General features: G+C 74.2%; 45 protein-coding genes and 1 pseudogene (1 of these 46 running past the window's edge). 28 read left to right on the forward strand and 18 right to left on the reverse strand.

Annotated elements, in window-relative coordinates:
- Positions 1-4 precede the first annotated feature (4 nt).
- The 5 genes from ACL02R_RS15925 to ACL02R_RS15945 form a co-directional block, all read right to left on the reverse strand.
- Positions 5-1,294: an NAD(P)/FAD-dependent oxidoreductase gene (locus ACL02R_RS15925; protein WP_412797563.1), complete on the reverse strand. Its 1,290-nt coding sequence runs from the start codon at positions 1,292-1,294 to the stop codon at positions 5-7.
- A 7-nt stretch (positions 1,295-1,301) separates the two neighbouring features.
- Complete coding sequence (locus tag ACL02R_RS15930; RefSeq protein ID WP_412797564.1) at positions 1,302-2,747, reverse strand: NAD(P)/FAD-dependent oxidoreductase; 1,446 nt, start codon at positions 2,745-2,747, stop codon at positions 1,302-1,304.
- Positions 2,744-4,183, reverse strand: a complete 1,440-nt coding sequence (locus tag ACL02R_RS15935; protein WP_412797565.1) for an FGGY family carbohydrate kinase — start codon at positions 4,181-4,183, stop codon at positions 2,744-2,746. Before ACL02R_RS15935 ends, ACL02R_RS15930 begins: the two co-directional genes overlap by 4 nt.
- Before the next feature lie 3 nt (positions 4,184-4,186).
- Positions 4,187-5,743, reverse strand: a complete 1,557-nt coding sequence (locus ACL02R_RS15940) for an APC family permease (RefSeq protein ID WP_412797566.1) — start codon at positions 5,741-5,743, stop codon at positions 4,187-4,189.
- A 77-nt stretch (positions 5,744-5,820) separates the two neighbouring features.
- Positions 5,821-6,594 carry a DeoR/GlpR family DNA-binding transcription regulator gene (locus ACL02R_RS15945; RefSeq protein ID WP_412797567.1) on the reverse strand — a complete coding sequence of 258 codons (774 nt, stop codon included), beginning with the start codon at positions 6,592-6,594 and terminating at the stop codon, positions 5,821-5,823.
- A gap of 206 nt (positions 6,595-6,800) precedes the next feature.
- Here ACL02R_RS15945 and ACL02R_RS15950 point away from each other — a divergent pair, with 206 nt between their 5' ends.
- Complete coding sequence (locus tag ACL02R_RS15950; RefSeq protein ID WP_412797568.1) at positions 6,801-6,962, forward strand: hypothetical protein; 162 nt, start codon at positions 6,801-6,803, stop codon at positions 6,960-6,962.
- 46 nt (positions 6,963-7,008) lie between these two features.
- Here ACL02R_RS15950 and ACL02R_RS15955 read toward each other — a convergent pair whose 3' ends face one another.
- Together ACL02R_RS15955 and ACL02R_RS15960 are read right to left on the reverse strand one after the other, a co-directional pair.
- Positions 7,009-8,094 (reverse strand): NAD(P)-dependent alcohol dehydrogenase, encoded by a 1,086-nt coding sequence (locus ACL02R_RS15955; RefSeq protein WP_412797569.1) that lies wholly within the window; start codon positions 8,092-8,094, stop codon positions 7,009-7,011.
- A gap of 32 nt (positions 8,095-8,126) precedes the next feature.
- The gene (locus ACL02R_RS15960) at positions 8,127-8,600 is read right to left on the reverse strand and encodes a DUF4334 domain-containing protein (RefSeq protein WP_398847420.1); all 474 of its coding nucleotides are present in this window, start codon (positions 8,598-8,600) and stop codon (positions 8,127-8,129) included.
- A gap of 279 nt (positions 8,601-8,879) precedes the next feature.
- Here ACL02R_RS15960 and ACL02R_RS15965 point away from each other — a divergent pair, with 279 nt between their 5' ends.
- From ACL02R_RS15965 to ACL02R_RS16015, 11 genes are all read left to right on the forward strand, one after another.
- A complete protein-coding gene (locus tag ACL02R_RS15965; protein WP_412797570.1) occupies positions 8,880-9,911 on the forward strand; it encodes a LacI family DNA-binding transcriptional regulator in 1,032 nt (343 codons plus the stop codon).
- A 119-nt stretch (positions 9,912-10,030) separates the two neighbouring features.
- Positions 10,031-11,005 (forward strand): carbohydrate ABC transporter permease, encoded by a 975-nt coding sequence (locus ACL02R_RS15970; RefSeq protein ID WP_412797571.1) that lies wholly within the window; start codon positions 10,031-10,033, stop codon positions 11,003-11,005.
- On the forward strand, positions 11,002-11,880 hold the full coding sequence (locus ACL02R_RS15975) for a carbohydrate ABC transporter permease (protein ID WP_412797572.1): 879 nt from the start codon (positions 11,002-11,004) through the stop codon (positions 11,878-11,880). Before ACL02R_RS15970 ends, ACL02R_RS15975 begins: the two co-directional genes overlap by 4 nt.
- Complete coding sequence (locus ACL02R_RS15980; RefSeq protein WP_412797573.1) at positions 11,880-13,235, forward strand: ABC transporter substrate-binding protein; 1,356 nt, start codon at positions 11,880-11,882, stop codon at positions 13,233-13,235. Before ACL02R_RS15975 ends, ACL02R_RS15980 begins: the two co-directional genes overlap by 1 nt.
- 115 nt (positions 13,236-13,350) lie before the next feature.
- Positions 13,351-14,487: an ADP-ribosylglycohydrolase family protein gene (locus tag ACL02R_RS15985; RefSeq protein WP_412797574.1), complete on the forward strand. Its 1,137-nt coding sequence runs from the start codon at positions 13,351-13,353 to the stop codon at positions 14,485-14,487.
- Complete coding sequence (locus ACL02R_RS15990; protein WP_412797575.1) at positions 14,484-15,701, forward strand: ADP-ribosylglycohydrolase family protein; 1,218 nt, start codon at positions 14,484-14,486, stop codon at positions 15,699-15,701. The genes ACL02R_RS15985 and ACL02R_RS15990 overlap by 4 nt, the downstream gene beginning before the upstream one ends.
- Positions 15,698-16,894, forward strand: coding sequence for an ADP-ribosylglycohydrolase family protein (locus ACL02R_RS15995; protein WP_412797576.1), 1,197 nt, complete (start codon positions 15,698-15,700; stop codon positions 16,892-16,894). Before ACL02R_RS15990 ends, ACL02R_RS15995 begins: the two co-directional genes overlap by 4 nt.
- A gap of 5 nt (positions 16,895-16,899) precedes the next feature.
- Complete coding sequence (locus tag ACL02R_RS16000) at positions 16,900-18,273, forward strand: ADP-ribosylglycohydrolase family protein (protein ID WP_412797662.1); 1,374 nt, start codon at positions 16,900-16,902, stop codon at positions 18,271-18,273.
- Positions 18,270-19,208 carry a ribokinase gene (locus tag ACL02R_RS16005; protein WP_412797577.1) on the forward strand — a complete coding sequence of 313 codons (939 nt, stop codon included), beginning with the start codon at positions 18,270-18,272 and terminating at the stop codon, positions 19,206-19,208. The genes ACL02R_RS16000 and ACL02R_RS16005 overlap by 4 nt, the downstream gene beginning before the upstream one ends.
- Positions 19,205-20,398 carry a CaiB/BaiF CoA transferase family protein gene (locus tag ACL02R_RS16010; protein ID WP_412797578.1) on the forward strand — a complete coding sequence of 398 codons (1,194 nt, stop codon included), beginning with the start codon at positions 19,205-19,207 and terminating at the stop codon, positions 20,396-20,398. The genes ACL02R_RS16005 and ACL02R_RS16010 overlap by 4 nt, the downstream gene beginning before the upstream one ends.
- A complete protein-coding gene (locus tag ACL02R_RS16015) occupies positions 20,395-21,255 on the forward strand; it encodes an HpcH/HpaI aldolase/citrate lyase family protein (RefSeq protein WP_412797579.1) in 861 nt (286 codons plus the stop codon). Before ACL02R_RS16010 ends, ACL02R_RS16015 begins: the two co-directional genes overlap by 4 nt.
- A 460-nt stretch (positions 21,256-21,715) precedes the next feature.
- Here the strand turns inward: ACL02R_RS16015 and ACL02R_RS16020 are convergent, their stop codons facing one another.
- Together ACL02R_RS16020 and ACL02R_RS16025 are read right to left on the reverse strand one after the other, a co-directional pair.
- Positions 21,716-23,089 (reverse strand): geranylgeranyl reductase family protein, encoded by a 1,374-nt coding sequence (locus ACL02R_RS16020; RefSeq protein WP_412797580.1) that lies wholly within the window; start codon positions 23,087-23,089, stop codon positions 21,716-21,718.
- Positions 23,090-23,286: 197 nt separating this feature from the next.
- Positions 23,287-24,288, reverse strand: coding sequence for an aldo/keto reductase family protein (locus ACL02R_RS16025; RefSeq protein ID WP_412797581.1), 1,002 nt, complete (start codon positions 24,286-24,288; stop codon positions 23,287-23,289).
- A gap of 304 nt (positions 24,289-24,592) precedes the next feature.
- Between ACL02R_RS16025 and fdh the strand changes: the two genes are divergently transcribed.
- The 6 genes from fdh (at position 24,593) to ACL02R_RS16055 (ending at position 33,756) form a co-directional block, all read left to right on the forward strand.
- Positions 24,593-27,850 (forward strand): formate dehydrogenase, encoded by a 3,258-nt coding sequence (fdh, locus tag ACL02R_RS16030; protein WP_412797582.1) that lies wholly within the window; start codon positions 24,593-24,595, stop codon positions 27,848-27,850.
- Positions 27,851-27,853: 3 nt separating this feature from the next.
- The gene (locus ACL02R_RS16035; protein WP_412797583.1) at positions 27,854-28,846 is read left to right on the forward strand and encodes a 4Fe-4S dicluster domain-containing protein; all 993 of its coding nucleotides are present in this window, start codon (positions 27,854-27,856) and stop codon (positions 28,844-28,846) included.
- Positions 28,847-28,901: 55 nt separating this feature from the next.
- Positions 28,902-29,960 (forward strand): NrfD/PsrC family molybdoenzyme membrane anchor subunit, encoded by a 1,059-nt coding sequence (gene nrfD / locus ACL02R_RS16040; protein WP_412797584.1) that lies wholly within the window; start codon positions 28,902-28,904, stop codon positions 29,958-29,960.
- Positions 29,961-30,076: 116 nt separating this feature from the next.
- Entirely contained in the window at positions 30,077-31,225 is a 1,149-nt protein-coding gene (locus ACL02R_RS16045) for a glutathione-independent formaldehyde dehydrogenase (protein WP_412797585.1), read from the forward strand.
- Between the two features lie 90 nt (positions 31,226-31,315).
- Positions 31,316-32,104 carry an ABC transporter ATP-binding protein gene (locus ACL02R_RS16050; RefSeq protein WP_412797586.1) on the forward strand — a complete coding sequence of 263 codons (789 nt, stop codon included), beginning with the start codon at positions 31,316-31,318 and terminating at the stop codon, positions 32,102-32,104.
- Entirely contained in the window at positions 32,101-33,756 is a 1,656-nt protein-coding gene (locus ACL02R_RS16055) for a transporter (protein WP_412797587.1), read from the forward strand. Before ACL02R_RS16050 ends, ACL02R_RS16055 begins: the two co-directional genes overlap by 4 nt.
- A gap of 200 nt (positions 33,757-33,956) precedes the next feature.
- On the opposite strand, the gene ACL02R_RS16060 is transcribed toward ACL02R_RS16055, so the two are convergent.
- Entirely contained in the window at positions 33,957-35,741 is a 1,785-nt protein-coding gene (locus ACL02R_RS16060) for an ABC transporter ATP-binding protein (protein WP_412797588.1), read from the reverse strand.
- 553 nt (positions 35,742-36,294) lie between these two features.
- On the opposite strand from ACL02R_RS16060, the gene ACL02R_RS16065 reads away from it, so the two are divergent.
- Together ACL02R_RS16065 and ACL02R_RS16070 are read left to right on the forward strand one after the other, a co-directional pair.
- On the forward strand, positions 36,295-37,380 hold the full coding sequence (locus ACL02R_RS16065; RefSeq protein WP_412797589.1) for a Gfo/Idh/MocA family protein: 1,086 nt from the start codon (positions 36,295-36,297) through the stop codon (positions 37,378-37,380).
- An 88-nt stretch (positions 37,381-37,468) separates the two neighbouring features.
- Positions 37,469-37,879 (forward strand): hemerythrin domain-containing protein, encoded by a 411-nt coding sequence (locus ACL02R_RS16070; RefSeq protein ID WP_412797590.1) that lies wholly within the window; start codon positions 37,469-37,471, stop codon positions 37,877-37,879.
- A gap of 5 nt (positions 37,880-37,884) precedes the next feature.
- On the opposite strand, the gene fahA is transcribed toward ACL02R_RS16070, so the two are convergent.
- Genes fahA through hppD form a run of 3 tightly spaced genes read right to left on the reverse strand, consistent with a single transcriptional unit; the run spans position 37,885 to position 41,561 of the window.
- Positions 37,885-39,123, reverse strand: a complete 1,239-nt coding sequence (gene fahA / locus ACL02R_RS16075; RefSeq protein WP_412797591.1) for a fumarylacetoacetase — start codon at positions 39,121-39,123, stop codon at positions 37,885-37,887.
- Complete coding sequence (locus ACL02R_RS16080) at positions 39,120-40,325, reverse strand: homogentisate 1,2-dioxygenase (protein WP_412797592.1); 1,206 nt, start codon at positions 40,323-40,325, stop codon at positions 39,120-39,122. The genes fahA and ACL02R_RS16080 overlap by 4 nt, the downstream gene beginning before the upstream one ends.
- A 36-nt stretch (positions 40,326-40,361) precedes the next feature.
- Positions 40,362-41,561 (reverse strand): 4-hydroxyphenylpyruvate dioxygenase, encoded by a 1,200-nt coding sequence (gene hppD, locus ACL02R_RS16085; protein ID WP_412797663.1) that lies wholly within the window; start codon positions 41,559-41,561, stop codon positions 40,362-40,364.
- Between the two features lie 165 nt (positions 41,562-41,726).
- Here hppD and ACL02R_RS16090 point away from each other — a divergent pair, with 165 nt between their 5' ends.
- The 4 genes from ACL02R_RS16090 (at position 41,727) to ACL02R_RS16105 (ending at position 43,903) form a co-directional block, all read left to right on the forward strand.
- Positions 41,727-42,239 carry an Lrp/AsnC family transcriptional regulator gene (locus tag ACL02R_RS16090; RefSeq protein WP_412797593.1) on the forward strand — a complete coding sequence of 171 codons (513 nt, stop codon included), beginning with the start codon at positions 41,727-41,729 and terminating at the stop codon, positions 42,237-42,239.
- 155 nt (positions 42,240-42,394) lie between these two features.
- Complete coding sequence (locus ACL02R_RS16095) at positions 42,395-42,772, forward strand: hypothetical protein (RefSeq protein ID WP_412797594.1); 378 nt, start codon at positions 42,395-42,397, stop codon at positions 42,770-42,772.
- A gap of 71 nt (positions 42,773-42,843) precedes the next feature.
- On the forward strand, positions 42,844-43,179 hold the full coding sequence (locus tag ACL02R_RS16100) for an ArsR/SmtB family transcription factor (RefSeq protein ID WP_412797595.1): 336 nt from the start codon (positions 42,844-42,846) through the stop codon (positions 43,177-43,179).
- Position 43,180: 1 nt separating this feature from the next.
- A complete protein-coding gene (locus tag ACL02R_RS16105) occupies positions 43,181-43,903 on the forward strand; it encodes a cation transporter (protein ID WP_412797596.1) in 723 nt (240 codons plus the stop codon).
- Here the strand turns inward: ACL02R_RS16105 and ACL02R_RS16110 are convergent.
- Positions 43,890-44,597, reverse strand: a complete 708-nt coding sequence (locus ACL02R_RS16110; RefSeq protein ID WP_412797597.1) for an AAA family ATPase — start codon at positions 44,595-44,597, stop codon at positions 43,890-43,892. The two genes, ACL02R_RS16105 and ACL02R_RS16110, sit on opposite strands and share 14 nt — an antisense overlap.
- A gap of 85 nt (positions 44,598-44,682) precedes the next feature.
- A complete protein-coding gene (locus tag ACL02R_RS16115; protein ID WP_412797598.1) occupies positions 44,683-46,872 on the reverse strand; it encodes an MMPL family transporter in 2,190 nt (729 codons plus the stop codon).
- A gap of 102 nt (positions 46,873-46,974) precedes the next feature.
- Here ACL02R_RS16115 and ACL02R_RS16120 point away from each other — a divergent pair.
- The 3 genes and pseudogenes from ACL02R_RS16120 to ACL02R_RS16130 form a co-directional block, all read left to right on the forward strand.
- A pseudogene (locus tag ACL02R_RS16120) lies at positions 46,975-47,421 on the forward strand (tetratricopeptide repeat protein); the annotation flags it as partial.
- A gap of 409 nt (positions 47,422-47,830) precedes the next feature.
- Positions 47,831-52,282 (forward strand): RHS repeat-associated core domain-containing protein, encoded by a 4,452-nt coding sequence (locus ACL02R_RS16125; protein ID WP_412797599.1) that lies wholly within the window; start codon positions 47,831-47,833, stop codon positions 52,280-52,282.
- 1 nt (position 52,283) lies between these two features.
- Positions 52,284-52,925, forward strand: a complete 642-nt coding sequence (locus ACL02R_RS16130; RefSeq protein ID WP_412797600.1) for a hypothetical protein — start codon at positions 52,284-52,286, stop codon at positions 52,923-52,925.
- Positions 52,926-53,307: 382 nt separating this feature from the next.
- On the opposite strand, the gene ACL02R_RS16135 is transcribed toward ACL02R_RS16130, so the two are convergent.
- Together ACL02R_RS16135 and ACL02R_RS16140 are read right to left on the reverse strand one after the other, a co-directional pair.
- Positions 53,308-54,888 (reverse strand): AbgT family transporter, encoded by a 1,581-nt coding sequence (locus tag ACL02R_RS16135; RefSeq protein WP_412797601.1) that lies wholly within the window; start codon positions 54,886-54,888, stop codon positions 53,308-53,310.
- A 44-nt stretch (positions 54,889-54,932) separates the two neighbouring features.
- A complete protein-coding gene (locus ACL02R_RS16140) occupies positions 54,933-56,168 on the reverse strand; it encodes an amidohydrolase family protein (protein ID WP_412797602.1) in 1,236 nt (411 codons plus the stop codon).
- A 93-nt stretch (positions 56,169-56,261) separates the two neighbouring features.
- Between ACL02R_RS16140 and ACL02R_RS16145 the strand changes: the two genes are divergently transcribed.
- Positions 56,262-57,344, forward strand: a complete 1,083-nt coding sequence (locus ACL02R_RS16145) for an Lrp/AsnC family transcriptional regulator (protein ID WP_412797603.1) — start codon at positions 56,262-56,264, stop codon at positions 57,342-57,344.
- 38 nt (positions 57,345-57,382) lie between these two features.
- Here the strand turns inward: ACL02R_RS16145 and ACL02R_RS16150 are convergent, their stop codons facing one another.
- On the reverse strand, positions 57,383-57,671 hold the 3' portion of the coding sequence (locus ACL02R_RS16150) for a histidine phosphatase family protein (RefSeq protein WP_412797604.1). It continues 314 nt past the right edge of the window; only the last 289 of its 603 coding nucleotides appear in the window; the start codon falls outside the window, past its right edge — the gene reads right to left on this strand; its stop codon occupies positions 57,383-57,385.

Genomic DNA, 57,671 nt, shown 5'->3' on the forward strand with positions numbered 1-57,671 from the left:
CGCCTCAGGTGACGCCGACGGTGACGGGACCGCCGTGCCGGTCCACGTCCTTCATCACCGACCACGGGATGCGCAGGACCCGTCCCGGCGCGGCGGGCCAGGGCAGGGTGCGGCGGGCGACGACGCGCCCGTCCTGCCGTACGGTCACGCGCGGCACGCGCACGAACTCGTCGGTCCACAGCAGCAGGCGGTTGCGCGGCGGCGCGGGGTCGCCAGGACGCAGCAGGCCGGGGGCGATCCAGCGCAGGGCGCCCTCGGCGTGGACGCGCACGCCCTCGCCGGGGCCGCCGGGCGCGGGGTCCGTACCGGCGAGGCGGTGCAGCACCTGGTCGGCGACGTGCTTGCCGTCGAGCGCGGCGATGTCGGCGGTGTCCACGGGGTGCAGCAGGTTCCCGGCCGCGTAGACGCCAGGCCTGCTGGTGCGCAGCGCGGTGTCCACGAGGGGCCCGAGCGTGCCGGGGTCCAGGTCGATCCCGGCGGCGCGCGCCAGTTCGTGGTCGGGAATCCAGTCGCCGGTGAACACGACGGTGTCGCAGGCGACAACGCGGCGGGCGCGGGTGTCGAGGTTTTCGATCTCGACGCCGGTGAGCCGCCCCTTGCCGATGACCCGCGTGACGCGGGCGCGGGTGGCGACGGGGACGCCGAGCACCGTGCGGCCCGGCAGGGTGAAGACGCCGTACGACTCGGCCTTGGGGTAGCGGCTGACCATCAGCACGGTGTCGCAGCCCGCCTCCCTCAGGGTCAGGACGGCGGACCAGCTGACCAGTTCGCCGCCCACGACGACGGCGCGCTTGCCGACCTTGCCGTGGTGGAGATGGACGATGTTCTGGAGCTGGCCGGTCGTGTGGACCCCGTGCGGCCGGTCGCCGGGGATGCGGCGGGCCGGGCGCGGCCGTTCGCGGGCGCCGGTGGCGAGCACGATGGCGCGGGCCCTGATGTGCAGGCGGCCCTGGGGGCTGGTGACCTCGACGGTGTCGTCGGCCGCCCAGCCGGTGACCATGGTGCGGGTGCGGATGACGGCTCCGGCGGCCAGGGCGCGCTCGGTGAGGTGCCGGGCGTAGCGGGGGCCGGTCATGACGCGGCGCAGGTCGCGCAGGCCGTATCCGGTGTGGTCGCTGTGCCGGGGGATGCCGCCGGCCTCGGCCTCGCGGTCCACGACGAGGACCTCGCCCGCGACGCGGGGCGCGAGGCGTGCGGCGGCGGTGAGACCGGCGGGTCCCGCGCCGATGATCAGGACGTCGGGGGTGAGGACGTCCGGGGCGCCGGGGGTGTGGGGGGTGGGTGGGGTGCTCATCGGTTCTTCAGCTCTTTCCCTGCTGCCGCGTGGGCTCGTCGCTGCCGGTGTCCGCGCCGCGTGTCGCGAGGAGGCGTCCGACCTCGGCGCCGCAGAAGAAGCCCTGGCAGCGGCCGTTCATGGCGCGGGTGCGGCGGCGCAGGCCCTCCAGGTTCGGGGCGGGGAGCGGCGCGTGGCAGGCGTCGCGGATCTCCCCCTCGGTGACGCGCTCGCAGAAGCAGACGATCCGGCCGTAGGCGGGGTCGGCGGCGATGCGGGCGGCGTCCTGGTAGGGGCGGGTGGTGGCCTCGCCGATGTTCGGCATGCGCGGCGGCGGGGGCACGTCGGCGCGCGGCGCGAGGGGCAGTCCCGCGTCGGCGAGGAGGCCGAGGACGTGCTCGGCGATGGCCATGCCCGCCGTCAGGCCGGTGGAGCGGATGCCGCCGACGAGCAGGTAGCCCTGCTCCGGGGACGCCTCGATGAGGTAGTCCCCGTGGTCGATGGCGGCGCGCAGGCCCGCGTACGTGGCGGTGACCTCCTCCTTCAGCAGCCGCGGCATGAGCTTCTCGCCCTTGCCGAGCAGGAAGGCGAAGCCGTCCTCGGAGGTGCCGGTCGCGGTGCGGTCGGTGAGGTCCTCGGACGTCGGGCCGAGCATCACGTTGCCGTAGATGGTGGGCGAGACGAGGACGCCCTTGCCGCGCGAGGTCGGCACCGGCAGGACGATCCGGTCAACGAGGGGGCGGGCGAGCTTGTCGAACACGAACAGCTCGCCGCGCCGTGGCGTGACGGTGAAGCGGTCGTGGCCGAACATGCCGTCGATGCGGTCGGCGCCGAGCCCGGCCGCGTTGACGACCCAGCGGGCGCGGACGTCGCCGCGGGCCGTGGACAGCGTGGTGACGCCGGTGTCCGCGTCCCGGGAGACGGCGGTCACCGCGTGGCCGAGGAGGATGTCGGCGCCGCGCTGCTTCGCGTCGGTGCCCAGCGCCAGGTTGGTCGTCCAGGTGCAGATGATCGACTCGCCGGGGACCGTGAGGCCGCCGAGCGCGCCGTCGCCGAGGGCGGGCAGCAGCCCGTACACCTCGGCGGCGCCGATGATCTCGCACCGCCGGTAGCCGTTGGCCTCGGCCTTCTCCTTCAGACCGGGGAGCGCCGCCAGCTCCTCCTCGTTCCAGGCGACGAGGAGGGCGCCGGTGCGCTCCACGGGGATGCCGGTCTCCTCGGCGTACGCGCCCAGCAGGTCGTAGCCGCGGGCGACGAGGCGGGATTCGAGGGTGCCGGGCTTGGCGTCGAAGCCGGTGTGGAGGAGGGCGGTGTTGGCCTTGCTGGTGCCGTCGCCGACGTCGTCGCGTGCCTCGACGAGCGCGACCGACAGGTCGTGGCCCGCCAGGTCGCGGGCGATCGCGGAGCCGACGATGCCGGCTCCGATGACGGCGATGTCGTGGACGGCCGTGGCGCGCTGCGCGCTGTCGGTCATCGTGCGGTTCCCCTTTCCGTTCCGGCGGCGGTGGCCGCCGCTTCCGTCCAGCGGGCCCTGAAGGCGGCGGCTCGGTCGGCGCTCCACCGGGGCTCGTAGACGGTGGTGGGCCGCCAGTCGCCGACCGCGTCGGCCACGGTCAGGCCCGGGGTGAGGGCGAGCCGGGCCAGCGCGGCGGCGCCGAGCGGGGTGGCGTGGGCGGACGGGTAGATGTCCACCGGGATCTGGGCGAGGTCGGCCTGGGCCTGCATGAGGGCCCGGCTGTTGGTGAGGCCGCCGTCGGCGCGCAGCCGTGTCATGGGCGCGCCGAGGTCGGCCTCGACGAGCCGGCACAGCTCCGCGACCTGCGCGGCGATGCCCTGGAGTACGGCGAGCACCAGGTGCTCGCGGCGGGTGGACAGGCGCATGCCGGTGAAGGTGGCGGTCGCGTCGGGCCGCCACCAGGGGGCGGCGAGCCCGGCGAGCGCCGGGACGCACAGCACGCCCTCGGCGTCCCGCGCGGCCACCTTGTCCAGGTCGGTGGCGGCGTCGATGAAGCCGAGGTCCTGTATCCAGCGGATCGCGGAGGCGGCCGTGTAGACCTGGCCGTCCACGCAGTACGGCGTGGACCCGGCGGCCCGCCAGGCGACGGAGGTGGTGAGCCCCGCGCTGGAACGGACCGCGTTGCCGCCCGTGTTGGCCAGCAGGAACGCGCCGGTGCCGAACGTGCACTTGGCGGTGCCGGGGGTGAGGCAGCCCTCGGCGAGCAGCGCGGCCTGCTGGTCCACGACGAGCCCGGCGACCGGGACCTCGGCGCCGAACGCCCGGGTCGTGCCGACGACCTCGTCGCAGGCGACGATGCGGGGCAGCCGTTCGTCCTGGAGGCCGAAGAGGGCGAGCAGCTCCGGGTCCCAGTCGACGGCGTCGAGGCCGAGGACGAGGGACCGGCTGGCGGTCGTCACGTCGGTGACGAACGCGCCGGTGAGGTGGTGCACCAGCCAGGTGTCGGTGGTGGTGACGACGCCCTCGGTCGTGAGGTTCCGCCGCAGCCAGGCCATCTTCGGCGCGGAGAAGTACGGGTCGAGGACGAGGCCGGTGCGTTCGGCGACGGACGCGGCGTGCTCCGCCAGCCCGGCGCAGACCGGCTCGGCGCGCCGGTCCTGCCACACGACGGCCTGGGTGAGCGGCCGGCCGGTGGCCGGGTCCCAGGCGAGGACGGTCTCGCCCTGGTTGGCGAGGGCGACGGCGTCGATCGGCCGCCCGGCGGCGGTGACGGCGCGGCGGCCCGCGTTGAGGACGGAGTCGAGCAGTTCCGCGGGGTTCTGCTCGACGCCGCCGCCGTCGAGATAGGTGGGGCGCACGGTCTCCTCGGCGATGGCGACGGTGCCGTCCGCCGAGTCGGTGACGATGGCCTTGGTGCCGGAGGTGCCCTGGTCGATGGCGAGGACGGTGGTCATCGCTCAGCGCTCCTGGGCGAGGCCGGCGCCGTCCGCGCGCCGGGGTGCGGCGGGCTGCGAGGCGGCGCCGCCGTCGGCGTCGAGTGCCTTGTCGATGTCCATCATGTCCGGCATGGTCAGCCCGGCGCGGCCGCGGGTGGCGAGCAGGCAGACGAAGTAGACGGCGCCGATGGCGAAGAGGATCAGGACGTACAGCCAGGGGTTGCGGAAGGACGAGTCGCGGAAGATCAGCAGCTCGTACACCAGCCAGACAGAGGCGACGACGATGACCGGGATCTCCCAGCGGCCCAGGGTGAAGCCGCGGCTCGGCGGCAGGGACCTGCGCTTGGCGATGTACATCACGACGGTGCCCGCGTAGATCAGGGCGGGCAGCAGGGTCGCGGCGGAGAAGAGGTCGAACAGGGCGTCGGTCGAGCCGGAGAAGGACAGCAGCACCAGCTGCGCGACGATCAGCATGAACACCGACGAGCCGACCGGCGTCCCCCGGCGCGGGTGGATGCGGCGCAGGGCCTGCCAGGCGGGGAACCGCTGGTCACGGGACATCGCCCAGACCAGGCGGGTGCCGCTGAGGGTGATGACCAGGCCGCAGGAGAAGATCGAGATGACGACCAGGACGAGCATCAGCTTGCCGAGGAACGAGCCGAGGACGTCCGTGATGATCGCGGCCACCGGGGTGTCGGACGCGGCCAGGGCGGGGATGTCGTCGGCCAGCGCGGTGATGGCGACCAGGAAGAGGAAGCCGAGAACGCCGAGGGAGATCACGGCCTGCGCCATGGCCTTGGGGATGACGCGGGCGGGCTCCTTGGTCTCCTCCGCCAGGTTGGCGGCTGACTCGAAGCCGACGATGGTGAACGCGCCGATCAGGAACGCGAGGGCGAACGGCCCGGCGTGGCCCGCGCTGCCGAGCGCGAAGTAGCCGTCGGGGTCGGCGGGCGCGGCCTCGAAGAGTGTCGAGAAGTCGATCTTCCCGGTGGCGGCGCCGACCACGAACAGCAGGACGGTCAGCGAGACCATCCCGATGAGCTGGACGGTGACGGCCACGTTGTTGACGCGGTGGGTGGCCCTGGTCGAGACGGCCACGAGTATCGCCTGGAGGAGGATCACGACCGCGGTGATGAACCAGGCGTTCTGCGTCGTGCCCTGGTAGCGGAACAGCTCCGGCAGGATCGTGGAGGCGATCGTGTAGTCCACGGCGACGACCACGACGCCGAGGAACGCGAACGAGATCCAGCCCATGATCCAGCCCCAGACCGGGCCGACGATGCGGGACACCCACTGGTACGCGTACCCGCTGATCGGGATGCGGGCGGCGAGCGCGCCGAAGATCAGCGCCACGGCGAGCTGGCCGACGACGGCGATGGGCCAGGCCCAGATGCCGCGCGGGCCCGAGGTGTTGAGGACCGAACCGTAGGCGGTGAACAGGCCCGTCGCGATGGAGACGAAGCCGAAGGCGATGGAGAAGGAGGCGTACCAGCCCAGTTCGCGGGCCATCTCCTGCTGGTAGCCACCGGCACCCGTGGGTGCCGTCGAGCCCGGCGTTCCGGGTTCCGCGTGTGCCATGGGTCGTGCTGCCTTTCGTGTGCGGGCGGGCCCCTCGTACGGCGGGCCGCCCCTGGTGCGGGGACGCGGGTGCCGGGTCAGGCGGTGACGACGGAGCCGCCCGCGCGGTCGATGGCGGCGGTCAGCGCGGGGTCGCCGACCGGGTCGGTGATCACACCGGTGCAGCCGCCGAAGTCGCAGATCCGGTGGGGTGCGATCCGTCCGTGCTTGCTGGAGTCGGCGAGCACATACGTCCGCGCGGCGTGCGCGAGTATCGCCTGCTTCGTAGCGATCTCGTCGTAGTAGAAGTCCGTCACCCCGGCCCCAGCGGCTATGCCGCCGGAGCCGATGAACGCGAGGTCGGCGTGGAAGCCGGCGAAGAAGCCGGCCGTCGCGGCGCCGGAGCAGACGAGGTCGCCTGCGCGGATGCGCCCGCCCGGCACGAAGACCTCGACGTCCTGGCGTCCGGCCAGCTCGCCGGCGACGAGCAGGGAGGGCGTGGCCACCTTGCCGCGGAAGTCGGCGGGCAGGGCGCGCGCGACCTCGACGGCGGTGGTGCCGACGTCGATCGCCAGCGTCATGCCGGGGGCGACCAGCGCGGCGGCGGCCCGGCCGATGGCGACCTTGGCCTCGCGCTGGGCGAGGGAGCGCTCGGCGTAGGGCGCCTCCTCGCCGGTGAGCCCCCGGGCGACGGTCAGCGCGGCGGCGCCGCCGTGGACGCGGCTGAGCTGCCCCCGCTTCTCCAGCTGGGCCAGGTCGCGGCGGACGGTCTCGGCGGACACGTCGAGCGCGGCGGCCAGGTCCTCGGTGGAGAGGGTCCCGGCCTGGTTCACCGCGGCGGTGATGCGGCGGTGGCGTTCCGCTGGCAGCATGGCGTCCTCGCTGACTGCATTCGTGGATGAATGACTGAACTTAGCCGAAAGTGTGGACCGCTGCCCGAATGGCGTCAAGGGTCGAACGGCTGGGCGAGCCGGAATCGTGACCAAAGAAGCGGACGGACCTGCCGCTGTGGTGGGCCGAGTTCTACGCGCCACTCCAGGAGGGCGCCGACACCGGCTCGCCCACCGCGATCCGCGCCGTGCCCGAAGGGATGCGCGACGGCGGCGCGGACGTCGCGCTGTGGTGGGGGCCCGAGTGCGACGGCTCGGACTTCCCGCGCGTGTGGACGTCCACCCGCGAGCAGGGCGGCGGCCGGGAGACCGCGCACCTGCCGGTGCTCCGCGACTTCTCGGGACGCTGAACGGCCCCCGCGGCGCCGCGCGGGCGGGCAGGTCACCCGGGGGAGGTCACCAGACCAGGACCGGCTTGACGGCGGCGCCGGAGCAGTGGTCGGCGACCGCCCTGTTGATCTCCGCGAACGGGTAGACCGTCACGAGGTCGCCCACCGGGAAGCGCCCGTCCGCCTGGAGCGCGAGCAGCCGGGGGATGAACCGCTCCGGCACCGCGTCGCCCTCGACACAGCCGCGCACCGTCTTGCCCCCGACCATGATGTCCCGCACGTCCACGGTCAGTTCGGCCTCCCCGAGGCCGACGACGACCAGCGTGCCGGTCGGCGCCAGCGCCTTGGCCGCGGCGGCGACGACGGACGGCACGCCGGTGGTGTCCAGCGCGTGCGTCGCGCCGCCGCCGGTGGCACCACGCACCGCCGCGACCAGGTCGCCCGCGTCCGGGTCGAGGGCCGCGTCCGCGCCGAGCCGCACAGCCAGGGCCCGGCGCCCCGGCCGCACGTCCACGGCGACGGCCCCGCGCACCCCGGCGGCGCCCGCCGCGAGCAGCGCGGCGAGCCCGACGGACCCGGCGCCGTAGATCACCAGGCGCGCGCCGGGCTCCGGCCGCAGCACGTTGAGCACCGCGCCCGCGCCCGTCTGGAAGCCGCAGCCGAGCGGCGCCGCCCGGGTGAGGTCGGCGCCGCGGCCGACGACCACCGCGTTGTCCGCGCTGGCCAGCGCGTGGCTCGCGAAGCTCGACTGGCCGAAGAACGATCCGGCCACCGGCGTGCCGTCGCGCCACATCGTGGCCGAACCGTCCGCGCGGCGGCCCGAGTTGTTCAGCAGCGCGGTCCGCTCGCAGTACGCGGTCCTGCCCGCGCGGCACAGGCGGCACGCGCGGCAGCTGCGGTAGCTCAGCACCACCCGGTCCCCCGGGCGCACGCCGCGCACGGCGCCGCCGACGCGTTCCACGACCCCCGCCCCCTCGTGGCCGAGGACGGCGGGCCCGGCCGGGGCCGCCGCCTTCGCCACCAGGTCGGTGTGGCACAGCCCCGCGGCGGCCACGCGCACCAGGATCTCGTCGGGGCGCGGGTCGTCGAGGTCGAGGGTCTCCAGGACGAACGGCGACCCGGGGGCGCGCGCCACCGCGGCGGTGATCCGCATGGCCAGTTCCTCCGCTGCGCGAGTGGGGGCGGTCAGGCTCTCTCCAGGAGGAAGTAGAAGTGCCGCCCGTTGTGGAGGACGAACTCGGCGTCGCCGTTCATGATGCCCATGAGGGTGACGTCGTCGACCCGTTTGAAGTGGTCGAGGACGGCCCGCCCGTCGTAGACCATGGTGGCGGTCACCTCACCGCGGAACTCGACGTTCCACAGGCTCGCCTCGCCCCTGCCCAGCTCGACGTTGGAGAACAGCTCACCGTTCTCGTCGTAACAGATGAGGGGTTTGGCGTCACTGAGAGAGTTGAACGACTTACCGTACCACCGGCAGCAGGCGAGCGTTCCGTTGAGGGCGTGGCCGGTGGCGAAGCCCTCGCCGCGCCAGCGGCCGAGGATGTCGCCCGCCGGTACGGGGTCGAGTCCGGCCCATATCCGGTCCAGCTCGTCGCTGGACACCCCGTCGCGCAGCGCGCGCAGTTGCTGGAAGCGGTTCCTGGCGTCGTAGCGGTTCATCCGCGTCCCTTTCCGGGCGGTCCGCGCCGCCCTCCGCTGGATGTCTTCCCGGCCGCGGCACCCCGCGCGACCTCCTCCCCCGGGGCTGACGGGGCGTCATCTGGGACGTGCGCCGTCAACATTTCGTGTGCGAACCCCTTGACGAGAGGGACATATGGTCGCACCATCTGTAAACGATTCCAGTCACTGAAAACGTTTACACCGATCCACCCAGGATCGGACGAACCACCCGTAAGGACTTCACGGTCCGTATACCGTCCACAGTCGAGGGGATGTCGGATGCCGAACAGCGGGCAGCACGGCGGCCAGCCGACCATCGTGTCGATAGCCGCCCACGCGGGCGTCTCCATCGCCTCGGTGTCCCGCGTGCTGAACGGCCAGGGCGCCCGCCGCGACACCACCGAGCGGGTCCGCCGCGCCGCCGCGGAACTCGGCTACGTGCCCAACGCCGTGGCCCGCTCCCTCAAGGACGGCAGGACGCGGCAGCTGACCTTCGCCATCCCGGACATCGGCAACCCCGTGTACGTCGCGATGGTCCGCGCGATCCAGGCCGTGGCCAAGGCCGCCGGCTACCGGCTGCTGCTGCACTCGACCGAGGCGGTCGCCGAGGACGAACTGGCCGTCCTGCGCAGCCTCGGCGACCGGACGAGCGACGGGCTGATCCTCGTCCCCATCCGCATCACGGACGACCACCTGCGCGCGCTGGAGAACGCGGCGGGCCCCGTCGTCGTCATCGGCTCGCTGCCGCCGGGGACCCCGGTGGACAGCGTGCGCGCGGACTCGGTGGCGGGCGCGGCGAGCGCCGTGCGCCACCTCTACCGCACGGGCAGGCGGCGCATCGCGTTCGTCAACGGCCCCGCCGACACCGTGCCGGGCGCCAACCGCGCCGAGGGCTACCGCGCGGCGCTCGCCGAGTGCGGCCTGCCGTACGACGAGCGGCTGGTGGCGCACACCGAGTTCGGCATCGCGGCGGGCACGGCGGCGGCCGAACGGCTGCTCGCCGAGCGCCCCGACGCGGTGTTCTGCGCGAACGACCAGCTGGCACTGGGCGCGTCCCACGCGCTGCTCTCCCGGGGGCTGCGCATCCCGGGGGACGTCGCGGTCGCGGGGATGGACGACAGCTCGCTCGCCCGCGCCGCCTGGCCGCCGCTGACCAGCGTGGACCTCGGCTCGTCCGAACGCGGGCGGCGCGCCGCCGAGCTGCTCCTCGACCGGCTCGGGGGCACGCCTGAGGGCGCCCCGCCAGGACCGCGCACCACCACCGCGCCGCCCCGCCTCGTCGTCCGCGCCTCCACGGCGCCGTCCGGCTGACCCTCGCCCGCCGAGCCGCCCCCACGAACCGACGCCCACGAACCGACGCCCACGAACCGACACCGTCCGAGCCGATCCCCAGTCCCCGACCCGTCACCATCCCCGAGCACGAGGTGCGCATGAGTCTCACCGCCCCCCGGGCCGACGCCGCCCCGGGCAGCCGCGGCGCCCCGCCCCCCAGAACCCCGGCCCAGCGCAAGCGCGCCCTGGGCCTCGACAGGGGAGCATGGTTCCTGCTGCTCCCGGCGCTCATACCGATCCTGGTGCTGAGCGTGGTGCCGCTGCTGTACGGCATATCCCTGGCCTTCACCGACTCCCAGTCCGGGCGCACCGAGTCCACCGAGTTCGTGGGCCTCGCCAACTTCGCCGACCTGCGGTTCGACAGCCTGTTCTGGGACTCCTTCCGCATCGGCCTCGTCTGGGCCGTCTGCGTCACCGCACTCCAGGTCCTCCTGGGCCTGGGCCTCGCGCTCCTGCTGGACCAGCGGCTCAGGTTCCGCTGGCTGGCCAGGACGCTGGCGCTCGTCCCGTGGGCGATGCCCGAGGTCGTGGTCGGCATCATGTGGCGCCTCGTCTACCACCAGGACGCGGGCGTGCTCAACAAGACGCTGGGCGACCTGGGCCTGCTCGGCCTGTTCGGCAACGGCGACAACGTGGACTGGCTCACCGACCTGGCCCTCGCCCTGCCCGCCGTGATCGTCGTGGGCGTCTGGGCGGGCATGCCGCAGACCACCGTCGTCCTGCTCGCCGGGCTCCAGAACACGCCGCACGAGCTGCGCGAGGCCGCCCAGATCGACGGCGCGGGGATCTGGCGGCGCTTCACCAGCGTCACGTGGCCCGCGCTGCGCCCGGTGGTCCTCGCCATCACCGCGCTCAACTTCATCTGGAACTTCAACTCCTTCGGCCTGGTGTACGTGCTGACGCAGGGCGGACCCGCCGGGGAGACGCGGCTGCCGAGCCTCTTCGTCTACGAGGAGGCGTTCACGTACGGCCAGTTCGGCTACGCGGCGGCGATGGGCCTCGTGCTGGTCGGCGTCATGGCGGTGCTGCTCACCCTGTTCCTGCGCAACCGCCTCAAGGAGGAGACCCCGTGAGCGCCGTCACCCCCGCACCGCGACGGCCCAAGGGCCGCACGCTCCGCACGGCGGCGGGCAGGACCGGGCAGTACGCGGCCCTGCTGTGCTACCTGGCGTTCCTCGCCTTCCCGCTGCTGTGGCTGGTCTCGACGTCCTTCAAGTCGCCGCAGGAGCTGGGCTCCATCGAGCCGACCTGGATACCGCGCGACCCGTCGTTCGACAACTACCGGGCGGCCTTCGACGCCCAGCCGCTGCTGCGCTCGGCGCTGAACAGCCTGCTGGTCGCGGGCAGCGCCGCGCTGATCGCCGTGGCGATCGCGATCCCGGCGGCGTACGTGATGGTCCGCTACGGCCGCTCGCGCGTCAGCCGGGCGGGGACGGGCTGGGTGCTGATCAGCCAGATGTTCCCGTTCGTGCTGATCATCATCCCGCTGTTCCTCGTGCTGCGGAACCTGCACCTCATCGACTCGCTGCCCGGCCTGGTCCTGGTCTACGTCGTGTGGAACCTGCCGTTCTCGCTGTGGATGCTGCGCGGCTTCGTCAAGGCGGTGCCGCAGTCCCTGGAGGAGGCCGCCGCCATGGACGGCGCGAGCCGCCTGCGCACGCTGACCCACGTCGTCCTGCCGCTGCTGGTCCCGGGTGTGGTGGCGACGCTGATGTTCTCGTTCGTCACGGCCTGGAACGAGTTCTTCTTCGCCCTGGTCCTGCTCAAGTCCCCGGAGAACCAGACGATGTCCGTGATCCTGACCCACTTCATCGGCGCCGAGGGCGTCGCGGACCTCGGGCCGCTGGCCGCCGCGGCCGTCCTCGCGACGCTGCCGAGCCTCGTGCTGTTCTCGCTGCTCCAGCGGCGGCTCGCCGGAGGCATGCTCGCCGGGGCGGTGAAGGGCTGATGCGCGCCACGAACCGGAAACGGAACCGCGACCGCGACCGGCCGCGTACCCGCGTCGCCGCCTGCGCCGCCGCCCTGTCCCTCGTCGCGCTGGCCGGCTGCGGCTCGGGCGACGGCGGCGCGGGGGACGGCACGGTCACCCTCGACTTCCTCAGCCTCGCCTGGCAGCAGGAGTCCGTGGAGGCCAACCAGGCCCTGGTGGACGAGTGGAACGCGACCCACCCCGAGACGCAGGTGCGGTACATCCAGGGCTCCTGGGACAACATCCACGACCAGCTCCTCACCTCCTTCATGGGCGGCGAGGCGCCGGACATCATCCACGACGACGCGTCCGACCTCACCGACTTCGCGTACGGCGGCTACCTCGCCGACCTCACGGACCTGCTCCCGGAGGAGCTGCGCTCCGACATACCCGAGGAGTCGTGGGGGACGACCACGTTCGACGGCGGGATCTACGGCGTCCCCTTCCTCCAGGAGCCGCGCGTGCTGATCGCCAACACGCAGCTCCTCGAACAGTCCGGCGTCCGGATACCGACCGCCGACGACCCGTGGACCTGGGACGAGTTCGAGGACGTCGCCGCGGACCTCACGCGGGACACGGACGACGACGGCCGCACCGACACGTACGGCGTCGCCTGGTCCATGCGCGAGCCCGTCAGCCAGTCCGTGAACCTCTCGCTGTCCACCGGCGGCGGGATCTTCCACCAGGACGACGAGGGGAAGAACGAGGTCCGCTTCGACGGCGACGACTCCGCCGTCGCCGAGCTGATCAACCGGCAGGTGAACGAGGACGGCACCGCGCCGGGCAGCAGCCTCGGCATGTCGGGCTCGGACACGCTGCCCGGCTTCTTCGCGGGCCGCTACGCGATGCTGCCGCTCAACTTCTCCTTCCGCCAGCAGGTGTCGCAGCAGGCGCCGGACGGGTTCGAGTGGTCCGTCCTGCCCATGCCGTCGGGCGGCGGCCCCGAGGGGCTCGCCCAGGGCGTCGCCCCGCAGACCCTGTCGGTGGCGGAGGACAGCGACCACCAGCAGGCCGCGGCCGACTTCATCGCCTTCCTCACCCAGGCGGACCACGCGGTGGAGTTGGCCCGGGGCGACTGGATGCTGCCGACGAGCAGCGCCGCCCTGGAGGACCCGTCGCTGAACACGGACGAGCTGGGCTGGAGCACCGGAGTGGCGGTGGCCGCGTATCTGCGGCCCTCGCCGGTCCTGGGGGTCCGGGGCTATCCGGAGTGGAAGGACAAGATCGCCACCCCCGCGTTCCAGCGGTTCTACGACGGCGGCTCCGACCTCGGCGACCTGCGCGAGGACCTGACCGAGGACGGCAATCGCATCCTGGACCGGTATCAACGCTGATGATGGCAGACAAGCCCAAAATATGACGGAACGGCCGGTGTCCACCCCCACGGGCACCGGCCCCCCTCCCCGCACCCGCACACCCGCACCACCGAGCAGTGAGCACGGAAGGCACATGAGCGCCAGCCCCGACAGCGTGTCGGCCCTTTCCGACCCGTCCCCCCGACCCGCGTCCCGCGCGGCCCCGCTCCCCAGGGCCCCGGGAGGCGACGACCTCCCGCCCGGGGTGCCGCCGCACCCCACCGCGGGCGAACGCGCGCGCGGCGCCCTCCTCGGCCTGGCCGTGGGCGACGCGCTCGGCGCCCCCGCCGAGAACATGAAGCCCTCCCAGATCCGCGCCCGCTGGGGCCGCATCGAGGGCTACGTCTCCGACGACCCGGCCGGTACGGACGACACCGAGTACGCCATCTTCTCCGCCCTCCTGCTCGCCGAGCACGGCGCCGCCCTGACCGTGGCGCACGTCGAGGCGGCGTGGCACGCGTGGATCGCCGACCGCGACGAGGGCCCGTTCCACGGCGCGGGCTTCAGCGAGCGCGGCACGCTGGAGAACCTGCGGCGCGGCCTGGCCGCCCCGATCTCCGCGCAGCACCGGCACGCCTGGAGCGACGGCCTCGCGATGCGCGCGGCGCCCTTCGGGGTGTACGCGGCGGGCCGTCCCGCCGAGGCGGCCAGGCTGGTCGCCATCGACGGCACGGTCTCGCACGACGGCGAGGGGATCTACGGCGGCCGCGCGGTGGCCGCGGGGGTGGCCGCCGCGATGGTGACGGACGACCCGGACGAGGTCGTACGGGCGGCGCTGTCCGTGGTCCCCGAGGACTCGTGGACGGCGCGCTCGCTGCACCGGGCGGTGGACGCGGCGCGGCGGGCGCGGCGCGACCCGCTGGCGACCGAGCTGTCCATGGAGCGGACGGTACGGTCCGCGACCGTCATCGGCGGCTACCCGTGGACCGACCTGGCGCCGGAGGCGGTGGGCCTGGCGTTCGGCGCGTTCACGGCGGCCGGCGGCGTGTTCGCCCCGGCGGTGCGGATGGCCGTCAACATGGGCCGCGACGCCGACACGACGGCGGCCGTCGCCGGTGCCCTGGCCGGGGCGCTGCGCGGCGAACGGGCCGTCCCGGTGCCGTGGGGGCGGCGGATCGGGCCGGTGCGCGGCAGCTGCCTGCCGTCCATGGCGGGGCGGCATGTCCTGGACGTCGCGGACCTGCTGCACGCCGCGTCGGAGGCCGCCGGGTCCAGGGAGGTGGCGGTGTGAGCGCCTTCGCCACGACGGGAACGCCGGACACGCCCGGCCCCGCCCCCGTCCCCGGTGAACCGCGGCGCGTCGAGGGCCTGCTGCTCGGCCTCGCGGCCGGTGACGCGGCGGGCTGGCCGTCCGGCCGGCACCGCGCGGCGCGGCTGCCGGAGTGGACGCGCCGCCTGACCCGCGAGCTGGACACCTTCGCCGAGCAGAACGCGACGACGACCCTGCCCGTCCCCATAGCGCTCAACCAGCCGCCCGAGCCGCTGCGGCTCGGCCCGTCCGACGACGCGGAGTGGGCGGCGTTCACCGCGCTCGCCGTCCTCTCGGCGCCGCCGGACGGCGCGCCGCCGCCGGACGACGGGCGGGTCCGCGCCGCCCTGGCCCACGCGTGGCAGGGCCTCGCCGACGAGGTCGCGGCGGCCACCGACCGGGCGGACGAGGTCGAGTCGGCGCAGATCCCCATGCGCGCGCGGATCTCCGTACGGGCGGGCCTCGGCAACCTGGCGGCGGGCCTGCTGCCCCCGGCGACCGGGCACGACAACCCGCACTACTTCGACGACGCGGCCTGCGTACGGGCCACGGTGCTCGCGACCGTGCACCCGGGCGATCCGGACGCCGCCGCCGACCTCGCCGAGTTCGACGCGCGCTACACCCAGGACGGCGACGGGGTGCACGGCGCGCGGGCCATGGCCGCCGCCGTCGCGGCGGCGCTCGGCGGCACGCCGGTGGACGAGTGCGTGGACGCGGCGCTGCGCCAGCTGCCCGAGGGGACGGAGATCCGGCGCAACGCGCTGCGGGCCGTCGGCCTCGGCAGGGCGGCCGTCGCCGCGCGCCCCGGGCAGCCGGGGAACGCGTTCGCGCTCGTCCCGGTGCTGGAGCACGAGATCGTCGACCACGTCTACAGCTACGGCATCGCGGCGGCCGAGACCGTGCCGGTGGCCCTCGCGGTGGCGACGGCCGCGGCGGGCGCGGTCGCCGAGGCGGTGCCGAGCGCGGCCTGCCTGTCGCGGGTCGCCGACTCGGCACCGGCGCTCGCGGGCGCGCTGACCGGGGTGCTGGGCGGCGCGGAGGCGCTGCCCGCCACCTGGCGCGACAGCTGCCGCGTCCTGGCCGGCTGCGCGCTCCCTGCCCTGGCGGGCACCGACCTGGTCGAGCTGGCCGGGCGGCTGGCCCGCGCGCCCCACCTGTCCCCCCTCACCGCACGTTCGGAAGGACACCCCGCATGAGCACCACGACCGACACGACGACCGGCACGAGCACGACGGCGTCGCCCCCCGCGCCGTCCCTGGAGTCCCGCGTCACCGGCGCACTCGTGGGCGCCGCCGTGGGCGACGCGCTCGGCGGGGCGGTGGAGGGCTGGAGCCCCGAGGCGATCGCGGAGCGGCACGGCGGCCGGGTGCGCGGCATCGTGGAGCCGTTCCACCGCGACCAGTGGCGCACGGCGCGGCCGATCGCGCCGTACCACAAGGGCGACGGGCATGTCACCGACGACACCCTGATGACGCACGCGCTGGTCCGCGTCTACGAGAAGGTGCGCGACCACCTGGACGCGTACGCCGTCGCCGACCACCTGGTGCCCGACCTCATCACGACGCCCCGGTGGATTCCCGAACTGGACGCGGAGGCGCTGCCGTTGCAGCGGATCTTCCTCGCGGAGAAGTGGATCGTCGCGCGCATCCACTACGGCCACGTGGACCCGCGCGAGGCGGGCGTGGGCAACATCGTCAACTGCGGCGCGGCCATGTACATGGCGCCGGTCGGCCTGGTGAACGCCGGGAACCCGGCCGCCGCGTACGCCGAGGCGCTGGACGTGGCGGGCGCGCACCAGTCGAGCTACGGGCGTGAGGCCGCGGGCGTGTTCGCGGCGGCCGTGGCGGCGGCCTGCAAGCCGGGGGCCACGCCGGAGTCGGTCGTGGGCGACGCGCTGGCGCTGGCGAAGGACGGCACGCGCGCGGCCATCGAGGCGGTCGCGGCGGCGGCGGCCGGGATCGACGGCTTCGAGGAGGCGCTGAAGCCGCTGCGGGAGGCCGTCGCGCCGTTCGACACGGTGGGCCCCGAGTACCGGCAGCCGTCGCTGGGGGCGCGCCGCCCGTCGCGGCTGCACGCGATCGAGGAGCTGCCCGTGGCGCTCGGCATGCTGCTGGTCGGCGGCGGCGACTTCGGGGAGACCGTGCTCGGCTCGGTGAACTACGGCCGGGACTGCGACTCCATCGCCACGATGAGCGGCGCCATCGTCGGCGCCCTGCACGGCGAGGACGCCGTCCCGGCGGAGTGGAGCGAGGAGATCGCGCGGGCCAGCAGGCTGGACCTGCGCGCCCCGGCCGGGGTGCTGGCGGGGGTGGCGCGCGAGGTGTTCGCGCGGGACACGCGGCGGCGCCGGGAGCACGAGGCGCTGTTCCACGCGATCGCGGGCGTGTGAGCGCGGTGACCGACGAGATCCGCCTCACCTGGGCGCAGCCGGAGGACCTCCTGGGCCACGAGCTGCGCCAGGCGGCGCAGGACGGCCGGGACGCGTCCGCCGTCGAACGGCGCTGGCGCGCGGCGGGCGGCCATCCGGCGCCCGAGCGCGCCGGGGCCTCCCCCGGCCCCGGCGACCCCGCGCTGCGCGCGCTCGCCGGGCAGTTGCTCGACGAACTGGCCCTCCTGCCGTCGCCGCTGGCCGCGGCCGAGCCGACCGCGCTGGACGCGATCCGCGCCGCCTGCCCCGACTGGCCCGCTCCCCCGGCCGCGCCCGCCGGGCCCGCCCCGCTGGAACGGCTGCACGCGGGCTGGCTCGGCAGGGCGGTGGGCTGCGTCCTGGGCAAGCCGGTGGAGAAGCTGCCGCTCGACGGCATCCGCGCCATCGGCAGGGCGACGGGCAACTGGCCGGTGCACACCTGGTTCACCGCCGAGGGCCTGCCCGCCGGCATCGCCGCCGCCCACCCGTGGAACCGCAGGTCGCGCGCCACCTCGCTGGCCGAGACCCTCGACGGCTGCCCGGAGGACGACGACCTCAACTACCCGCTGCTCGGGCTGCTCCTGCTGCGCCGCCACGGCCGTGACTTCACTACGGCGGACGTCGCGCGGCTGTGGCTGGACGAGCTGCCGGCCGGGCGTACGTTCACGGCGGAGCGCGTCGCGTACCGCAACCTGCTGGCGGGCGTCGAGCCGCCGCACACCGCGGCGTACCGCAACCCGTTCCGCGAGTGGATCGGCGCCGTGATCCGCGCGGACGTCTTCGGCTGGACCCACCCGGGCGACCCGGGGGCGGCCGCCGGACTGGCGCACCGGGACGCGGTGCTGACCCACACGGCGAACGGCGTGTACGGCGCGATGTTCGCCGCCGCGGCGGTCGCGGCGGCGGCGGGCGGCGGCACCGACGTGCACGGCTGCCTGCGCGCGGGCCTGTCCGTCGTCCCGCCCGGGTCGCGGCTGGCCGGTGCGGTCCGCTTCGGCGTGGCGGCGGCCGAGGAAGCGCGCGGCGGGGACTTCGACACGGTCGTGGACCGGCTGCACGCCCGCTACGGCGGCCACCACTGGGTGCACGTCCTGCCCAACGCCGCGCTGCTCGCCGCCGCGCTCACCCACGCGGACGGCGACTTCTCCGCGTCGGTCTGCCGCGCGGTGTCCGGCGGCTGGGACACGGACTCGAACGGCGCGACGGCCGGTTCGGTCGCCGGGCTGCTCGCCGGGTCGCCCGGCGCGCTGGACACGCGGTGGACCGCCCCCCTGAAGAACCGGCTCGCGACGAGCGTCGGCGGCTTCGACGGCGTCGGCTTCGACGAACTGGCCGCGCTCACCCGGGAGGTCTCCGCATGACCGCGAGGATCGCCGTCCTCGGCTCCTGCAACATGGACCTGGTCGCCTACGTCCCGACGGCGCCGCGCCGCGGCGAGACGGTGACCGGCACCGCGTTCCGCACCGTGCCGGGCGGCAAGGGCATGAACCAGGCGATCGCGGCCGCCCGCGCGGGCGGCGACGTCCTGATGATCGGCGCGGTCGGCGACGACGGCTTCGGCGGCGGCCTGCGCGCCGCGCTCACCGCCGCCGGGGTGGACACGGCGGGCCTGCGCACGGCCACAGGACCCAGCGGGACGGCCCACATCGTGGTGGACGACGACGGGGGCAACGCGATCGTCGTCGTCCCGGGGGCCAACGGGTCCGTGGCGGGCCTCGCCCCCGGCGACGAGGACCTGATCGCGAGCGCGGACACGCTGCTCCTCCAGCTGGAACTGCCCCTCGACGGCGTGCTGGCGGGCGCCCGCGCGGCGCGCGCCCACGGCGTGCGCACCGTCCTCACCCCGGCCCCCGCCAGGCCGCTGCCGGAAGAACTCCTGCGCCTCGTGGACCTGTTGGTGCCGAACGAGCACGAGGCACAGACCCTCACCGGGCACGCCGACCCCGGCGCGGCGGCCCGCGCGCTGCTCGACCTGGTGCCCGAGGTCGTGGTGACGCTCGGCGAGGCGGGCAGCCTGTACGCCGCGCGCGGCGCGGAGCCGGTGACCGTACCCGCCGTGCCGGTGCGCGCGGTGGACACGACGGCGGCGGGCGACACGTTCACCGGCGCGCTCGCCGTGGCGTCCGGCGAGGGCAGGCCGATGCCGGACGCCCTGGCCTGGGCGGCCGCGGCGGCGGCCCTGTCGGTGGGCCGCCCCGGCGCGTCGTCGTCCATGCCGGACCGGGCGGAGATCGACGCGTTCCGCACCGGCGCCGCGCATCCCGTTCCCGAGCACGAAGGCAGGACCGCCCGATGACCGCTCCCGCACCCCTGGAGGGCCTGCGCGTCCTCGACCTGGCGACGCTGTTCGCCGGTCCGCTGGCCGCGACGATGCTCGGCGACTTCGGCGCCGAGGTGGTCAAGGTGGAGCACCCGCGCCGCCCCGACCCGTCGCGCGGCCACGGGCCGGGCAAGGACGGCGTCGGGCTGTGGTGGAAGTTCCTCGGCCGCAACAAGCGGACCATCACCCTCGACCTGTCCACGCCGGGCGGCCGCGACGTGCTGCTGCGGCTCGCCGCCGGCGCGGACGTCGTGATCGAGAACTTCAGGCCGGGCACGCTGGAGCGGTGGGGCCTCGGCTGGGACGAGCTGTCGGCCGCCAACCCCCGGCTGGTGCTGGCCCGCGTCACCGGCTTCGGGCAGTTCGGCCCGTCGTCGCGGCGCCCGGGGTTCGGCACGCTGGCCGAGGCGATGAGCGGCTTCGCGGCCGTCACGGGCGAGCCGGACGGGCCGCCGACGCTGCCGCCGTTCGGCCTGGCCGACTCGATCGCCGCGCTGTCCACGGCGTACGCGGTGATGACCGCCCTCGCGGGCCGCGACCGCACCGGCGCGGGCCAGGTCGTGGACATGGCCATCATCGAGCCGATGCTGACGGTGCTCGGCCCGCAGGCCATCTGGTACGACCAGCTCGGCTACGTCCAGCCGCGCACCGGCAACCGCTCCACCAACAACGCGCCGCGCAACACCTACCGCACCGCCGACGGCTCCTGGGTCGCCGTCTCCACCTCGGCCCAGTCCATCGCGGAGCGCGTGCTGCGCCTCGTGGGCCGCCCGGAGTTCATCGACGAGGAGTGGTTCGCCACCGGCGCGGGCCGCGCGCGGCACGCGGACGAGCTGGACGAGGCGGTCGCCTCCTGGATCGGACGCCACGACCGAGCGCAGGTGCTGGCCGCGTTCGAGAAGGCCGAGGCGGCGATCGCGCCGGTCTACGACATCAGGGACGCGATGGCGGACGAGCAGTACCGGGCGCTCGGCACGTTCACCAGCGTCGAGGACGAGGAGCTGGGGCAGGTCACCATGCAGAACGTGCTCTTCCGCCTGTCCGGGACACCGGGCGGCATCAAGTGGGCCGGGCGCCCGCACGGCGCCGACACCGATGACGTCCTCACCGGCATCGGGCTGAGCGGCGAGGACATCGACCGCCTGCGCGCGGAGGGCGCGCTGTGAGCGGCACGCCGGGCGGCAGCAGCGTGCTGGCGCCGCGGGACGTCTTCCTGACGTGGCTGTACGTCCCCGGCGACCGCCCCGAGGTCGTCGCCAAGGCGCTGGGCTCGGGGGCCGACGTGGTGCTGGTCGACCTGGAGGACGCCGTGCCGTCCGGGCGGAAGGCGTACGCGCTGGACGCCACGGCCGACCTGCTGGCGGACCGCCACGACGTGCCGGTGCACGTCCGCGTGAACGCGCTGGACGGCCCGCTCGCCGCCGCCGAGGTGCGGCGGCTCGCGCCGCTGCCGGGGCTCGGCGCGCTGCGGCTGCCGAAGGTGAACGGCCCGGCCGACATCGCGCGCGCCGTCGCCTGGGCCGGACGGCCGACGCGGCTGTACGCACTGCTGGAGAGCGCCCTCGGCGTGGAGCAGGCGTACGCCGTGGCCACCGCGCACCCGGCGGTGTCCGGCATCGCGCTCGGCGAGGCCGACCTGCGCGCCGACCTCGGTCTGCGGGACGACGGCGGGCTGGCCTGGTCGCGCGGGCGCGTCGTCGTGGCCGCGCGGGCGGCGGGCCTGGCGCCGCCGCCGCAGTCGGTGTTCCCGGACGTGCGGGACACGGCGGGCCTCGCCAGGTCGTGCGCCGAGGGCCGTGCCCTGGGCTTCCTCGGGCGGACGGCGATCCACCCGCGCCAACTGCCGGTGATCCGGGAGGCGTTCCTGCCGACCGACGCGGAGGTGGCGGCGGCGGCCGAGATCGTGCGGGCGGCGGCGACGGACTCCGGCGCACTGGCGCTGCCGGACGGGCGCTTCGTGGACCCGGCGATCGTCGCGGGCGCGCACCGCACGCTGGCGCTGGCCCGGCACCGGGAGGGCTGAGCACGGCGGACGGAATCCGGTGGCGGGCGGCGCGCCCGGCGTTCTGGCGCCGGCCCCGCCTGCCGCACCCGTCACGCGGCCGGACTCCGCGGCGCGGCCCTCCTGTTCATCGCCGCTCCTGCCGGAGGCGTTCGCTTCGCCGCCGGCGCGCAGGACGACGACGCCACCCGGGCACGCCCCTGCCCGCGAACGGCCCCGGCCAGGCCGTGTCGTTCGGATCGTGGCGGGTCGGTCCGCGTCGTCGGACGCCGTGCGTCGCGAGGCACCGGATCGCCACGCGTACCGGGCACACCCGGGCGACGCGGTGACGCGGCGAGGTGCGGTGACCGGCGGCGCGTGCCAGGCACGATCCGCACGACACGGCCTGCGGCCATGTGACGCCCGGCATCCGGGAGAGCGCGCTCGGAGTGCTGCCCAGCCGGGGCGTCGCCGGGAAGCCGCCTCCACCGCCGGAGCGGGGTCAGCGGCGGCGCGTCCCGGTCCGGGGCGCCGAGGGGCGTGGTGTCCGCGCCGGGACGGCGCGGACCAGCGTCCCGAGCACCCGGTCGACCGCGTCGCCGCCCCGGTCGTCGGTGAGGTTGGTGAGCAGCCGGATCATCGTGCGCATCGCCGCGGGCGACCGGAAGAGCTGGCGGCTGACGAACGACGCGGCGGACGGGCGCGTCAGCATCGCGGCCCACACCGTCCCGAGCCGGTAGTAGCGCCCCGTACGGCGGTGGATCTCGCGCGGGTACTGGTGCAGGACGCGTTCGCGCCAGGCGGTGTCGGGACGTGCCAGGGCGTCGCCGACGATCTCGGCGGCCACCTCGCCCGACTCCATCGCGTACGGGATGCCCTCGCCGCTCCACGGGCTGACCATGCCGCCGGAGTCGCCGACGAGCACGAGGCCCCGCGTGTAGTGCGGCCTGCGGTTGTGCCCCATCGGCAGGGCGGCGCCGCGGACGGGCCCCTCCCCGTTCTCCTCGTCGCCGAGGCCCCACGCGGCGGGCAGGCCGCCGAGCCAGGTGTCGAGGAGCCGCCGCAGGTCGCCGCCGTCGGCGCCGGGCCCGGGGCGGCTGACGAGGCCGAGGCCCGCGTTGACCCGGCCGTCGCCCATCGGGAAGACCCAGCCGTAGCCGGGCAGGGCGGGGCCGCCGGGGCGGGCGCGCAGGTCGGACCAGACGTCGAGGTACGGGTCGGCGTGCTTGGCCGGGCTGCGGTAGTAGCGGCGGACGGCGGTCGCCATGGGGCGGCGCGGGTCCCGTTCGACGCCGAGGGCGACGGCGAGCCTGGCCGAGACGCCGTCGGCGGCGACGACGACGGGCGCGGCGCAGGTGACCGGCCGCTTCTCCGGGCCGACGACGGCCTCGACGCCGCTGACCCGCCCCGTCCGGTCCACGACGGGCGCGGTGACGCGCGCGCCGGTCCACAGCCGCGCCCCGGCGCGGACGGCCTGGCGGGCGAGGATGTCGTCGAAGTCGTGGCGGCTGCGGGTGAGCCCGTAGCCGGGGAAGCGGGTGCTCTCCGGCCAGTCCACCTCGACGGAGGCGCGGCCGGAGAAGAAGCGGACGCCCCGGTTGCGGTGCCAGCCCTCGGCCGAGGTGTCGATGCCCATGCGGTGGAGCTGCTGGACGGCGCGGGGGGTGAGGCCGTCGCCGCAGACCTTCTCGCGGGGGAAGTCCGACTTCTCCAGCAGCAGGACGTCGTGCCCCTGCCGGGCGAGGTGGTAGGCGGCGGACGACCCGGCCGGTCCCGCGCCGACGACGATCACGTCGGCGTCCGGGCCGCCCGCGGGCGCCGGGGCGGCGCCGGGCGGGGCGGGGGCGGTGGCTGCGGGGGGCGTGGTGTCGGTCACGGTCGCGGTCCTTTCTTACGGTGAGCACCGTGTGGGGGGGCACCGCCGGATGCGGGCGCCGGCCGGGGAGGCGGGGCGCGGCAGCCCGTACAGACTGGGACAAGATACCCGTCCGGTCCCGTGACAACCGGGCGACGACACAGCGAAGCGGCGGCCGGCGCGGAGGTTCCGCGCCGGCCGCCGTGGTCCCGGAAGGATCAGCGCTTCGGGGGGGTGTTCTTGTAGACCTGGACCGGGTCGGTCACGGCGACGGGCGCGGTGATCTCCTCGATGCGGGCCATGAGGTCCGCGTCGAGCTGCACGCCGGAGGCCTTGACGTTCTCGGTGACCTGCTCGGGCCGGGACGCCCCGACGATGGCGGCGGAGACGTTCGGGTTCTGGAGGACCCAGGCGATCGCGAGCTGGGCGAGGCTGAGCCCGGCCTCGTCCGCGAGCGGGCGCAGCTTCTGGACGGCCTCCAGCACGTCGTTGTCGAGGAAGCGGCTGATCATGTTGGCGCCGCCCTTCTCGTCGGTGGCGCGCGATCCGGCCGGCGGCTGCTGGCCCGGCAGGTACTTGCCGGTGAGCACGCCCTGGGCGATCGGCGACCAGACGATCTGGCCGAGGCCCAGCTCCTCGCTGGTCGGGATGACGTCCTGCTCGATGATGCGCCACAGGATCGAGTACTGCGGCTGGCTGGACACGAGCGGGACGCGCAGCTCGCGGGCGAGGCCGTGGGCGGCGCGGATCTGGTCGGCGGTCCACTCGGAGACGCCGATGTAGTGCGCCTTGCCGGAGTGGACGATGTCGGCGAACGCGGACATCGTCTCTTCCAGCGGCGTCGACTGGTCGAACCGGTGGGCCTGGTAGAGGTCCACGTAGTCGGTCTGGAGCCGGCGCAGGGAGCCGTTGATCGACTCCATGATGTGCTTGCGCGAGAGCCCGCGGTCGTTGGGACCGGGGCCGGTGGGCCAGTAGACCTTGGTGAAGATCTCCAGGCCCTCGCGGCGCTCGCCCTTCAGGGCGCGGCCGAGCACCGCCTCGGCGCGGGTGCCGGCGTAGACGTCGGCGGTGTCGAACGTGGTGATGCCGGCGTCGAGGGCGGCGCGGACGCACGCGGTGGCGGCCTCCTCCTCCACCTGCGAGCCGTGGGTGAGCCAGTTTCCGTAGGCGATCTCACTGATGAAAAGGCCACTGCGGCCGAGAAGACGGTGTTCCATGAACATTCAATCTACGCGTCCGTACGGGTGACTGTGCAGGTGGGCGGTGTCCGGTGGCCTGCGGTGGCCCGCCGGTCGCGCGGCGTGGCGGGCCCTGGATACCGCCGGAGGGTCTGTGGCGGGTGAACGCGGCGGCGCGGGCGGGGAGTTGCGGCTGCGCGGCGGGCCCGGCGGCGTGCGCGTTGGGGCCACCGGGTGAATCGCGGGGCGCGGCGGGCGTCAATCGGGTGGTTCTGCCCTGCTTGTTCGTGAAAGAGGCTTATTCCGGGGAACTGACGGACAGCAACCGATCGGAAGGACTCCCATGGGCGTGCGCACCTGGGTCCAGGACTGGCCCGTCTACCGGCAGCTGACCGGTGCGGACCCGCTGGGCCGCGGAGCCGCCGCGATGTCGCGCCGCACGGCGGGCCTGGAGGCGCGCACGGAGACGGCCGACCGCGTCGTGGACTCGGTCTGCCCCTTCTGCGCCGTGGGCTGCGGCCAGAAGGTGTACGTGAAGGACGAGCGCGTCGTCCAGGTGGAGGGCGACCCGGCGTCGCCGGTGAGCCGGGGGCGGCTGTGCCCGAAGGGGGCGGCGACGCTCCAGCTCGTCACCGGCGGGAACCGGCGGCACCGCGTCCTGTACCGGCGTCCGCACGGCACCGCGTGGGAGTCGCTCGACCTGGAGACGGCGATGGACATGGTCGCCGACCGCGTGGTGGCGACGCGCCGGGAGACATGGCAGTGGGAGCACGAGGGCGCGCGGGTGGCGCGGACGCTCGGCATCGCCTCGCTCGGCGGCGCGGTGCTCGACAACGAGGAGAACTACCTCCTCAAGAAGCTGTTCACGGGCCTGGGCGTCGTGCAGGTCGAGAACCAGGCGCGGGTCTGCCACAGCTCGACGGTCTCGGGGCTCGGCACGTCCTTCGGCCGCGGCGGCGCGACGACGTTCATGCAGGACCTCCAGAACGCCGACTGCATCGTCATCCAGGGCTCCAACTACGCGGAGGCGCACCCGGTCGGCTTCCAGTGGGTGATGGAGGCGAAGGCGCGCGGCGCGACGATCGTCCACGTCGACCCGCGCTTCACGCGCACCAGCGCCCTCGCGGACCTGCACGTGCCGATCCGTGCGGGCAGCGACATCGCGTTCCTCGGCGGCCTGATCCACCACGTGCTGGAGGAGGGCAAGGACTTCAGGGAGTACGTCCTCGCCTACACCAACGCGGCGGCGCTCGTCTCCGAGGACTTCCGCGACACGGAGGACCTGGCCGGCGTGTTCTCCGGATTCGACGGGGAGCGGCGGCACTACGACCCGGCGAGCTGGGCGTACGAGGGCGCGCCGGTCGCCTCCCCCACCGGTTCCCAGGAGGCGCAGCCGGACCGCCGCGCGCACCGTGTGGCCGTCGAGCACCGGGCGGGCGGCTCGGAGTCGCACGGATCGGGCGGCCAGGACGTGCCGCCGGTCCCCCACCGGGACGAGACGCTGACGCACCCGCGCTGCGTCTACCAGGTCCTCAAGCGGCACTACGCGCGCTACACGCCGGAGATGGTGGAGCGGGTGTGCGGGGTGCCGCGCGAGACGTTCGCCAAGGTCTGCGACGCGCTGACGTCGAACTCGGGCCCTGACCGCACCAGCGCGTTCTGCTACGCGGTGGGCTGGACGCAGCACACGGTCGGCGCCCAGTACATCCGCGCCGCGAGCATCCTCCAGCTGCTGCTGGGCAACATCGGGCGGCCCGGCGGCGGCATCCAGGCGCTGCGCGGGCACGCCAGCATCCAGGGGTCGAGCGACATCCCCACGCTGTTCAACCTGCTGCCCGGCTACATCCCGATGCCGCACGCCCCCGCCCACACGGACCTCGGCACGTTCATCGAGGCGGTGCGCGCGCGGAAGGGCTTCTGGGCCGAGATGCGGTCGTACGTCGTCAGCCTCCTGAAGGCGTACTACGGCGACGCCGCGACGGAGGACAACGACTTCTGCTTCGACCACCTGCCGCGCCTCACCGGCTCGCACAGCACGTACGACACGGTGATGGAGCAGCTCGCCGGTGTCTGCAAGGGCTACTTCGTCCTCGGCGAGAACCCCGCGGTCGGCTCGGCGAACGCGCGGCTCCAGCGGCTCGGCATGGCGAACCTCGACTGGCTGGTGGTGCGGGACTTCTCGCTGATCGAGTCGGCGACGTGGTGGCGCGACGGCCCCGAGATCGAGAGCGGCGAGCTGCGCACCGAGGACATCGGCACCGAGGTCTTCTTCTTCCCCGCCGCCTCGCACACGGAGAAGTCCGGGTCGTTCACGAACACGAACCGGTGGCTCCAGTGGCACCACGCGGCGGTCGAGCCGCCGGGCGACGCGCGCAGCGAGCTGTGGTTCGCGCACCACCTGCACCGGCGGATCAGGGAACGCCTCGCGGCCTCGGACGACCCGGCCGACCGCCTCTTCCTCGACCTGGCGTGGGACTACCCGGAGGCCGGGCCGTACGCGGAGCCGGACGCCGAGGCGGTGCTCGCCGAGATCAACGGGACGGGCCCCGACGGCGCGCCGCTGTCCTCGTACACCGAGCTGCGCGGCGACGGCTCGACGGCGTGCGGCTGCTGGATCTACTGCGGCGTCCGCGCCGACGGCGTGAACCAGGCGGCGCGCCGCAAGCCGCACACCGAGCAGGACTGGGTGGCCGCCGAGTGGGCGTGGGCCTGGCCGCTGAACCGGCGGGTGCTCTACAACCGCGCCTCCGCCGCCCCCGACGGCACGCCGTGGAGCGAGCGGAAGGCGTACGTGTGGTGGGACGGCGAGGCGGGCCGGTGGACCGGGCACGACGTGCCGGACTTCGTCGCCGACCTGCCGCCCGGCCACGTGCCGGACGAGGACGCGCGGGGCGTGGCGGCGCTGCGGGGCGACGACGCGTTCGTCATGCAGGGCGACGGGAAGGGGTGGCTCTACGCCCCGGCCGGGCTGGCGGACGGGCCGCTGCCGACGCACTACGAGCCGCAGGACTCGCCGTTCCCGAACGCGCTGTACCCGGAGCAGCCGCGTTCGCCGGTGCGGCTGCTGTTCCCGCACGAGGGGAACGCGTACCACCCGTCGGGTGACGCGCGGGGCCACGAGGTCTTCCCGTACGTGGTGACGACGTACCGGCTCACCGAGCACTTCACGGCGGGCGGGATGACGCGTTCGCTGCCGTACCTCGCCGAGCTGCAACCGGAGTTCTTCTGCGAGGTGTCCCCCGAGCTGGCGGCCGAACGCGGCCTCGACCACACGGGCTGGGCCACCGTGGTCACCGCGCGCGGCGCGATCGAGGCGCGCGTGCTCGTGACGACGCGGATGGCGCCGCTGCGCGCGGACGGCCGCACCGTGCACCAGATCGGGATGCCCTACCACTGGGGCCCGAACGGCTACTCGCGCGGCGACGCGGCGAACGAGCTGTCCGCCATCGTCCTCGACCCCAACGCGCACATCCAGGAGGTCAAGGCCCTGTCGGCGGACATCAGGCCGGGCCGCCGCCCCCGCGGCCCCGCCCTGCGGGAACTGGTGGCGGACTACCGGCGGCGCGCCGGGAGCGACGAGCGTACGGGCATGGAGGTCTGAGGCATGACGGCACAGGTGAGCGGGGACGGCCCGGCGGGCCGCCTGCTGTCGGGCCCCGAGCCCGACGTGGCCGCCGACGCGGGGCACGCGGACGCGCCGGCTCGGGTCGGCTTCTTCACGGACACGTCCGTCTGCATCGGCTGCAAGGCGTGCGAGGTGGCGTGCAAGGAGTGGAACGCCGTACCGGAGGACGGCCTGCTCCTGACCGGCATGAGCTACGACAACACCGGCGGGCTCGGCGCGTCGACATGGCGGCATGTCGCGTTCATCGAGCAGACGAAGCCGCTGGGCGGGCAGGAGGCGCACGTCGACCACTCGGGGATCGACGTGCTGGCGCTGGCGGCGCAGGGCTCGGGCACGCCCGTGGACCAGGCGGCGGTCAGCCCGACGACGCCGGGCCCGCCCTCGCCCGACGGGCGCACCGAGCTGCGGTGGCTGATGGCGTCCGACGTGTGCAAGCACTGCACGCACGCCGCGTGCCTGGACGTGTGCCCGACCGGGGCGCTGTTCCGGACCGAGTTCGGCACCGTCGTGGTGCAGGAGGACGTGTGCAACGGCTGCGGGTACTGCGTCCCGGCCTGCCCGTACGGGGTGATCGAGCAGCGTCCTGGCGACGGCCGCGCCTGGAAGTGCACGCTGTGCTACGACCGGCTCGGCGCCGGCATGGAACCGGCCTGCGCGAAGGCGTGCCCGACCGACTCGATCCAGTTCGGCCCGCTGGACGAGCTGCGGGAACGCGCCGCTGCTCGCGTGGAGCGGCTGCGGGAGACGGGCGTGCCGGACGCGCGGCTGTACGGCGCCGACCCGTCGGACGGGGTCGGCGGCGACGGGGCGTTCTTCCTGCTGCTGGACGAGCCTGAGGTCTACGGCCTGCCGCCGGACCCGGTGGTGACGACGCGCGACCTGCCGCGGATGTGGCGGCACGCGGGGCTGGCGGCGCTGGCGCTGGCCGCCGGGCTGGCGGGGACGTTCGCGGGGCGGGGGCGCGGCAGGTGAGGCGGGACATGCGGGACACGGCGCGGGTGCGGGCACAGGCGGGCGAGGAGACGCGGTGAGCGAGGCGAGGGTGACGCGCGACGGTCTGGCCGGTGAACGGCCGGGCCGGGACGCGCTGTTCGGCAACGGGATGGACGGCTCGGCGCGCAAGGCGCGGCGGCGGGGGCGCGGCGGGGAGCGGCGGCTCGTGCCGGACGCGGAGTTCACGTCGTACTACGGGCGGCCGGTGGTCAAGGCACCGGCGTGGGAGGCCGCCGACATCGCGGGCTACCTGTTCCTCGGCGGCCTGGCGGGCGCAGGCTCCGTGCTGGGCGCGGGCGCGGACCTGAGCGGGTGGCGGCGCACGGCGCGCGCGATGAAGCTCAGCTCGCTCGGCGCGGTCTCCCTGTCGGCCGCCGCGCTGATCCACGACCTGGGGCGGCCGGAGCGGTTCGTGAACATGCTGCGCGTCTTCAAGCCGACGTCCCCGATGAGCGTCGGCTCGTGGCTGCTGGCGCTGTACGGGCCGCTGGCGGGCGCGGCCGCCGCCTCGGACGTGACGGGGCTGCTGCCGCGCGCGGGCCGCGCGGCGGCGCTCGGCGCGGCCGCGGTGGGCCCTGCGGTGGCCACGTACACGGGGGTGCTGCTGGCTGACACGGCGGTCCCCGCCTGGCACGAGGGGCACCGCGAGATGCCGTACCTCTTCGGCGCGTCTGCGGCCGGCGCTGCGGCGGGCATGGCGCTGCTGGCCGGGCCGCGCGCGGAGAACGGGCCCGCGCGGCGTGCGGCCGTGCTCGGCACGGCGGCCGAGCTGGTCGCGATGCGGGCGCTGCGGCGGCGTACCGGCGTGATCGCCGAGACGTACGCGGCCGGTACGGCCGGGCGGCTGCTGCGGGCGGCGGAGGGCCTGGGCGTGGCGGGGGCGGCGGGCGCGGCGCTGCTCGGCGGGCGGAGCCGGGCCGCGGCGGCGCTCGGCGGCGCGGCGCTGCTGGCGGCGTCGGCGTGCACGCGGTTCGGGATCTTCCACGCCGGGACGGCGTCGGCGCGCGACCCGAAGTACACCGTGCTGCCGCAGCGCGAGCGGCTGGCGGAGCGGGCCGAGGAGGCGGGCCGGGTGGCCGCCCTGGGCGACTGACCCTACGATGACACGAGTGGCGTAATCACCGCATATGAGGCGAATGCCGGGTATGCGCCGTAGGCCACCAGTCGACGTCTGCCCGTGTCCCGTCACGGACGCCCCGGGAGGTAACTGTGAAGGCGGTTGTGTACCAGGAGCCCTATTCGGTCGCCGTGGAGGATGTCGCGGACGCCAGGATCGAGGCGCCCACCGACGTCATCATCAAGATCACCACCACCGCCATCTGCGGCTCCGACCTGCACATGTACGAGGGCAGGACGGGCGCGGAGCCCGGCATCGTCTTCGGCCACGAGAACATGGGCGTCGTCGAGGAGGTCGGCGCGGGCGTCGTCAGCGTGAAGAAGGGCGACCGCGTCGTCCTCCCGTTCAACGTCGCCTGCGGCTTCTGCAAGAACTGCCTCGCGAACAAGACGGGCTTCTGTCTCACCGTCAACAGCGGCTTCGCGGGCGGCGCGTACGGCTACGTGTCGATGGGCCCCTACCGGGGCGGGCAGGCGGAGTACCTGCGGGTGCCGTTCGCCGACTTCAACTGCCTCCAGCTGCCCAAGGGCACCGAGCACGAGGACGACTTCGCGCTGCTGGCCGACATCTTCCCCACCGGCTACCACGCCACCGAGCTGGCCGGGGTCTCGCCCGGCGAGTCGGTCACCGTCTTCGGCGCGGGGCCCGTCGGACTGATGGCGGCCTACTCGGCGTTCCTGCGCGGCGCGTCGCGCGTCTTCGTCGTGGACCGCCAGCCCGACCGGCTGCGGCTCGCCGAGCAGATCGGCGCCACCCCGATCGACTACACCCAGGGCGACACGGCCGAGCAGATCAAGGACCGCACCGGCGGCGAGGGCACCGACAAGGGCATCGACGCGGTGGGGTACCAGGCGACGGTCCGCGAGGGCGAGGAGCAGCCCGCGATCATCCTCAACTCGCTGGTGGACTGCGTGCGCGCGACCGGCGCCCTCGGCGTCGTCGGCCTGTACGTGCCCGCCGACCCCGGCGGCCCCACCGAGTCCGCGAAGAACGGGCAGCTCGTGTTCAGCATGGGCCGCTTCTTCGAGAAGGGCCTGCGGATGGGCACCGGCCAGGCCAACGTGAAGTCGTACAACCGGCAGCTGCGCGACCTGATCGTCCAGGGGCGCGCGACGCCGAGCTTCGTCGTCTCGCACCGGCTGCCGCTCGACCAGGCGCCGATGGCGTACGACCGGTTCGACAAGCGCGAGGACGGCTGGACGAAGGTGCTGCTGAAGCCGTCGATGGACGGCGACGGCTGACACGGGCGCCACGGGACGGGCGGGGCCGCCGGGACGGGCGGCCCCGCCCGTCCGCCGTTCGTGTGACGGACGCCACGTAGGCTGTCCGGCATGGCAGAGGATGAACCGGCCCGGCCCCCGGCGGTGCGGGCCCGCGGCCTGTGGAAGGGATTCGGCGGACGGCTCGCCGTGAGCGGCGTGGACCTCGACCTCCCGGCCGGCCGTCTCGTCGGCCTCGTCGGGCCGAACGGGGCGGGCAAGACGACGACGCTCGCCATGATGACCGGCCTCCTGCGCCCCGACTCCGGCACCGTCGAGACGGCCGGGCACGACGTGTGGCGCACCCCGGAGCTGGTCAAGCCGAGGATCGGCCTCCTCCCCGAGGGACTGCGCCTGTTCGAACGGCTCACGGGCCGCGAACTGCTCACCCACCAGGGCGTCCTGCGCGGCCTGCCGTACGACGAGGTGACGCGCCGCGCCGACCGGCTCCTGGACGTGTTCGGACTGGCGCAGGCGCAGCACACGATGGTCGTGGACTACTCGACCGGCATGCGCAAGAAGACCGGTCTCGCCGCCGCGCTGCTGCACAACCCCGACGTCCTCTTCCTCGACGAGCCCTTCGAGGGCGTGGACCCGGTCTCCGCGCAGGTGATCCGCGACGTGCTCGCCCGGTACACCGCGTCGGGCGGGACGGTCGTGCTGTCCAGCCATGTGATGGAGCTGGTCGAGTCGCTGTGCGACTGGGTCGCGGTGATGGCGGGCGGGCGCATCAGGGCCGCCGGGCCGCTCGCCGGCGTACGGGGCGCGGCGCCGACGCTCCAGGCCGCGTTCCTCGGCCTGGTGGGCGCCCAGGACAGCGGCGGCGGCGCCAGGCTCGACTGGCTCGGAGGCACGCGATGACCGTCCCGTCCCCCACCCGCCCCTCCCCCGCCGGAACCTCCCCCGCCACCGGGACGCTCTCGCTGCCCGCCGTCGCGGGGGTCTTCGCCCGCCTCAAGCTGAGCCTCCTGCGCAACGGCGCGCGCCAGTCCACCGGCCGCTCCGCCGCGTTCCTCGCGACGCTCGTCCTGGCCACCCTGTTCGGCCTGCTGGCGCTGCTCGGCCTGTCCGTGCTGCGCGGCCACCGGAACGCCGCCGACGTGGGCGTCACGCTGACCGCCGTCCTGGCGCTCGGCTGGGCGTCCCTGCCCATGTTCATCGGCGCCGCCGACGAGACGCTGGACCCGGGGCGGCTCGCGATGCTGCCGCTGCGGCCCCGGCAGATGATGACCGGGCAGCTCATCGCGTCCGTCATCGGCCCGGGACCGCTGTTCACGCTGCTGGTGCTGCTCGGCATCGCCATCGGGACGGCGCGCGGCCCGGCGGGGACGGCCGCCGCCGTGCTCGCCGTTCCCCTGACGCTGCTGCTGTGCACCGCCCTGTCCCGCGCGATCGCCACCGCCAACGCCCGCCTGCTGAGCAGCAGGCGGGGCCGCGACCTGGCCGTCCTCAGCGGCGTCGTCGTGGTCGCCGCGCTCCAGCTCTTCAACGTCGCCGTGTCGCGGCTGTCGGAGAACGAGACGCTCGCGCCGTTCGAGGACACCGCGGCCGTCCTGCGCTGGCTGCCGCCCGCCACGGCCGTCGAGGGCGTCAGGGCGGCGGGCGACGGCGCGTACGGCACCGCGCTGGCCGCCCTGGCGGCGACGGCCCTGGTGACGCTGCTGCTGGTGGACTGGTGGCGGCGCGGCCTGACCCGCCTGATGACGATGCCGGACGCCTCGACCTTCCAGACCGCGCCCGACGGCGGCCCCGCCCGTGCCGCCGGGGGTGGCCTCGCCGCGCGCCTGTCCCGCGGCCGGGACGGCGCGATCATGCTGCGGGCGCTGCGGTACGCGTGGCGCGACCCCAAGTCGAGGATGGGCTGGACGCTGGCGCTCGGCATGGGCGCGCTGATGCCCGTGATCCTCGCGTTGCAGGGCGGGGGCAACGTGCACAGCGCCCACTGGGCGGCGGCGCTGCTCGGCCTACAGATGTACAACCAGTTCGGGCAGGACTACAGCGGCTTCTGGCTGGTGGCCCAGACGATCGGCACGCCCGCCGACGCGTTCGCCGAGCTGCGCGGGCGCGCGCTCGGGCTGTCGCTGGTCGCGCTGCCTTACCTCCTGCTGGTCACGGTGCTCGCGGCGTGGCTCGCGGACGACTGGGGCGGACTCGCGGAGGCGGCGGGGATCTCGCTGTCGGTCTTCGGCGCCATGGTCGCGTCGGGCGCGGTGGCGAGCGCGCGCTTCCCGTACTCGATCCCGGAGGACAACGCGATGAAGAACGTCGCGCCGGGGCAGGGCGGTCTCGCGTGGGCCGGGATCGTCGCCGGGGCGCTGTGCTCGGCCGTCCTGTCGGCGCCGGTGATCGGCGCGGCGGTCTGGCTCGGCACGTCAGGCGGCGCGCTGTCGGCGCTCGTGCTGCCGCTGGGGCTCGGCTGGGGCCTGCTGGTCGCCTGGGGCGGCCTGCGGGTGGCGGCGCCGCTCACCGCCGCCAGGCTGCCGGAGATCTTGACGGCAGTGAGCAGGGCCTGACAGCGGTGAGCAGGGCCTGAGGCCGCGCTGCTCGCGGCGGTCCGGTGCCTTGCGACCGCACGCACCCGCGGGCGCCCCCGGCCGCCAGTGGGCCCTTGGGTCTGTCCGGCGGGTCTTGTCACGGCTCACGGCTCCCCAGCCTGACGGGAGGTGCCCCCACGCCGGACGTCGCGAGACAGACACGATCCGCCGGAGAGACCTCAGGCGGCCTGGCTCGGGCTGAGCTGTGCGTACAGGCCGCCGAGCGCGACGAGTTCGTCGTGCCTGCCGACCTCGCGGACATGGCCCTGGTCCATCACCACGATGCGGTCGGCGCCCCGGATGGTGGACAGCCGGTGCGCGACGACGAAGACGGTGCGGCCCGCCATCAGGCGGCCGAGCGCCTCCTGCACCAGCGCCTCCGAGCGCCCGTCGAGCGCCGAGGTCGCCTCGTCCAGGATCAGGACGCGGGGGTCGCGGATCAGCGCGCGGGCGATCGCGAGGCGCTGCCGCTGCCCGCCGGACAGCATCGCGCCGCGCTCGCCCACGAGGGTGTCGAGACCGTGCGGCAGGCGCTGGACGAACTCCCAGGCGTTCGCGGCGCGCAGGGCCTCGGCCAGGGCGTCGTCGTCCGTGTGGTCGAGGCCGTAGGTGACGTTCTCGCGGATCGTGCCGTCGAAGAGGACGGGCTCCTGCGGCACCACCGAGAGGAAGCGGCGGTAGGTGCGCAGGTCGAGCCCGGCCGCGTCCGTCCCGTCGAGCAGGATGCGCCCGCCGGTCGGCCTGATGAAGCCGATCAGCAGGTTCAGGACGGTGGACTTGCCCGCCCCCGAGGGGCCGACCAGCGCGATGGTCTCGCCCGGCCTGGCGGACAGGTCGAAGCCGCTGATCGACGGCTCGTCGGTGCCCTCGTAGCCGAACTCGACGTCCTGGAAGTCGATCCGGCCGTGCAGCTCGGGCAGTTCGCGCTTGCCCGCGTTGGTCTCCAGGTCGGGCGCCTGGAGCACCTCGCCGATGGAGCGGACCGATTCGAGGCCCTTGCTGAGGATCGGTGTGAGGCCCATCAGCGCGTTCATGGACGCGGTGAGGGTGGTGAAGAAGGTGCTGAGCATGACGATGTCGCCCGGTGTCACGTCGAGCCAGCCGTGGTAGGCGACCAGCGCGGCGCCGATGAGGCAGACCATGCCCAGCGCGTTGAGCATGATCCAGGCGAGCGAGCCGATGCGGCCGTTGAGGATGTCGAGGCGCTGGCCGGCGCTGCGCAGCCGCGTGAGGGCGCCGTCCACGCGGCCCAGGGCCGTGCGCTCCAGGCCGTGGGCGCGGGTGATGTGGATGAGGCTGGTCATCTCGGTCACCCGGGAGGAGACCAGCTCCACCTCGCGGCGGAACGATTCGTTGTGGGTGCGCACGCGGCTGCGGAGGAAACGTATCAGCAGCGATGCGGCGGGGACGACGACGAGGAACACCGGCAAAAACACCGGGGCCTTGAAGCCGATGACGACCAGGCCGCCGATCAGCGTGGTGATCGCGCCGAGGCCCAGCTCGGCGGTCTGCCGGGCGCTCTCCTCGATGGCGTCCACGTCCCGGACGACCTTCGCCTGGAGGACGCCCGCGCTCACCTTCGAGTGGTAGCCGATGGAGAGTTCCTGCATGCGCCCGCACAGGGCCGAGCGCAGGCCGGTGCCGACGCGCCGGATGCTGCCGCTCATCAGGCGGGCGAAGCCCACGGTGGCCGGGTAGTTGGCGGTGAACATCACCGCGAGGACGGTCGCGTTCATCCACAGCTCACCGAGCGGGCGGTGCTGGACGACGATGTCGATGATGTTCGCGGTGATCAGCGGGAGCAGCCACAGCGGGCTGTGCCGCACGCAGAAGACCGCCACTGCGGCGATCAGCCGGGCACGGTAGGGCCGGAAGAGGTAGGCAAGAGTACGGACCGGGTGTTCGCCCTGGTAGCGATGGTCGGAGGGGTTGCCTTGTGCAGCGGGGTAGAGCGCTTTCTGCATGGGGAGAAGTCAACTCCCACGCCAAGCGCCGGAGCAAGTCGGTTCCACGGTCGGCGCGTGCGGGATTCCCCACTCCGCGGGCCGTGTCGTCGCGCGACGTCGCTCCGGTGACGTTCCCGGAGGATAGCCCATGACCGCGCCGCGGGGAAGAGGTCCGGCCGCGCCGACCCAGCGGATGGCGCCGCGCGGCAGCAGCGCGTGAACTCGCCATGCCCGGTCGGCGATCCAGGTCACGCGCGGACGGACCGTCGAACCGGGCGGCGCGCGGGCCGGCGCTCTCCGGAGGCCGTGCGGCGCCGCGAGCCAGTCGGCCGTGGCCGCGAACGCCTGGGCCGACGCCTCGTCGAGGTCCGCGTAGAAGTTGAGGGTGACGGTGCCGGGGGCGGGGTCGAGCGTGCGCCCCGTCACGGTGGCGCTCTCCTTGCGGTGCGGTGCCCGGCCGTCCTCCGCCCCGGGGGCGCCCGCTGGAAGGGCGGGGCGACCTGGGCTTTGTACGCTGCTGGGGCCGCCGGGCCGCCCTGGCCCCCGGCCGTACGAGTGAGGAGCGAGTCGCGTGAGTGCAGCACCTGTGCGTTTTGGGCTGGTCGGCAGCGGATGGCGGTCGGAGTTCTTCGTCCGGCTGGCGAAGGCCCTGCCGGAACGGCTCACCGTGACCGGCGTGGTGACGCGGTCCACCGGTCGGGCGGCCGAGGTCGAGGCGGCCTGGGGCGTGCCCGCGTACCTGTCGGCGGCGGAGCTGGTGCGGGCCGGTGAGGCGCCGGAGTTCGTGGTGCCGTCCGTGCCGTGGCCGGTGACGCCGGAGTCCACGCGTGAACTGGTCGCGCTGGACGTGCCGGTGCTGGCCGAGACGCCGCCCGCGCCCGACCTGGCGGGGCTGCGCGACCTGTGGCGCGACACGGGCGCCAGCGGCCTCGTGCAGGTGGCCGAGCAGTACAACCTGATGCCGGGGCACGCGGCGCGGCTGGCGCTGGTGCGCGAGGGCGTGATCGGCGAGGTGACGTCCGTCCAGCTGTCGTCCACGCACCTGTACCACGCGGTGTCGCTGATCCGGCACCTGCTGGGCGTGGGCTTCGCCCCGGCGACGGTGAGCGCGGGCGCGTTCACCGCCCCGCTGGCCGACCCGCTCTCCCCGAAGGGCTGGTCGGACGACCTGACGCCGAAGGACGCGACGACGACGATCGCCACGCTCGACTTCGGCGGGCGGACGGGCCTCTACGACTTCACGGACAACCAGTGGTGGAACCCGCTGCGCGCCCGCCGGGTGGTCGTGCGCGGCTCGCTCGGCGAGATCGTGGACGACACGGTGGTGCGGATGGCGGACCCGCGCACGCCCGTCGAGTCGCCGCTCGTGCGCCGCGCCACCGGCGTGGACCTGAACCTGGAGGGGCGCGAGCTGCGGCACATCAGTTTCGAGGGCCGGGTGGTGCACCGCAACGAGTTCACCGGCGCCGGGTTCTCCGAGGACGACCTGGCCGTGGTGGACCTGCTGTGCCGGACGGGCGCGTGGGTGCGCGGCGAGGGGGAGGCGCCGTACCCGCTCGCGGAGGGCTGCCAGGACCACCTGCTCGGCCTCGCGATCGACGAGTCGGCGCGGACGGGCAGGCCCGTGGTCACCGGGCGTGAGGAGTGGGCGGACTGACGGCCGTCCGGCGGGCGTCCCCCGGGCGTCCGCCGGGGCCGGTCCCGGGCCCCCTATTACTTTTGCTTTCGGCGCGGGGGCGGCCGTCGTGCGTCGGCTGAGGGGGCACCACCAGGATCTCCGCGACCAGCTCGCCCGCCTGATCGCGGCCCTCGACCAGGGCGAGGCGGCCGGTGCCGCGGCGCCCGAGGGGCTTGCGGAGCAGCTGCGGAAGCACTGCCTGGCGTGCTGCTACGGGCTGCACCTCCACCACACGCGCGAGGAGGGCGCGTTCACCCAGTTCGAGCGGCAGTACCCGGCGCTCGTCCCCGCGATGGCACGGCTGCGGGAGGAGCACCGCGTCGTCGCCGGCGCGCTGACCGCCTTCGAGGCCGAGCTGACGGCGGCGGACGGCGGGAAGGACGTCACGCGGATGCGGGAGGGCCTCGAACGGCTGGTGGCGGGCCTGGAGGAGCACTTCGCGTACGAGGAACGCGAACTGCTCGCCGCCGTCGGCTGACCCGCTCAGGCGCCGGTGGGCGTGCCGGTGGGCACGATCCGGCCGCTCACGGACCCGAGGCCCACGCGTACGCCGCCGGGACCCGGCGCGGTCGCGCCGATGACGACCTCGTCGCCGTCCCGCAGGAACGTCCTGGTCTCCCCGCCCGGCAGCTCCAGCGGGACGGCGCCGCCGCGCGTCAGCTCGATCAGCGAGCCGCACTCCCCGGCGCCGGGGCCGCTCACCGTGCCGGAGGCGAACAGGTCGCCGGTGCGCACGTGCGCGCCGCCCGACGTGAGGTGCGCGAGCTGCTGCGCGGCGGTCCAGTACATGGCGGAGAACGGCGGCCTGGCGATGGGGTGTCCGTTGAGCGTCACCGTCAACTCGATGTCCAGGCCCCACGGTTCGCCGCCCGTGTCGTCGAGGTACGGCAGCGGGCGCGGGTCGCGTGGCGGCGGCGCCACGCGGGCGTGGCCGAGCGCGGCGAGCGGCACGACCCAGGGGGACACGGACGTGGCGAACGACTTGCCGAGGAACGGCCCGAGCGGCACGTACTCCCACGCCTGGATGTCGCGCGCCGACCAGTCGTTGACCAGGCAGACGCCGAAGAGGTGCCGTCCGGCGTCCGCCAGCGGGACGGGGCGGCCCGGTGTGGAGGGCGTGCCGACGACGAAGCCGACCTCCGCCTCGATGTCGAGCCGTTCGGACGGGCCGAGGGTGACGACGCCGTCCGCGGTGCGCCGCTGGCCCGTGGGGCGGGCGACGGGCGTCCCGGAGACGGCGACCGTGCCCGACCTGCCGTGGTAACCGATCGGCAGGTGCTTCCAGTTGGGCGTCAGCGGGTCGCCGTCGGGGCGGAAGAGGCGCCCGAGGTTCCTCGCGTGGTGCTCGCTGGAGTAGAAGTCCACGTAGTCGGCGACGGTGAACGGGAGGGTGAGCGTCACCTCGCCGGCCGGGCGCAGCAGGGGCTCGACGGCGGGGCGGTGGCGGTCGTCGGTGAGCCAGGCGGTGAGCGCCGCCCTGACCTCGGCCCACACGGCCGGTCCGGCGCCGAGGAGCCCGTCGAGGGTGCCGGACGCGAACAGCGCGGCGCGGTGGGGGAGGAGGGCGGCCGTGGCGGCGGTGAGGTCGAGGACGCGGTCGCCGACGGCGGCGCACGCGCGGCGGCCGGGGAGCCCTGCGGCGCGGAAGCTGCCGTACGGCAGGGTGTGGACGCCGAAGGGGTGGTCCGCGGGGACGCCGTGCCAGGCGCGTGCGGCGGTCACCTGGCGCCGCCCGCCCAGCTCCACGCGTACCGCCCGTCGTCCGTGACGGCGCCGCCCTCGCCCAGTTCGAGCGGGCGGAACGTGTCGACCATCACGGCGAGTTCGTCGAAGAACTCGGCGCCGAGCGACCGTTCCACCGCGCCCGGCTGCGGCCCGTGCGCGTGCCCGCCGGGGTGGAGGCTGACGGAGCCCTGGGCGATGCCGCTGCCCTTGCGGGCCTCGTAGTCGCCGCCGCAGTAGAACATCACCTCGTCCGAATCGACGTTGGAGTGGTAGTACGGCACGGGGACGGCGAGCGGGTGGTAGTCCACCTTGCGGGGCACGAAGTTGCAGATCACGAAGTTGCCGCCCTCGAAGACCTGGTGCACGGGCGGCGGTTGGTGGACGCGGCCGGTGATGGGCTCGAAGTCGGCGATGTCGAAGGTGTACGGGTAGAGGCAGCCGTCCCAGCCGACCACGTCGAACGGGTGGGTCGGGCAGACGTAGCGCGTGCCCGTGACGCCGCCGTCGCCCGGCCTGGAGGAGCGGTGCTTGACCAGGACCTCCACGTCGCTGCCCTCGGCGATCAAGGGCTCGGTGGGCCCGTGCAGGTCGCGTTCGCAGTACGGGGCGTGTTCGAGGAGCTGGCCGTGGCGGGACAGGTAGCGGGCGGGCGGGGCGATGTGGGAGTTGGCCTCGATGACGTAGCAGCGCACCGGGCCGGGGCCGGTGGGCAGCCAGCGGTGCGTGGTGCCGCGCGGCAGGATCAGGTAGGTGCCCGGCCGGACGTCGAGGGCGCCGAAGACGGTCTCGACGGTCGCGGTGCCCGCCTCCGTGTAGACGCACTCGTCGCCGAGCGCGTTGCGGTACAGCGGGCTCGGGGCGCCCGCGACGACGTACGAGATGCGGACGTCGGCGTTGCCCAGCACGAGGCGGCGGGCCGTGACGGCGTCCAGGTTCTTGGCCTCCGCGTCGTCGAAGAGCAGGGGCAGCCTGAAGTGGCGAGGCAGCAGCGGGGAGTTGGGGGTGGTGGTGAGGTCGCCCGGCGGCCAGGGGGTGGCGTCGGTGATCGCCGAGGGGACACCCGTGTGGTAGAGCAGCGAGGAGTCGGACGAGAAGCCCTCCTCCCCCATCAGCTCCTCGTGGTGGAGCCCGCCGCCGGGCCGCGGGTGCTGGGTGTGCCGCTTGCGCGGCACGTCGCCGATGCTGCGGTAGTGGGGCATGGCACCTCCGGGGCGTCGCGGTGGTGTGGGGGCGGCTCAGAAGTTGCCGCGCTTGGCCTGCTCGCGCTCGATGGCCTCGAACAGTGCCTTGAAGTTGCCCTTGCCGAAGCCGAGGGAACCGTGGCGTTCGATGAACTCGAAGAAGACCGTGGGCCGGTCGCCGACCGGCTTGGTGAAGATCTGGAGCAGGTAGCCGTCCTCGTCGCGGTCCACGAGGATGCCGCGGGCGGCGAGTTCCTCCACGGGGACGCGCACCTCGCCGATGCGGGCGCGCAGTTCGGGGTCGGAGTAGTACGTGTCGGGGGTGTTCAGGAACTCGACGCCCTTCGCGCGGAGCGTGTCCACGGTGGTGAGGATGTCGTTGGTCGCCAGCGCGAGGTGCTGGGCGCCGGGGCCTTCGTAGTACTCAAGGAACTCGTCGATCTGCGAGCGCTTCCTGCCGACCGCCGGCTCGTTGAGCGGGAACTTCACGCGGTGGTTGCCGCTGGCGACGACCTTGCTCATCAGGGCCGAGTAGTCGGTGGCGATGTCGTCGCCGATGAACTCGGCCATGTTGGTGAAGCCCATGACGCGGTGGTAGAAGTCCACCCACTCGTCCATGCGGCCGAGTTCGACGTTGCCGACGACGTGGTCCAGCGCCTGGAAGACGCGGCGCGGCTCGCCGTCCGGCTTGACGTACCCGGACGTGCGGGCGGCGTAGCCGGGCAGGTAGGGGCCGTCGTAGCGCGAGCGGTCCACGAGGCTGTGGCGCGTGTCGCCGTAGGCGGCGATGGCCGCGACGCGCACGGTGCCGTGCTCGTCGGCCAGGTCGTGCGGCTCCTCGACGACCGTGGCGCCCTGCACGCGGGCGTGCGCGACGCAGCGGTCCACGTCAGGGACCTCCAGGGCGATGTCCACCACGCCGTCGCCGTGCCTGCGGTGGTGGTCGAGCAGCGGGGAGGCGGGGTCCACGCCGCCCTTGACGACGAAGCGGATGGCGCCCGAGCGCAGGACGTACGCCTGGTGGTCGCGGTTGCCCGTCTCGGGCCCGGAGTAGGCGACCAGCTCCATGCCGTAGACGGACTGGTAGTGCAGCGCGGTCTGGGTGGCGTTGCCGACGGACCAGACGACGGCGTCCCAGCCGGAGACGGGGAACGGGTCGCCCGCCGGGTCGTAGTCCACCAGGCCGACGAGGCGGCGCAGCTGGTCGAGGTCGAGTTCGGCCAGTCGCTCCTGGCTCGTGAGGGGTGCTTCCATCGTCACGTCGGGCCTCCTCGCCGCGTCGCACACTTGTGGTCAACTAGAACACCCCAGGGCCGATGTGCTGCGCAAGCGGCCCTCCGTGTGCTGGCCCGAGCGCCCTGATCACCGGCGCATTCGGGTGGTCGGCTGTACAATCTGTCCAGTTCTGGGGAGGCGGGTATGGCGGGGCTCGACATCGATCTGCTGGACATCGACCTGCTGGGCGCGCTGCGCGAGCATCCGCGGGCCGGCGTGCTGGAGCTGTCGCGGCTGCTCGGGGTGGCGCGCGGCACGGTGCAGGCGCGGCTCGACCGCATGGAGCGCGCGGGCGTCATCACCGGGTACGGGCCCGACGTCGACGTGGCGGCGGCGGGGTTCCCCGTGCAGGCGTTCGTCAGCCTGGAGATCGCGCAGGGGTCGCTGGACGAGGTGGCGGCCGAGCTGGCGGCGCTGCCCGCCGTGCTGGAGGCGTACGCGACGACCGGCGAGTCGGACGTGCTGTGCCGGCTGGCGGCGTCCTCCCACCAGGACCTGCACGCCACGCTGCTGGCGCTCAGCCAGTCGGGGACCGTGGCCCGTTCGACCAGCGTGGTGGTGCTGTCCGTGGTGGTGCCGCCGAGGACGCAGCCGCTGCTGGCGGAGAGCCCGCGCGGCGGGCCGCGGCGCGCGCCCGCGTACCGTACGCGCCCCTGAGCGCGCGGCAGCGGCGTGGGAACTTGCGCCCGGGAGCGGCATAACGGACTTTCGGGGAAGAAAGATCCGACGCGGGGACAGGTGGACCGGCCGGTCCCGGGTACCCGCAGACAAGCTCTCCCGACACACGTGACGCTCTGAAAGCAGTGACGCCCATGGGTACTTCCGAAGACGAGAACAGTGTCAGCATCCACCTCACCGACTGCGGACGCGACACGGCCCACGCCGTCTTCGACGTCCTGACGGCGGCCTACCCCGGCTCCGCGCCCGGGACGGGCCCGGAGGGGAACGGCGGCGGCACCCGGGCGGGACACCCCGTCGTGTGGAGCATGGTGGTCGCCACCGAGGCGTACCGGCCAGGAGTGACGGAGGAGGCGCCGGCGCTGGACGAGCCGGTGAACGTGACCGTGACCGGCAGCTCGGACGGCGTGGCGCGGGTGGGCGAGGTCCTGGAGGCGGCCTTTCGCGCCGACGAGGTCGGGCGGGTGCCGGGCGAGCACGAGTTCGAGGTGCGCCTGCGGCTGTCCCGCTGACCGGCGGGCGGGGGCCGCGACGGCTGTTCAGCAACCTATGAATTCAGGAGCCGCTGTACTACAGTCGCCGTGTGCTGACCATCGCCCCTGACATCGAGGTCCTCACGCGGTTCGGCCGTGCGCTGGCCGATCCCGTCCGCTGCCGCCTGCTCCTCGCCCTGCGCGAGGCCCCGGCGCACCCCGCCGACCTGGCCGACCGGCTCGGCGTGTCCCGCACCCGCCTGTCCAACCACCTCGCCTGCCTGCGCGACTGCGGCCTCGTCGTCGCCGTCCCCGTGGGCAGGCGGACGCGGTACGAGCTGGCCGACGAGCGGCTCGGGCACGCGCTGGACGACCTGCGCGACGCCGTGGTGGCCGTCGCCTCGGACCGCGCCTGCGCCGAGGCGGCGCAGAAGGGCTGCTGCTGACATGGCGTCCGGCATACGCCCCGCCGACCGGCGCGACGCCCTGGCCCGGCGGATACGGCTGCTGGTGGCGGCCACCATCGCCTGGAACGTGACCGAGGCCGTCGTCGCCGTGGCCGCCGGGACGGCCGCCTCGTCCGCCGCGCTGGTCGGCTTCGGGCTCGACTCGGTGGTGGAGGTGTCCTCGGCCGCCGCCGTGGCCTGGCAGTTCTCCGCGCGCGACCACGCCGTGCGACAGGCGCGGGAGGCGCGGGCGCTGCGGATCGTCGCCGTCTCGTTCTTCGCGCTGGCCGCCTATGTCTCCGTGGATGCCGTGCGCGCGCTGCTGGGCGGCGGCGACGCGGACGCCTCGCCGGTGGGCATCGTGCTCGCGGCGCTGTCGCTGGCCGTGATGCCGTTCCTGTCGGTCGCGCAGCGGCGGGCCGGGCGGGCGCTCGGCTCCGCCTCGGCCGTCGCCGACTCCCGGCAGACGCTGCTGTGCACCTGGCTGTCCGCCGTGCTCCTGGCGGGGCTGCTGGCGAACGCCACGGTGGGCTGGTCGTGGGCCGATCCGCTGGCCGCGCTGGTGATCGCGGCGGTGGCGGTCAGGGAGGGCGTGAACGCCTGGCGCGGCGACGCCTGCTGCGCCGTGCCGCTCAGGGCCGCGCGGGAGGACGACGCCGCCGGTGACGCCTGCGGCTGCCCGCCGGGCTGCGCGTGCTGCGGACCCGCCCTCACTCTCCCGTGAAGCCGAGCTCGGTGACGGCGGCGGCGGCCTGCGCGTCGAGCAGGGTCACCGAGGCGCAGCCCGGCGGGAGGTCCCCCGCCTCGATGGCGGTGATCAGGCGGGCCATCGCCCGCCGGTGGCGGCGGAACGCGCGGGCCGAGACCGTCCGGCCGCGTTCCTCCTGCCGGGCGCGGGCCAGGGACGGCGGGACGTCGAGCAGCAGCAGGTGCAGCCCGGCGCCGGTGCGCCGCGCGCCGGAGGCGAGGCGGCGCCGGACGAGGGAGCCGCGCCCGCAGTCGTGCACGAGCAGGGCGAGCGGGGAGCGTAACGCGCGCCACAGGACGCGGTGGTGGCCGAGCCGGACGGCCGGGCGGTAGACCGCGTACGGGAGCCGGGCGGGCAGGCGGACCTCCCACCTGTCGCGGACGTCCTGCGAGTCGATGCGCAGCACGCGGCCGCCGGGGTCGTCCAGCCGCGCCATCAGCGTGGACTTGCCGCCGCCTGGCAGCCCGGAGACGACGACGCGGTCGCCCGCGGGCCAGCGCAGGGTGAGGGGGCCGGTGGCGCGGACGCCGCGCAGGTCGTGGACGCGGGGCGGTCCGCCGCCGGCTTCCGTCACGGTGAGCACGGTGGCCGGCGGGGTGCCGGTCGCGGGGGTGGTGGTCGCGGTCGGGGCCGTCCGGATCGGCGATCCGGCGGTCTCGGGCCGGATCATCTGGCTCTCCGTATCGACGAGTTGAGGCGGTGGGCCCAGCGAAACCGTAACCTCTCGCCGGAATCGGGCGCAATGGTCCGGCGGATCAGCCCTCCCGCGTGTGCCGCGCGCCGGGCCGTTCCAGCCGGTGGCCCTCGATGTCCGGGTCGGGCAGGTACCGGTCGAACCAGCGCGGCCGGCTCCAGATGCGGCGGCCCACGACGGCCATCACGGCGGGCACCAGCGTCAGGCGCACGACGAACGCGTCGAGGAACACGCCGACCGCGAAGCTGAAGCCGATCGACCGGATGATCGGATCGTCGGTCACCATGAACGCGACAAAAATCGAGAACATGATCAGCGCGGCGGCGGTCACCACGCGGGCCGCGGCGCCCGTGCCGCGTTCCACCGCTCCCCCGGCGTCGCCGGTCGCCGTGAAGTCCTCCTTGATGCGCGAGACGACGAACACCTCGTAGTCGCTGGACAGGCCGAAGATGATCGCCAGCATGATGATCGGCAGGAAGCTGACGGTCTCGGCGGGGGTGATGCCCAGCAGATGCCGCCCCCAGCCCCACTGGAACATCGCCACCTGCGCGCCGAACGCCGCGCACACCGACAGCAGGAACCCGACGATCGACTTGAGCGGCACGAAGAACGTGCGGAACGCGAACGTCAGCAGGACGAAGGCGAGTCCGACCACCACGACCAGGAAGACCGGCAGCGCGGAGGAGAGCTTCGCGGACACGTCGATGTTGGACGCCGTGGTGCCGCCCACGGTGAGGTGCGCGCCCGTGCCCTCCTCGATCCGGCCGCGCTCGTCGCGGATGCGGTGGACGAGGCCGGCGGTCTCCGGGTCGCTCGGACCGGTGCTCGGGACCACCTGCACGACGGCGATCCGGTCGCGCTGGGCGATGGGCTCGGCGCTGGTGACGCCGGGCAGGCCGCCGAGCGCCCTGGTGATCCGCTCCACCGGCTCGCGCCCCTGCGCGCCGTCCGCCACGACCAGCAGCGGCCCGTTCGCGCCGACACCGAAGCCGTCCGCGATGAGGTCGTACGCCTTGCGCTGCGTGTCCGACTCCGGCTTGGACGCCCCGCTCGGCAGGCCGAGTTCCATCTGCGTCGCGGGCAGCGCCAGGACGCCGAGCAGCACGACGCAGCCGGCCAGGACGGGCACCCGCGCGCGGACGACGAAGCGGGCCCACGCGGCGCCCGCCGTGCTGCCCGGCTCGGTCGCGGTGCGCCGCGCCGTGCGCTCGGGCCGTCCCGGGCGGCCCGGCAGCCGGATGAACGACACCACGCGCCGCCCGGCGAAACCGAGGAAGGCGGGCAGCAGCGTCAGCGCGATGAGCATCGCCATCAGGACGGCGACCGCCGCGCACAGCCCCATGACGGTGAGGAACGGGATGCCGACCACCGACAGGCCGCACAGCGCGATGATGACGGTCAGGGCCGCGAAGACCACCGAGCCGCCCGCCGTGCCGACGGCGAGCGCCGCGGCGCGTTCGGGCTCCACGCCGGTCAGCAGGTAGTTGCGGTGGCGGTAGAGGATGAACAGGCCGTAGTCGATCCCGCAGGACAGGCCCAGCATCAGCGCGACGGTGGTGGAGGCCGACGCGATGTCCACGACGGAGGCGACGGCCGTCACGCCGGTCATGGTGATGGCGATGCCGATGACGGCGGTCACGATCGGGACGAACGCGGCGACGACCGCGCCGAACGTGACCAGCAGGATGATCAGCGCGACGACGAGCCCGGCCAGTTCCGGCGCCTCTGAGATCTCCGTCTGCCAGCCCGGGTAGACGCTGCCCGAGTACTCGACCTGGACTCCCGCGCGCTGCGCGGGCCGTACGGCGCGCTCCACCGCGTCCAGCGTGCTCTCCTCGACGTTGCCCGCGCTCTCGGTGAACTGGACGCCGCCGAGCGCCACCTTCCCGTCGCGCGAGACCTGCGGCCGTTCGCCGAACGGGTCGGTGACCGACGCCACCTGCGGCACGTCGCCCAGCTCGCGGAACGCCTTCTCGATGCCCGCGCGCGGCCCCGGGTCGGTGACCTTCGCGCCGCCGCGCGTGACCATGACGACCTGGGCCTGCCCGCCGCCGAACGCGGGCAGGCGCCGCGCCAGCAGGTCGGTGGTGCGCTGGGACTCCGTGCCGGGGATGGTGAAGACGTCGTTGGTGGCGCCGCCGCTCACCCCGGCGACGGTCCCGGCGAGCAGGAGGGCGGCGAGCCAGATCACCAGGACGAGGCGCCGGCGCCGGAACGCCCACCGCCCCAGCCGGAAGAGGAATGCGGACATGAGTTCCTTCCCTGACGACCACTGGTGATCTTCCCCGGGAAAGGACAGCCGCGACATTTCCGACACACCGTGGCCGCCGGGCGGACACGGCAGATCGACGGCATGAGCACACTGACGAGGGACGAACGGCCGGCCGGGGCGGTCGCGCTGCGCACGGCGGGCGAGAAGGAGCGCGCCAAGGACCGACTGGTCGCGCTGGCCGCCGAGTTCCCCGAAGACCTGGAGACAGCGTTCCAGACCGCCTGGGCGCACGACACGCTCGGCCTCGAAGCGGCGGCCGTGCCGTCCCACGAGACCGCGCCGCCGGACGACCGGAAGAGCGCGCTGCTCGGCCTGGGCAGCACCTACCGGACGCTGGGGCGCTACGCGGAGTCGGTGGCGACGCTGCGGCAGGGCGTGGCCGAGTTCCCCGACGACGGCGGGCTGCGGACGTTCCTCGCCATGGCGCTGTACAACACGGGCGAGCACCGGGAAGCCGTCGGCCTGCTGCTCCACCTGCTCGCCACGACCAGCGGCGACACGGGGGTGACCGACTACCGGGAGGCGATCGCGTTCTGCACCGGCAGCAGGACCGCCCCGGCACATGGCGCGTTCACGACATTCACGGCGCGCGGCGGACGCGGCCCGCCGATCCGGAACCGACGCACCATTGCCGCCCCACGGCGACCGTCCCTACCGTGGAGTACCGGCACGGCGTGCGACGCCCCTGTGACGCGGGCGAGTCGCCGCGTGCCGTACGGGCCGGGGGTCCCCCGGCAGGGGTGGCGACCACAGGGGCGCCGGGGAGTCCTCCCCGGCCGGGCAGCGGCGGAAGCCGGATACCGAGGAACGGCGCGGACCGTCGTCCGGCGTGCGTGCACGCCGGAACGGTCTCTCCGGCGCGCCCCGATGTCCGGGCGCGGAGGATCTGGCGAGGGGGGCACGCATGGTCCGTCCGTCCGACTGGTCTCCGGTGGGGATGGATTCCGATCCGACGCCGGGTGATCCCGAGCAGGTCCGCGAGCTGGCGGACGACTTGCAGACGTTCTCCGATGATGTGGCGGAGGCGCTGGGCAAAGTCCGGGGTCTCGCCTCCGACCGTGCCGTGCAGGACTGGGCGGGGCTCTCCGCGGAGGCGTTCCGCAGCGAGTTCGACGGCGTGCCGGGCAATCTGGAGAAGCTGCGGGACTCCTACGACCTGTGCGCGCAGGCGTTACATACGTACTGGCCGAAGCTCCAGACCGCGCAGGGGCAGGCGGACCGCGCGCTGGACCGTGCGATCGCCGCGCAGGCCGATCTCACCTCGGCGCAGGGTGCGTTGGGGGATGCGCAGGGCTGGGTGTCGCGGGCCGGTGAGGAGGCGGAGCGCCTCCAGCGGGAGGGCGAACGGGCGGGCGCGCCGCCGCCGGACGAGGCGGAAGTGCGGGCCGCCACCCGTGACCGCCAGGCCGCGGACGAGGCCCAGGAGGCGGCGCAGGCCCGCGTGGACACTGCGCAGGAATCCCTGGACGCGGCCCGCGAACTCGCCCGCCAGGCCAAGGAGATGCGGGAAGAAGCCGCGCGCCAGGCCGCCCGCGACATCGATGAAGCGTCCGACGCCGGTATCCACAACCGCAAATGGTGGCAGCGGGCCGTGCACTGGGTCACGGAAAACTGGGACACCATCGTCAACGTCTGCAAGGTGATCGTCGCGGTCCTCGGCGTCGTCGTCATGATCATCGGCGGCCCCCTCGCCTGGGTCGTCCTCGCCGCCGCACTCGTCGTCCTCGCCGACACGTTGATCAAATACGCACGCGGCGAAGCAGGGCTCCTCGACGTCGCGTTCGCAGCGTTGGACTGCATTCCGGGCATGAAGGGGCTCACCACCCTCGGCGGCCTCGCCCGCGGCCTCCGCGGCGGCCTCACCGCCGCCCGCACCGGCCTCCGCGGCCTCGCCCAAGGCGCGGCCGGTCTGGGCCGCCAGGTACGCGGGCGCGCCGTGCAGATGGTCCGACGCAACGGCTGTGGCGACCCCGTGGATGTCGCCACCGGCGAGCTGATCATGTCGTTCACCGATGTCTCGCTGCCCGGTGTCCTTCCCCTCGTCATCGAACGCCACCACATCTCGGCCTACCGCGACGGCCGGTTGTTCGGCCCCTCCTGGGCCTCCACCCTCGACCAGCGTCTGCTCCTGGGCGAGACCGGCGTCCGGTTCTTCACCGCGGACGGCATGGCCCTGGAATACCCAGTCCCTCTGCCCGATCCCGGCACACCGGTCCTGCCCGTCGAAGGCCCGCGCTGGGAGCTGTCCTGGGACGGGACCCCCGACGGCGCACTGCTCGTCCACCAGCCCGAGTCACGCCGTACTCTCCACTTCCTGCCGGTGCCGGGCGCCCCCGCCCGTGAACTGCCCCTCGTCGCCGTCACCGACACGAACGGCAACCGCGTCGACATCCCCCACGGCCCGGACGGCACACCGACCGGGCTCGTCCACTCCGGCGGCTACCACGTCCGCGTCAAGACCACGGACGGCCGCGTCTCCGCGCTGCGGCTGGACGACGGGCCCGGCTCCGTCCTCCTCACCACCTACGGCTACGACGATGCCGGCAACCTCGCCGCCATCCGCAATTCGAGCGGCCTCCCCCTCCGCCTCAGCTACGACGACGCCGACCGCCTCACCCGCTGGGAGGACCGCAACGGGACCTGGTACGCCTACACGTACGACACCGCCGGGCGCTGCGTCTTCACCACCGGCACCGACCGCGCGCTCGAATACCGCTACACCTACGACGACGGACAGCGCCGCACGACGGCCGAGGACGCGGCGGGCGCGCGTACCGTCTTCCAGTTCGACGACAGCTTCCGGCTCGTCGCCGTCACCGACCCGCTCGGCCACACCGTCCACCGTGAGCACGACCGCTACGACAGGCTCGTCGCGGAGACGGATCCCCTTGGCCGCACCACGGCGTTCGCCCACGACGACGCCGGGCAGGTGGTCAGCATCACCCGCCCGGACGGGCGCACCGTCCGCGCCGCGTACGGCGAACTCGGCCTGCCCACTGAAGTGTTCCAAGCGGACGGCACCGTCCTGCGGCACGCGTACGACGGCGCGGGCAACCGTGTCGCACTGGTCGACGGCGCGGGACGCCGCACCCGCTTCGCCTACGACGCGCACGGTGGCCTCGCCGGGATCACCGACGCGCTGGGCACCACCACGCGCGTCCGCTGCGACGCCGCCGGACTGCCGGTGGCGGTCACCGACCCGCTCGGGGAGACGGTGACCTTTCGGCGCGACGCCTTCGGCCGCGTGGTGGAGCGCACCGACCCCCTGGGCGCCGCCCATCGCGCGACCTACACGGTGGAAGGCGGCATCCTCTCCCTCACCGATCCGCTCGGCGCAACGCACACCTGGACGTACGACCCGGAGGGCAACCGTCTCTCTGACACCGACGCCCTCGGCCGGACCACACGCTACGAGTACGGCGCCTTCGACCTCCCCACCGCACGGGTCGGCCCGGACGGCACGCGCCACACCATCGAGCGCGACCACGGCCTGCGCGTCACCCGTGTCACCGGCCCTGACGGGCTGAACTGGGACTACAGGTACGACGCCGCCGGACGTCCCGTGTCAGAGACGGATTTCGGCGGCCGTACCGTCCAATTCGCCCTGGACGCGGCGGGCGACCTCGTAGCGCGTACGAACGCCGCCGGTCAGACCGTCACCTATGAGCGGGACGCGCTGCGCCAGGTCGTCGCGGTGTCGGCGGACGGCGTGCCCGTCAGCACCCGGGCCTACGACCCGCTCGGCCGCGTCCTGCGCGCCACGACGCCCGACACCGAGCTGACGGTCCACCGGGACCCGAGCGGGCTGCCGGTGTCGGAGACGGTCAACGGACGGACCATCACCTACGCCTACGACGACGCCGGTCGGCCCGTGGCGCGCACCACGCCGTCGGGACACAGGAGTTCCTGGACCTTCGACGCGGCGGGCCGCCAGGACACGCTGGTCACGGGCGGACACAGCCTGACGTTCGCCTACGACGCGCTGGGCCGCGAGACACACCGCGATGTCGGCGGCGGCGTGGGGATCACCTGGACCATCGACGCGGCGGGACGGCGCACGGCGGAGACCGTCCACGCCATCGGCCACCCGCACCGGCGGCGGGCGTGGACCTACCTCCCCGACCACTCCCCCGCGTCCCTCAGTGGCCCCGGCGGGGAGACCACGCGGTTCGGGTTCGACGCGGCGGGGCGGATCACCGCCGTCACCGGCCCGCACGGCGTGGAGACGTACACGTACGACGCGGCGGGGGATGTCGTCGCGGCCGAGTGGCCTGCGCCGGGTACCGGCACCCCCGTCCGGCGCGCCGGACGCCTCCGTGACACGTACGACGCGGCGGGCCGCCTCGTCCGGCGGCTTCGGCGGCGGCTGTCCCGGAAACCGGAGAGCTGGCGGTACGAGTGGGACGCACAGGACCGCCTCGTCCGCGTCGTCACTCCGGACGGCACGGTGTGGCGCTACATCTACGACGCCTTCGGCCGCCGGATCGCCAAACAGCGGCTCGGCGACGACGGCGCGACCGTCGCCGAGGAGACCGCGTTCACCTGGTCGGGGACGACGCCGGTCGAACAGGACGGGACGGACGGCACCTCCCTCACCTGGGACTGGCGCGGCCACCATGTGGTCGGCCAGCACGAGCGGCGCGTCAGCCGGGACTCCCCGCAGGAGGAGATCGACCGGCGGTTCGTCGCCATCGTCACTGACCTGGTGGGCACCCCGTCGCAGGTGCTGGACGAGGACGGGGCGACCGTCTGGGAGGACAGCGGCACTCTCTGGGGCGTCCCGCGGGACGCGGCACCGCCGCCCGTCCCCTTACGGTTCCCCGGCCAGTACCACGACCAGGAGAGTGGGCTCCACTACAACTACGCCCGCTACTACGACCCCGAGACCGCCCGTTACCTCTCGCCCGACCCCCTCGGGCTGCTTCCCTCGCCCAGCGCCTACGCGTATGTCGTCAACCCGCTGACGTGGATTGATCCTCTCGGGTTGGCGGCTCACCCGGATGTCGTACCGCTGTACCACGGGACGCAGGACTTCCGGGGCAGTCAGTTCACACTGCACGTGCCGGACGACGTGGCCCGGCGCGGGTACACCCCGGAGTCAGGCATTTACCTCACCAACAACCCCATGCGCGCCATCAACCAGTACGCGGCCGGCCCCGGCGGCATGGTCATCCGTGTCGAGGTGCCGCTCGACTTCGCCCAGCGCATCGGGCGGACAGGGCCCGGCGACACGCCGGACCCCGAGTGGTTCGTCAACACCCAGGCGGGTGTGGACATGCTCAACCAGGGCAACCCCGAAGTACTGAGCAACATGGACGCGATGACGGCCTTCTTCGACGGCACCTGGCAGGACCAGTACCCGGCCGACCTTCTGCCGAGGAGAGCGTGACGTGACCCCCGAACCCCGGTTGACCCGGGTCGAAGAGGTGTGTGCCCGCGCCGTGTTCGCGCCGCTGGGCGGGCTCGTCGTGCTCGCGACCGTCGCGACCGCGCCGCCCGCCACACCACTGGCGGACCTGTCCGCCGCCGCCTTCTCCTCCGCCCACGGCAACGCGCTCGACCTGGTCCTCGAAGACATCCGGGCCGCCACCGGCTTCACCCCGGCGGGCATGCAACTGTTCGAGGAGATGGGCTGGCACCGCGACCCCGACTTCGCCGTCCGGCTGCCGCAGTGGCTCCAGCGGACCGAGAGCCCGCCGCTGGAAGCGGACGATCCGGTCGTCCGGGCGCGCCTGGTCTCGGCGGGCCGCGACTTCCAGTTCAGCGAGTTCCTCACCGGCCTGGTCTCCGCCGCCCTCACCCTGCGGCCGGGACCGCCCGGCGGGCAGGCCGAACCGATCGTCCGCGCGCTGCGCGGCACAGCGCGCCTCAGCGGACTCGACCAGGACTCCGGCGTCCGCGCGGTCTTCCGCATCTGGCGCGTCGCCCGCCTCGGCGTGATCCTCACGGATGGACACCGCTTCACCCGCGACGACCAGGACCGCTGGCGCACCTACGGCCAGCGCATCGGCGCACTGATCGGACAGCCATGACCCACCCGATGCGCGGCCCGGCCAACGCGGCCGTCGAGCAGCACGACGTACGGGCCCTGCGGGCGGCGCTCGACGCGGGGGCGGATGTCGAGGAGGCGCAGTCCGGCATCCCGCTGCTCGTGCACGCGGTGGACGTCGAGAGCGACGGCACTGCCCCTCGCACGCGGCGCCGACCCCACCCGCAGGGCCACGCAGGGCCCCCGCATGTCCGCCGGAGAACTCGCCGAACTCACCGGCCACTGGCTCGCGGTCGAGCTCTTCAGGGCATGGCGCCGGGAGCGGTGGGCGACGTGACCTGCGCGCTGCCCCGGACGACCAACGGCCCACGGGCCCGGCGGATGTCCGCCGGGCCCGTGGGGTGTCGGGTGTGCCGGGGTGTGGGCTACGGCATGTGGATGTCCGCGCCGGGGCCGAGGGGGAGGTCGAAGCCGTAGAAGATGCCGAGCACGGCCAGCCAGGCGATCAGGAACGGCACGACAAAGATCGCCAGCCGGGAGAGCAGCGTCCCCAGCTGGGCCGAGGGTTCGTAGCGGCGCAGCAGCGCCAGGGTGAGGAAGAGGTACGGGTTCATCGGCGTGATCATCTGCGTCGCCGAGTCGCCGATGCGGAACGCGGCCTGGGTCAGCGCCGGTTCCATGCCGAGCAGCATGAACGTCGGCACGAACACCGGGGCCATCAGCGACCACAGGGCCGAGCCCGAGGTGATGAACAGGTTCAGCAGCGTGACCAGGAGGACGAACAGCACGATGCCGGTGAAGCCGGTGAGGCCGATGTCCTCCAGCAGGGCCGCCGCCTTGACGGCGAGGAGCGTACCGACGTTCGACCAGTTGAAGACCGCGATCACCTGGGCGATGGCGAAGATCAGGACGATGTACGACGACATGCTGGTGACGGACTCGGCCATCAGCTTCGGTACGTCCTCGGCCTTGGTGAGGGTGCGCACGGTGAGGCCGTACACGATGCCGCTCAGCAGGAAGGCCACGAAGAGGATCGGCACGATGCCGGACATCACCGGGGACTGGACGAGCGCGCCGCCCTCGCCGCGCAGCGGGCTGCCGGGGATCAGCCAGCCGACGAGGACGACCGCCGCGTAGACCGCCAGCGCGATGCCGGTGACGGCCAGGCCGCGCTTCTGGATCGCGGTGACCTCGGTGGTCACGCCGTCGGAGGCCAGCTCGGCGGCCTCGTCGTCGGGCTGGGGCAGCCGGGGCTCCAGGACGCGGTCGATCAGGAAACCGCCCAGGGCGCCGAGGACGGCGCTGGCGGCGGCGGTGAAGAAGTAGTTGACGAGGATGTGGGTGGGGGCGCCCTCGCCGATGGGGAGGACGGCGGTGGCCTGCTCGGTGATGCCGACGTACAGGGCGTCGAGCGAGCCGACGATGAAGCCCGCCGCGTAGCCGGCGCAGGTGCAGGCGAAGCCGCCGATGAGGCCCGCGACCGGGTTGCGCCCGGCGCTGCGGAACGCCAGGGCGGCGAGCGGCGGGATGACGAGGATCGATATGTCGCTCATCACGTGGCCCTGGCAGGCCACGAACGCGACCACGTACGGCAGCCAGCGCGCGGGGGCGCGGGCGATGGTCGCCCGCACCACGGTCTCCAGCAGGCCCGTCCGCTCGGCGACGCCGACGGCCATCATCATCAGCATCACGGTGCCGAGCGACGGGAAACCGGTGAAGTTGGGGATCAGGTTCTCCAGCAGCCACTGGAGGCCCTCACCGGTGAACAGCCCCTTGACCTCCAGCACCTCGTCGCTGCCCGGCACCGCCACGTCCGCGTCGATCGCGGCGAGGACGGACGAGACGGCGCCGAGCAGGACGAAGAGTCCGCAGAAGAGGAAGAACGGGTGTGGCAGCCGGTTGCCCGCGCGCTCGATACCGCCGAGGACGCGGTCGAGGAGCCGGGAGCCACCGCCGGGGCCGGAGCCGGGGCCCGTGCCCGGGGACCGGGCGAGCGATTCCTGCATGATGCGCGTTGTACCTTTCGTGAGCGCGGCGGGGCGCGCGGGTATCAGTGCCCGGGGGCCGGGGACGTGTGGACGACGCCCTGCTGGACGACGTGCCGGATGCGCCCGGGGGCGGCGAGGACGGAGATGTCGGCGAGGGGGTCGCCGTCGCACACCACCAGGTCGGCGGCCTTGCCCGCCTGGAGGGTGCCGATCCGGTCGGCGAGGCCGAGGAGCTCGGCGCCGGTCCTGGTGCCGGCGACGATGGCGTCCATGGGGGACATGCCGAGGGACACGAGGTGGGTCAGCTCGCGCAGGTTCCTGGCGTGGGGGCAGACGCCGGAGTCGGTGCCGAGGGCGATCTTCAGGCCGCGCTCGATGGCGCGGGAGATGTTGATCTTGGTCCGCTCGGACCAGCGGATCTTCTTCTCGTAGTGGTACGGCTCCATGCGGGACCTGTCGATGCCCTCCAGGGTGGTGGAGAGCGTCGGCACGATGAAGACGCCGCGTTCGCCGGCGAGGTCGCACGCCTCGTCGTCGATGCCGTAGGCGTGCTCGACGCTGGTGACGCCGCCGCGCAGGGCGTTCATGATGCCGGCGAGGCCCTGGGCGTGCGCGGCGACGGGCCGGCCGCCGTGGCGGGAGACCTCGTCCACGACGGTGCGGATCTCGTCCTCGCTCAGGCCCTCGTCGTCGGGCTGGTCGTGGGGGCTGCCCATGCCACCGGTGGCGCAGAGCTTGATGACGTCGGCGCCCTCGCGCAGCAGCCGGCGGACGGCGACGCGGGTCTGGTCCACCGTGTCGACGATCTCGCCCATGCCGGAGCTGGTGTCGTAGCCGTCCGGGGTGGTGAAGTCGGCGTGACCGCCGGTGTGGCCCATGATGCGGACGGCGGTGTGCAGGCGGGGGCCCTGGATGAGGCCCTCGGCCACGGCGGCGCGGAACCCGGCGGGGGTGCCGCCGAGGTCGCGGGCGGTGGTGACGCCCGCGTACAGCGTCTCGCGCATGCGCTCGGCGGTGCGCAGGGTGGCGAGGGTCGGGTCCATCGCGAAGCGCTGGCCGATTTCCGACGGTGCGGCGACGGAGAAGTGGACGTGGCAGTCGATGAAGCCGGGGAGCACGGTCTGGCCCGCCACGTCGATGACCTGCGCGCCTTCGGGGCGCGGCGGCGCTCCGGCGGCCGGGCCCACGTAGGTCAGGTCGCCGTTCCCGTCGGTGTGCAGCTCGCCGTCGGTGACCGGGGCGGCGCCCGTTCCGTCGATGATCCGGGCTCCGGTGAACGTCAGAGGTGTGGTCGGCACTGCTGTCCCTCCTGGGGCGGGTAAGACGGCGAATATCGTCTGTTCATACTATGAAGACGCTGTTACAGCGCAGGAATCGTTCCGGAGGACGCCATGACCGCAGGAATCGGTCGCCCCTTGGAGACGCAGGGATCGGCCGGAGGCGACGGTCCGGCGCGCCTCGACGAGCTGGATCTGGCCATCGTGCACGCCCTCCAGATCCAGCCACGCGCGCCCTGGACGCTCGTCGGCTCCGTGCTGGAGATCGACCCGGTCACGGCCGCCCGCCGCTGGGCCAGGCTGTGCGACGCGGGCGCCGCATGGGTGGACGGCTACCTGTCACCCGCCCAGGAGGACATGACCTGGGCGCAGCTGGAGATCGCGGTCAACGGCGCGCGGCTGACGGACGTGGTGCGGACGCTGTGCGAGGACGCCGGGATACTCAGCCTCAAGCAGACCTCGGGCAGCCGGGACCTCGTCGCGCTGGTGCAGGCCGTGGACGTGGACACGCTGGCGGAGTACGTGAGCGAGCGGGTGTGCCGGGTGCCCGGCGTGCACGGCGCGCGCGTGCACGTGATCACGGCCACACCGTTCGAGGGCAGCCAGTGGCGCCTGCGGTCGCTGAACGCGGCGCAGCGCGAGCAGCTGCGGCTGTCGGCGGAGCCGCGGCCCGCGCCGGGGACGCCCGTACCGGCGGAGCCGCTGCGGCCGGTGGAGCGGCGCATCGCGGTGGCGCTGGGGACGGACGGCCGGATGCCGCTCGCGGCGCTGGCCAGGGAGGTGGACGCGAGCGTCGCGACGACGCGGCGCGCCCTGGGGCGGCTGCTCGCCAGCGGGCGTCTCGCGCTGCGCTGCAACCTGGCCAGGCCGCTGACGGGCTGGCCGGTGTCCGCGATGTACTTCGCGTCCGTGCCGGCCGAGCACCTGGACGCGACCGCCACGGCGCTGCGGACCCTGCCCGAGCTGCGGCTGTGCACCATGACGGCCGGGCCGCACAACCTGTTCCTCGACGTGTGGCTGCGGACGCTGCACGACGTGCACGCGCTGGAGGCGCACATCTCGCGCGAGCTCGGGCCGCTGCGGCTGCGGGTCGTCGAGCGCTCGGTGATCCTGCGGACGTTCAAGCACGTGGGCCGCATCCTCGACCGGCACGGGCACAGCGTCCGCAGCGTGCCGATCAACACGTGGACGAACTGACGCGGCGGACGGGGCGGGGCGGGATGCCCTGATGGATGTCAGCCGACGGCGGTCGCGTTCCAGGCCGTGACGACGGGCCTGCCGTGTTCGAGCCCGAGGCGGCTGACCGTGCCCGTGTCCAGGAAGAACAGGCTGCCGCCGCCGACCGGCAGCCCGAGGCGGCGCGCGGTCAGGACGCGCAGGAAGTGCGCGTGCGAGACGAGGACCACGTCGTCGGCGTCCGGGTCGGCCAGCAGGGGCGCGACGCGGTCGAGGACGCGGTCTGCGCGGGCGCCGACCTGCTCGGGCGTCTCGCCGGGATGCCCGTCGGGGCCCGGCGGCACACCG

Origin of the sequence: Streptomyces sp. MS19 (assembly GCF_047200595.1) — a bacterium.
Taxonomy (GTDB): domain Bacteria; phylum Actinomycetota; class Actinomycetes; order Streptomycetales; family Streptomycetaceae; genus Streptomyces.

Coding starts and splice junctions, on each gene's coding strand:
- ACL02R_RS16010 (WP_412797578.1), top strand. CDS start 19,205: ATGACCGCTCCCGCACCCCTGGAGGGCCTGCGCGTCCTCGACCTGGCG.
- ACL02R_RS15965 (WP_412797570.1), top strand. CDS start 8,880: ATGCCGAACAGCGGGCAGCACGGCGGCCAGCCGACCATCGTGTCGATA.
- fdh (WP_412797582.1), top strand. CDS start 24,593: ATGGGCGTGCGCACCTGGGTCCAGGACTGGCCCGTCTACCGGCAGCTG.
- ACL02R_RS15940 (WP_412797566.1), bottom strand. CDS start 5,743: ATGGCACACGCGGAACCCGGAACGCCGGGCTCGACGGCACCCACGGGT.
- ACL02R_RS15925 (WP_412797563.1), bottom strand. CDS start 1,294: ATGAGCACCCCACCCACCCCCCACACCCCCGGCGCCCCGGACGTCCTC.
- ACL02R_RS15960 (WP_398847420.1), bottom strand. CDS start 8,600: ATGAACCGCTACGACGCCAGGAACCGCTTCCAGCAACTGCGCGCGCTG.
- ACL02R_RS16110 (WP_412797597.1), bottom strand. CDS start 44,597: ATGATCCGGCCCGAGACCGCCGGATCGCCGATCCGGACGGCCCCGACC.
- ACL02R_RS16115 (WP_412797598.1), bottom strand. CDS start 46,872: ATGTCCGCATTCCTCTTCCGGCTGGGGCGGTGGGCGTTCCGGCGCCGG.
- hppD (WP_412797663.1), bottom strand. CDS start 41,561: ATGGAAGCACCCCTCACGAGCCAGGAGCGACTGGCCGAACTCGACCTC.
- ACL02R_RS15980 (WP_412797573.1), top strand. CDS start 11,880: ATGCGCGCCACGAACCGGAAACGGAACCGCGACCGCGACCGGCCGCGT.
- ACL02R_RS15985 (WP_412797574.1), top strand. CDS start 13,351: ATGAGCGCCAGCCCCGACAGCGTGTCGGCCCTTTCCGACCCGTCCCCC.
- ACL02R_RS16055 (WP_412797587.1), top strand. CDS start 32,101: ATGACCGTCCCGTCCCCCACCCGCCCCTCCCCCGCCGGAACCTCCCCC.
- ACL02R_RS16005 (WP_412797577.1), top strand. CDS start 18,270: ATGACCGCGAGGATCGCCGTCCTCGGCTCCTGCAACATGGACCTGGTC.
- ACL02R_RS16050 (WP_412797586.1), top strand. CDS start 31,316: ATGGCAGAGGATGAACCGGCCCGGCCCCCGGCGGTGCGGGCCCGCGGC.
- ACL02R_RS16090 (WP_412797593.1), top strand. CDS start 41,727: ATGGCGGGGCTCGACATCGATCTGCTGGACATCGACCTGCTGGGCGCG.
- ACL02R_RS15930 (WP_412797564.1), bottom strand. CDS start 2,747: ATGACCGACAGCGCGCAGCGCGCCACGGCCGTCCACGACATCGCCGTC.
- ACL02R_RS16060 (WP_412797588.1), bottom strand. CDS start 35,741: ATGCAGAAAGCGCTCTACCCCGCTGCACAAGGCAACCCCTCCGACCAT.
- ACL02R_RS16145 (WP_412797603.1), top strand. CDS start 56,262: ATGACCGCAGGAATCGGTCGCCCCTTGGAGACGCAGGGATCGGCCGGA.
- ACL02R_RS16095 (WP_412797594.1), top strand. CDS start 42,395: ATGGGTACTTCCGAAGACGAGAACAGTGTCAGCATCCACCTCACCGAC.
- ACL02R_RS16105 (WP_412797596.1), top strand. CDS start 43,181: ATGGCGTCCGGCATACGCCCCGCCGACCGGCGCGACGCCCTGGCCCGG.
- ACL02R_RS15945 (WP_412797567.1), bottom strand. CDS start 6,594: ATGCTGCCAGCGGAACGCCACCGCCGCATCACCGCCGCGGTGAACCAG.
- ACL02R_RS16035 (WP_412797583.1), top strand. CDS start 27,854: ATGACGGCACAGGTGAGCGGGGACGGCCCGGCGGGCCGCCTGCTGTCG.
- ACL02R_RS15970 (WP_412797571.1), top strand. CDS start 10,031: ATGAGTCTCACCGCCCCCCGGGCCGACGCCGCCCCGGGCAGCCGCGGC.
- ACL02R_RS16135 (WP_412797601.1), bottom strand. CDS start 54,888: ATGCAGGAATCGCTCGCCCGGTCCCCGGGCACGGGCCCCGGCTCCGGC.
- ACL02R_RS15955 (WP_412797569.1), bottom strand. CDS start 8,094: ATGCGGATCACCGCCGCGGTGGCGCGCGCCCCCGGGTCGCCGTTCGTC.
- ACL02R_RS15935 (WP_412797565.1), bottom strand. CDS start 4,183: ATGACCACCGTCCTCGCCATCGACCAGGGCACCTCCGGCACCAAGGCC.
- ACL02R_RS16025 (WP_412797581.1), bottom strand. CDS start 24,288: ATGGAACACCGTCTTCTCGGCCGCAGTGGCCTTTTCATCAGTGAGATC.
- ACL02R_RS16080 (WP_412797592.1), bottom strand. CDS start 40,325: ATGCCCCACTACCGCAGCATCGGCGACGTGCCGCGCAAGCGGCACACC.
- ACL02R_RS15995 (WP_412797576.1), top strand. CDS start 15,698: ATGAGCACCACGACCGACACGACGACCGGCACGAGCACGACGGCGTCG.
- ACL02R_RS16125 (WP_412797599.1), top strand. CDS start 47,831: ATGGATTCCGATCCGACGCCGGGTGATCCCGAGCAGGTCCGCGAGCTG.